The 55,705-nt window shown below is 70.4% G+C and carries 55 protein-coding genes and 6 tRNA genes (2 of these 61 cut by a window edge); 39 read left to right on the plus strand and 22 right to left on the minus strand.

Features of this window, described 5'->3' with window-relative positions:
• Positions 1–1,345, plus strand: partial view of an alpha-L-arabinofuranosidase family protein gene (locus tag OG746_RS33735; protein ID WP_266721620.1) — the 3' portion only. The gene continues 1,154 nt to the left of window position 1, outside the view; 1,345 of the gene's 2,499 nt are visible here — the last part of the coding sequence; the start codon falls outside the window, past its left edge; its stop codon occupies positions 1,343–1,345.
• A gap of 3 nt (positions 1,346–1,348) precedes the next feature.
• Here OG746_RS33735 and OG746_RS33740 read toward each other — a convergent pair whose 3' ends face one another.
• Complete coding sequence (locus OG746_RS33740) at positions 1,349–2,176, minus strand: ATP-binding protein (RefSeq protein WP_266721622.1); 828 nt, start codon at positions 2,174–2,176, stop codon at positions 1,349–1,351.
• 4 nt (positions 2,177–2,180) lie between these two features.
• Positions 2,181–3,173 (minus strand): aldo/keto reductase, encoded by a 993-nt coding sequence (locus tag OG746_RS33745; RefSeq protein ID WP_266721624.1) that lies wholly within the window; start codon positions 3,171–3,173, stop codon positions 2,181–2,183.
• A gap of 189 nt (positions 3,174–3,362) precedes the next feature.
• Here OG746_RS33745 and OG746_RS33750 point away from each other — a divergent pair, with 189 nt between their 5' ends.
• The 6 genes from OG746_RS33750 to OG746_RS33775 all read left to right on the plus strand — a co-directional run bounded on the left by OG746_RS33750 (position 3,363) and on the right by OG746_RS33775 (position 9,525).
• The gene (locus OG746_RS33750; protein ID WP_266721626.1) at positions 3,363–4,532 is read left to right on the plus strand and encodes a hypothetical protein; all 1,170 of its coding nucleotides are present in this window, start codon (positions 3,363–3,365) and stop codon (positions 4,530–4,532) included.
• A gap of 102 nt (positions 4,533–4,634) precedes the next feature.
• Complete coding sequence (gene argC, locus OG746_RS33755; protein WP_266721628.1) at positions 4,635–5,663, plus strand: N-acetyl-gamma-glutamyl-phosphate reductase; 1,029 nt, start codon at positions 4,635–4,637, stop codon at positions 5,661–5,663.
• The gene (gene argJ, locus OG746_RS33760; protein ID WP_266721630.1) at positions 5,660–6,811 is read left to right on the plus strand and encodes a bifunctional glutamate N-acetyltransferase/amino-acid acetyltransferase ArgJ; all 1,152 of its coding nucleotides are present in this window, start codon (positions 5,660–5,662) and stop codon (positions 6,809–6,811) included. Before argC ends, argJ begins: the two co-directional genes overlap by 4 nt.
• Positions 6,808–7,752, plus strand: a complete 945-nt coding sequence (gene argB, locus OG746_RS33765) for an acetylglutamate kinase (RefSeq protein WP_266721632.1) — start codon at positions 6,808–6,810, stop codon at positions 7,750–7,752. The genes argJ and argB overlap by 4 nt, the downstream gene beginning before the upstream one ends.
• A gap of 41 nt (positions 7,753–7,793) precedes the next feature.
• Positions 7,794–8,948 (plus strand): acetylornithine transaminase, encoded by a 1,155-nt coding sequence (locus tag OG746_RS33770; protein ID WP_266725599.1) that lies wholly within the window; start codon positions 7,794–7,796, stop codon positions 8,946–8,948.
• A 16-nt stretch (positions 8,949–8,964) separates the two neighbouring features.
• Positions 8,965–9,525, plus strand: coding sequence for an arginine repressor (locus tag OG746_RS33775; protein WP_266721634.1), 561 nt, complete (start codon positions 8,965–8,967; stop codon positions 9,523–9,525).
• 85 nt (positions 9,526–9,610) lie between these two features.
• Here OG746_RS33775 and OG746_RS33780 read toward each other — a convergent pair whose 3' ends face one another.
• From OG746_RS33780 to OG746_RS33810, 7 genes are all read right to left on the minus strand, one after another.
• Entirely contained in the window at positions 9,611–10,576 is a 966-nt protein-coding gene (locus tag OG746_RS33780) for a PfkB family carbohydrate kinase (RefSeq protein WP_266721636.1), read from the minus strand.
• The gene (locus OG746_RS33785) at positions 10,573–12,048 is read right to left on the minus strand and encodes a purine-cytosine permease family protein (RefSeq protein ID WP_266721638.1); all 1,476 of its coding nucleotides are present in this window, start codon (positions 12,046–12,048) and stop codon (positions 10,573–10,575) included. Before OG746_RS33785 ends, OG746_RS33780 begins: the two co-directional genes overlap by 4 nt.
• Positions 12,049–12,094: 46 nt before the next feature.
• Positions 12,095–13,117 carry an ADP-ribosylglycohydrolase family protein gene (locus OG746_RS33790; RefSeq protein ID WP_266721640.1) on the minus strand — a complete coding sequence of 341 codons (1,023 nt, stop codon included), beginning with the start codon at positions 13,115–13,117 and terminating at the stop codon, positions 12,095–12,097.
• On the minus strand, positions 13,114–13,833 hold the full coding sequence (locus tag OG746_RS33795) for a GntR family transcriptional regulator (protein ID WP_266721641.1): 720 nt from the start codon (positions 13,831–13,833) through the stop codon (positions 13,114–13,116). Before OG746_RS33795 ends, OG746_RS33790 begins: the two co-directional genes overlap by 4 nt.
• Before the next feature lie 115 nt (positions 13,834–13,948).
• Positions 13,949–14,986, minus strand: coding sequence for a bile acid:sodium symporter family protein (locus tag OG746_RS33800; RefSeq protein WP_524540510.1), 1,038 nt, complete (start codon positions 14,984–14,986; stop codon positions 13,949–13,951).
• 148 nt (positions 14,987–15,134) lie between these two features.
• The gene (locus OG746_RS33805) at positions 15,135–15,848 is read right to left on the minus strand and encodes a L,D-transpeptidase family protein (RefSeq protein ID WP_266721643.1); all 714 of its coding nucleotides are present in this window, start codon (positions 15,846–15,848) and stop codon (positions 15,135–15,137) included.
• A gap of 3 nt (positions 15,849–15,851) precedes the next feature.
• Complete coding sequence (locus OG746_RS33810; RefSeq protein ID WP_266721645.1) at positions 15,852–16,439, minus strand: pyridoxamine 5'-phosphate oxidase family protein; 588 nt, start codon at positions 16,437–16,439, stop codon at positions 15,852–15,854.
• Between the two features lie 176 nt (positions 16,440–16,615).
• Here OG746_RS33810 and argH point away from each other — a divergent pair, with 176 nt between their 5' ends.
• Positions 16,616–18,043, plus strand: a complete 1,428-nt coding sequence (argH, locus tag OG746_RS33815; RefSeq protein ID WP_266721647.1) for an argininosuccinate lyase — start codon at positions 16,616–16,618, stop codon at positions 18,041–18,043.
• 90 nt (positions 18,044–18,133) lie between these two features.
• Here the strand turns inward: argH and OG746_RS33820 are convergent, their stop codons facing one another.
• On the minus strand, positions 18,134–18,403 hold the full coding sequence (locus OG746_RS33820) for a hypothetical protein (protein WP_266721649.1): 270 nt from the start codon (positions 18,401–18,403) through the stop codon (positions 18,134–18,136).
• 155 nt (positions 18,404–18,558) lie between these two features.
• Here OG746_RS33820 and OG746_RS33825 point away from each other — a divergent pair, with 155 nt between their 5' ends.
• On the plus strand, positions 18,559–19,110 hold the full coding sequence (locus OG746_RS33825; protein ID WP_266721651.1) for a TetR/AcrR family transcriptional regulator: 552 nt from the start codon (positions 18,559–18,561) through the stop codon (positions 19,108–19,110).
• Complete coding sequence (locus OG746_RS33830) at positions 19,107–20,639, plus strand: MFS transporter (RefSeq protein WP_266721653.1); 1,533 nt, start codon at positions 19,107–19,109, stop codon at positions 20,637–20,639. The genes OG746_RS33825 and OG746_RS33830 overlap by 4 nt, the downstream gene beginning before the upstream one ends.
• 136 nt (positions 20,640–20,775) lie before the next feature.
• Here OG746_RS33830 and OG746_RS33835 read toward each other — a convergent pair whose 3' ends face one another.
• Complete coding sequence (locus OG746_RS33835) at positions 20,776–21,465, minus strand: lysophospholipid acyltransferase family protein (RefSeq protein ID WP_266721655.1); 690 nt, start codon at positions 21,463–21,465, stop codon at positions 20,776–20,778.
• 273 nt (positions 21,466–21,738) lie between these two features.
• Between OG746_RS33835 and OG746_RS33840 the strand changes: the two genes are divergently transcribed.
• The 3 genes from OG746_RS33840 (at position 21,739) to OG746_RS33850 (ending at position 24,123) form a co-directional block, all read left to right on the plus strand.
• Positions 21,739–22,950 (plus strand): glycerophosphodiester phosphodiesterase, encoded by a 1,212-nt coding sequence (locus OG746_RS33840; RefSeq protein ID WP_266721657.1) that lies wholly within the window; start codon positions 21,739–21,741, stop codon positions 22,948–22,950.
• Between the two features lie 95 nt (positions 22,951–23,045).
• Positions 23,046–23,564, plus strand: coding sequence for an RNA polymerase sigma factor (locus OG746_RS33845; RefSeq protein ID WP_266721659.1), 519 nt, complete (start codon positions 23,046–23,048; stop codon positions 23,562–23,564).
• 40 nt (positions 23,565–23,604) lie between these two features.
• On the plus strand, positions 23,605–24,123 hold the full coding sequence (locus OG746_RS33850; RefSeq protein WP_266721661.1) for a GNAT family N-acetyltransferase: 519 nt from the start codon (positions 23,605–23,607) through the stop codon (positions 24,121–24,123).
• 3 nt (positions 24,124–24,126) lie between these two features.
• On the opposite strand, the gene OG746_RS33855 is transcribed toward OG746_RS33850, so the two are convergent.
• Both OG746_RS33855 and OG746_RS33860 read right to left on the minus strand, forming a co-directional pair.
• Positions 24,127–24,588, minus strand: a complete 462-nt coding sequence (locus OG746_RS33855; protein WP_524540511.1) for a hypothetical protein — start codon at positions 24,586–24,588, stop codon at positions 24,127–24,129.
• Positions 24,569–24,928 carry a hypothetical protein gene (locus OG746_RS33860; protein ID WP_266721663.1) on the minus strand — a complete coding sequence of 120 codons (360 nt, stop codon included), beginning with the start codon at positions 24,926–24,928 and terminating at the stop codon, positions 24,569–24,571. The genes OG746_RS33855 and OG746_RS33860 overlap by 20 nt, the downstream gene beginning before the upstream one ends.
• Before the next feature lie 71 nt (positions 24,929–24,999).
• On the opposite strand from OG746_RS33860, the gene OG746_RS33865 reads away from it, so the two are divergent.
• From OG746_RS33865 to OG746_RS33910, 10 genes are all read left to right on the plus strand, one after another.
• Complete coding sequence (locus OG746_RS33865; protein ID WP_266721665.1) at positions 25,000–25,650, plus strand: HAD-IA family hydrolase; 651 nt, start codon at positions 25,000–25,002, stop codon at positions 25,648–25,650.
• A gap of 419 nt (positions 25,651–26,069) precedes the next feature.
• On the plus strand, positions 26,070–27,110 hold the full coding sequence (locus OG746_RS33870) for a methionine ABC transporter ATP-binding protein (RefSeq protein ID WP_266721667.1): 1,041 nt from the start codon (positions 26,070–26,072) through the stop codon (positions 27,108–27,110).
• Positions 27,107–27,850 carry a methionine ABC transporter permease gene (locus OG746_RS33875; RefSeq protein WP_266721669.1) on the plus strand — a complete coding sequence of 248 codons (744 nt, stop codon included), beginning with the start codon at positions 27,107–27,109 and terminating at the stop codon, positions 27,848–27,850. The genes OG746_RS33870 and OG746_RS33875 overlap by 4 nt, the downstream gene beginning before the upstream one ends.
• Before the next feature lie 77 nt (positions 27,851–27,927).
• Positions 27,928–28,764: a MetQ/NlpA family ABC transporter substrate-binding protein gene (locus tag OG746_RS33880; protein WP_266721671.1), complete on the plus strand. Its 837-nt coding sequence runs from the start codon at positions 27,928–27,930 to the stop codon at positions 28,762–28,764.
• Positions 28,764–29,573, plus strand: coding sequence for a MetQ/NlpA family ABC transporter substrate-binding protein (locus tag OG746_RS33885; protein ID WP_266721673.1), 810 nt, complete (start codon positions 28,764–28,766; stop codon positions 29,571–29,573). Before OG746_RS33880 ends, OG746_RS33885 begins: the two co-directional genes overlap by 1 nt.
• Positions 29,574–29,720: 147 nt before the next feature.
• Positions 29,721–30,359, plus strand: coding sequence for a GNAT family N-acetyltransferase (locus OG746_RS33890; RefSeq protein ID WP_266721675.1), 639 nt, complete (start codon positions 29,721–29,723; stop codon positions 30,357–30,359).
• Between the two features lie 121 nt (positions 30,360–30,480).
• A complete protein-coding gene (gene cbiE, locus OG746_RS33895; RefSeq protein ID WP_266721677.1) occupies positions 30,481–31,695 on the plus strand; it encodes a precorrin-6y C5,15-methyltransferase (decarboxylating) subunit CbiE in 1,215 nt (404 codons plus the stop codon).
• Positions 31,696–32,069: 374 nt separating this feature from the next.
• Positions 32,070–36,053, plus strand: coding sequence for a nicotinate-nucleotide--dimethylbenzimidazole phosphoribosyltransferase (gene cobT, locus OG746_RS33900; RefSeq protein WP_266721679.1), 3,984 nt, complete (start codon positions 32,070–32,072; stop codon positions 36,051–36,053).
• Positions 36,054–36,261: 208 nt separating this feature from the next.
• Positions 36,262–37,497 (plus strand): uroporphyrinogen-III C-methyltransferase, encoded by a 1,236-nt coding sequence (gene cobA, locus OG746_RS33905; protein ID WP_266721681.1) that lies wholly within the window; start codon positions 36,262–36,264, stop codon positions 37,495–37,497.
• A gap of 64 nt (positions 37,498–37,561) precedes the next feature.
• A complete protein-coding gene (locus OG746_RS33910) occupies positions 37,562–38,395 on the plus strand; it encodes a TrmH family RNA methyltransferase (RefSeq protein ID WP_266721683.1) in 834 nt (277 codons plus the stop codon).
• A gap of 3 nt (positions 38,396–38,398) precedes the next feature.
• On the opposite strand, the gene OG746_RS33915 is transcribed toward OG746_RS33910, so the two are convergent.
• Positions 38,399–39,697 (minus strand): serine/threonine-protein kinase, encoded by a 1,299-nt coding sequence (locus OG746_RS33915; protein WP_266725604.1) that lies wholly within the window; start codon positions 39,695–39,697, stop codon positions 38,399–38,401.
• 199 nt (positions 39,698–39,896) lie between these two features.
• Here OG746_RS33915 and OG746_RS33920 point away from each other — a divergent pair, with 199 nt between their 5' ends.
• The 4 genes from OG746_RS33920 (at position 39,897) to OG746_RS33935 (ending at position 42,128) form a co-directional block, all read left to right on the plus strand.
• Positions 39,897–40,172, plus strand: coding sequence for a DUF8836 family protein (locus OG746_RS33920; RefSeq protein ID WP_266721685.1), 276 nt, complete (start codon positions 39,897–39,899; stop codon positions 40,170–40,172).
• 258 nt (positions 40,173–40,430) lie between these two features.
• On the plus strand, positions 40,431–40,637 hold the full coding sequence (locus tag OG746_RS33925) for a hypothetical protein (RefSeq protein ID WP_266721687.1): 207 nt from the start codon (positions 40,431–40,433) through the stop codon (positions 40,635–40,637).
• A 156-nt stretch (positions 40,638–40,793) separates the two neighbouring features.
• On the plus strand, positions 40,794–41,762 hold the full coding sequence (locus OG746_RS33930) for an aminoglycoside phosphotransferase family protein (RefSeq protein WP_266721689.1): 969 nt from the start codon (positions 40,794–40,796) through the stop codon (positions 41,760–41,762).
• 69 nt (positions 41,763–41,831) lie between these two features.
• Complete coding sequence (locus OG746_RS33935; RefSeq protein WP_266721691.1) at positions 41,832–42,128, plus strand: TFIIB-type zinc ribbon-containing protein; 297 nt, start codon at positions 41,832–41,834, stop codon at positions 42,126–42,128.
• Positions 42,129–42,234: 106 nt separating this feature from the next.
• On the opposite strand, the gene OG746_RS33940 is transcribed toward OG746_RS33935, so the two are convergent.
• The 5 genes from OG746_RS33940 to OG746_RS33960 all read right to left on the minus strand — a co-directional run bounded on the left by OG746_RS33940 (position 42,235) and on the right by OG746_RS33960 (position 42,681).
• Positions 42,235–42,309 (minus strand) — tRNA-Val (locus OG746_RS33940).
• Positions 42,310–42,328: 19 nt separating this feature from the next.
• Positions 42,329–42,400: transfer RNA gene (locus tag OG746_RS33945), tRNA-Val, on the minus strand.
• A gap of 24 nt (positions 42,401–42,424) precedes the next feature.
• Positions 42,425–42,496, minus strand: a tRNA-Val gene (locus tag OG746_RS33950).
• Position 42,497: 1 nt separating this feature from the next.
• Positions 42,498–42,571: transfer RNA gene (locus OG746_RS33955), tRNA-Cys, on the minus strand.
• A gap of 37 nt (positions 42,572–42,608) precedes the next feature.
• Positions 42,609–42,681, minus strand: a tRNA-Gly gene (locus OG746_RS33960).
• Between the two features lie 155 nt (positions 42,682–42,836).
• Between OG746_RS33960 and OG746_RS33965 the strand changes: the two genes are divergently transcribed.
• Genes OG746_RS33965 through OG746_RS33975 form a run of 3 tightly spaced genes read left to right on the plus strand, consistent with a single transcriptional unit; the run spans position 42,837 to position 45,594 of the window.
• Entirely contained in the window at positions 42,837–43,871 is a 1,035-nt protein-coding gene (locus tag OG746_RS33965; protein ID WP_266721693.1) for a chorismate-binding protein, read from the plus strand.
• Positions 43,872–43,904: 33 nt separating this feature from the next.
• Positions 43,905–44,726 (plus strand): aminotransferase class IV, encoded by an 822-nt coding sequence (locus tag OG746_RS33970; protein WP_266721694.1) that lies wholly within the window; start codon positions 43,905–43,907, stop codon positions 44,724–44,726.
• Positions 44,727–44,769: 43 nt separating this feature from the next.
• A complete protein-coding gene (locus OG746_RS33975; RefSeq protein ID WP_266721695.1) occupies positions 44,770–45,594 on the plus strand; it encodes a GNAT family N-acetyltransferase in 825 nt (274 codons plus the stop codon).
• 15 nt (positions 45,595–45,609) lie between these two features.
• Here OG746_RS33975 and OG746_RS33980 read toward each other — a convergent pair whose 3' ends face one another.
• Entirely contained in the window at positions 45,610–46,113 is a 504-nt protein-coding gene (locus OG746_RS33980) for a DsbA family protein (RefSeq protein ID WP_266721697.1), read from the minus strand.
• A 180-nt stretch (positions 46,114–46,293) separates the two neighbouring features.
• On the opposite strand from OG746_RS33980, the gene OG746_RS33985 reads away from it, so the two are divergent.
• Positions 46,294–46,728, plus strand: a complete 435-nt coding sequence (locus OG746_RS33985; RefSeq protein WP_266721699.1) for a hypothetical protein — start codon at positions 46,294–46,296, stop codon at positions 46,726–46,728.
• Positions 46,729–46,871: 143 nt separating this feature from the next.
• On the plus strand, positions 46,872–47,102 hold the full coding sequence (locus tag OG746_RS33990; protein ID WP_266721701.1) for a hypothetical protein: 231 nt from the start codon (positions 46,872–46,874) through the stop codon (positions 47,100–47,102).
• Positions 47,103–47,108: 6 nt separating this feature from the next.
• Here OG746_RS33990 and OG746_RS33995 read toward each other — a convergent pair whose 3' ends face one another.
• Both OG746_RS33995 and OG746_RS34000 read right to left on the minus strand, forming a co-directional pair.
• Positions 47,109–47,669, minus strand: a complete 561-nt coding sequence (locus OG746_RS33995) for a CGNR zinc finger domain-containing protein (RefSeq protein ID WP_266721703.1) — start codon at positions 47,667–47,669, stop codon at positions 47,109–47,111.
• 244 nt (positions 47,670–47,913) lie between these two features.
• Positions 47,914–48,327 carry an SsgA family sporulation/cell division regulator gene (locus tag OG746_RS34000; protein ID WP_010351314.1) on the minus strand — a complete coding sequence of 138 codons (414 nt, stop codon included), beginning with the start codon at positions 48,325–48,327 and terminating at the stop codon, positions 47,914–47,916.
• A gap of 190 nt (positions 48,328–48,517) precedes the next feature.
• Here OG746_RS34000 and OG746_RS34005 point away from each other — a divergent pair, with 190 nt between their 5' ends.
• The 7 genes from OG746_RS34005 to OG746_RS34035 all read left to right on the plus strand — a co-directional run.
• Positions 48,518–48,988 carry a TIGR02611 family protein gene (locus OG746_RS34005; protein ID WP_266721709.1) on the plus strand — a complete coding sequence of 157 codons (471 nt, stop codon included), beginning with the start codon at positions 48,518–48,520 and terminating at the stop codon, positions 48,986–48,988.
• A gap of 63 nt (positions 48,989–49,051) precedes the next feature.
• Positions 49,052–49,123: transfer RNA gene (locus OG746_RS34010), tRNA-Val, on the plus strand.
• 221 nt (positions 49,124–49,344) lie between these two features.
• Positions 49,345–50,634, plus strand: a complete 1,290-nt coding sequence (locus OG746_RS34015; RefSeq protein ID WP_266721711.1) for an ABC transporter substrate-binding protein — start codon at positions 49,345–49,347, stop codon at positions 50,632–50,634.
• A 32-nt stretch (positions 50,635–50,666) separates the two neighbouring features.
• Complete coding sequence (locus OG746_RS34020; RefSeq protein ID WP_266721713.1) at positions 50,667–51,623, plus strand: carbohydrate ABC transporter permease; 957 nt, start codon at positions 50,667–50,669, stop codon at positions 51,621–51,623.
• Positions 51,620–52,492, plus strand: coding sequence for a carbohydrate ABC transporter permease (locus tag OG746_RS34025; RefSeq protein ID WP_266721715.1), 873 nt, complete (start codon positions 51,620–51,622; stop codon positions 52,490–52,492). Before OG746_RS34020 ends, OG746_RS34025 begins: the two co-directional genes overlap by 4 nt.
• On the plus strand, positions 52,489–53,094 hold the full coding sequence (locus tag OG746_RS34030) for a hypothetical protein (protein ID WP_266721717.1): 606 nt from the start codon (positions 52,489–52,491) through the stop codon (positions 53,092–53,094). The genes OG746_RS34025 and OG746_RS34030 overlap by 4 nt, the downstream gene beginning before the upstream one ends.
• Positions 53,095–53,212: 118 nt before the next feature.
• Positions 53,213–55,705, plus strand: the 5' portion of a protein-coding gene (locus OG746_RS34035; RefSeq protein ID WP_266721718.1) for an exo-rhamnogalacturonan lyase family protein. The gene runs 252 nt beyond the window's last position; 2,493 of the gene's 2,745 nt are visible here — the first part of the coding sequence; its start codon is at positions 53,213–53,215; its stop codon lies off the right edge, out of view.

Genomic DNA, 55,705 nt, shown 5'->3' on the forward strand with positions numbered 1-55,705 from the left:
CGAGGAGAACCTTCCCGAGGAGTTCTTCGCCCGCTTCAAACAGTTCCGCGCCGCCATCGAGGCCAAGTACCCGGACGTCACGGTCATCTCCAACTCCGGCCCCGACGACAGCGGTTCGACCTTCGACACGGCGTGGAAGCTCAACAAGGACGCCAAGGTCGACATGGTCGACGAGCACTACTACAACAGCCCGCAGTGGTTCCTCCAGAACAACGACCGCTACGACTCCTACGACCGGCAGGGCCCCAAGGTCTTCCTCGGTGAGTACGCCTCGCTCGGCAACCAGTGGTCCAACGCCATGTCCGAGGCCTCCTACATGACGGGCCTCGAACGCAACGCGGACGTGGTCAAACTGGCCTCGTACGCCCCGCTGTTCGCCCGCACGGACACCGTGCAGTGGAAGCCCGACATGATCTGGTTCGACGACCAGAAGTCATGGGGTTCGGCCGACTACGAGGTGCAGAAGCTCTTCATGCGCAACGTCGGCGACCGCGTCGTCCCCTCGAAGGCCACCGCCACCCCGTCGACCCTGGAGCCGATCACCGGCGCCGTGGGCCTCTCCACCTGGGCGACCAGCGCCGCGTACGACGACGTCAAGGTCACGGACGCCGACGGGAAGACGCTGCTGAGCGACGACTTCAGCGGTGACGCCGCCGGGTGGACCGGTACCGGCAGCGGGAGTTGGGGCGTCCAGGACGGGCAGTACGTGCAGTCCGACGAGGTCGCGGAGAACACCCTGGTCACGGCGGGCGACCCGAGCTGGCAGAACTACGACCTGCATGTGAAGGCCACCAAGAAGTCCGGCAAGGAGGGCTTCCTCGTCGCCTTCGGCGTCAAGGACACCGGGAACTACTACTGGTGGAACCTGGGCGGCTGGAACAACACCCAGTCGGCCGTCGAACAGGCCGTGAACGGCGGCAAGTCGACGCTCATGTCCAAGGCCGGATCGATCGAGACCGGCCGCGCCTACGACGTCGACATCAAGGTGCGCGGCCGCCAGGTGACGCTGTACCTCGACGGCCAGGAGTGGGGCTCCTTCAAGGACGACAAGCCGGCCGAGCCGTTCCGCCAGGTCGTGACCAAGGACAAGAAGACCGGCGACCTGATCGTCAAGGTCGTCAACGCGCAGGACTCCGCGGCCCGTACGAAGGTCGACCTCGGCGGCGCCGACGTCGCGGACTCGGCGGCGGTGACGACGCTGACCGCGGCGCCCGACGCCGAGAACACGGCGACCGACCGGCCCGTGAAGCCGGTGACGTCGACCTTCGACGGCGTCAGCGACAGGTTCACGTACACGTTTCCGGGGAACTCGGTGACGTTCCTGAGGATCAAGAAGGGCTCCTGAGGATCAAGAAGGGCTGAGCCCTCCCGATCCCGAGGTGAAGGGACGCGCGCGGTGCCCGGCGGCCAGGAGGGGAGCTGCCGGGAGCCCCGTCGCCGCGCGCGTCACCCTCGCCGTACAGGACGCGTCCCCGCACTCGCAGGAGAACGCGACCTCCCTGTCGCCGGGCTCCCCGTCCGCCCAGGGGCGGCCGAAGTACCCGGCGATCTGGGCGACCACGGCCTCGTTGGCCTCACGGAGCAGGGCGCGGCGCTCATCGGCCGCCCCCGCGTGCGGCCCCTCGGCGAGCGGGCCGGCCCAGAGCCGGGCGACCTCCTCCGTGGTGTCCGCGCTGCCGTCGACGCTCAGGAAGGGCGCGCCGGACTCCCGTACCTCTTCCGCGATCTCCTGGGCCAGGCGGCGGTACAGGGCCAGCGGGCCGGGCCCCAACTCCCGTTCCGCAAGCCGCTTTTCGAGCAGCTCGGGGGTCGGTAGCAGCCACAGTGCGGCCCGGCCGGGGAGGGCCCGGGCGACACCGGGCGTGATCGTCGTGCCCTCGGCCACCGTCAGTGGGGCCGGGGGCAGCGCCCGTACATCGTCGACGACCATCGGGCCGCGCTCGCGGTGCAGTGACATCGCGAGGAGCTCGCCCACGGGTCTCGCCCAGCGCTCGTCGGGCGGCAGCGTCTCGAAGCGGACGGCCGCCTCGTCGCGCGCCGCGAGCGCCCGGTCGCGGTGCGCCCACGTGCGCGTATCGGCGTGATATCTGCGCAGGCCGTGCCGCCGCGCGAGGCGCTCGGCGACCGTCGACTTGCCGGCGCCTGGCGCGCCGCCCAGCCACAGGACGTGCGTCACGCGCTCAGCCGTTCACGAACTTCATGCTGCCCGCGTCGTAGCGGTCACCGGCCACCTCGCCCGCCGGGGCCGCCGCGTCGATCGCGGCCAGCTCGTCCGCCGACAGCTCCAGTGTCGCCGCCGCCACGTTCTCCTCCAGGTACTTCTGGCGGCGCGTGCCGGGGATCGGCACCACGTCGTCGCCCTGGTGCTGCACCCAGGCGAGCGCCAACTGGCCCGCCGTGACGCCCTTCTGGGCCGCCAACTCCTCCAGGCGCGCGACGATCGCGAGATTGCGCTCCAGGTTCCCGTCCGTGAAGCGCGGCTGGGAGCGGCGCACATCGCCCTCCTTGAACTGCTCCGTCGACTTGTAGGCGCCGGTGAGGAAGCCGCGCCCCAGCGGCGAGAACGGCACGAGCCCGATGCCCAGCTCCCGGCACACCGGCAGGATCTCCGCCTCCAGGTCGCGCGTCCACAGCGAGAACTCGCTTTGCAGCGCCGCGATGGGATGCGTCGCGTACGCCTTGCGCAGCGTGTCCGCGCCCGCCTCCGAGAGGCCGAGGTGGCGCACCTTGCCCTCCTTCACCAGCTCCGCCATGGCGCCCACAGTCTCCTCGATGGGCACGTTTTGGTCGACGCGGTGCAGGTAGTACAGGTCGATGTGGTCGACGCCGAGCCGGCGCAACGAGGCCTCGCAGGCCTGGCGTACGTACGCGGCGTCGCCGCGGATCTCGACGGGCTCCCCGAGCTTGTTGGCGAAGCCGAACTTCGTGGCGAGGACGGCCTGTTCGCGGCGGCCCGGCGCGGCGAGGGCGCGGCCGATCAGCTCCTCGTTGTGCCCGGTTCCGTAGAAGTCCGAGGTGTCGAGCAGGGTGACACCGAGGTCGAGGGCGCGGTGGATCGTGCCGATCGACTGCTCGTCGTCGGACGGGCCGAAGCCGTGGCTCATGCCCATGCAGCCGAGGCCCTGCGCGGAGACGGTGAGCGCGCCCAGGCGGCGAGTGGGAAGGTTCGACATGGGGTGCTGCCTCCTGTGGTGGTGCCGGTGCCGGATGCGCTCGACGGTATGACCTGGAGCGCACTCCAGGGCAAGCGCTGCGCCTCCGGGTACGCTGCGCGCGCCGGGCACACCGGCGAGTGACTAGGGGGAGTGGTCGTGAGCGCAGCGCGGATCCGGTGCAGAGGGACGGCGGTGTGCGCCGCTTTCGTGGCCTCCTTGCTGGCCGTCGCGGGGTGCGGGACGCCCGGCGGGCAGGCGAAGGCGCCCTCCCCGTCGAAGACCCAAAAGGCGGAACTCTCCTGGAAGTTCGAGCACATCGCGGACTTCAACGGTGAGCTGACCGACGTCGCGGTCCTCGCCGAGGACGACATCTGGGCGACCGGTGCCGAGAACGACGGCAACTACGCGTCCCTGCTCCTGCACTACGACGGCGAGCGATGGAGCCGCGAGCCCCTGCCCGACGCGCTCGGCGACGGTGAGGGCTACCCGCCCATGCTCGAAGAGGTCGGCGACAAGGCCCTGTGGATGCGGTCGATGCCGCGCCAGGAAGGCGTTCCACAGGCGGACGCGGCGGCGGCCAAGTGGGCACAGTGGGACGGCACCCGCTGGTCCCCGGTGCCGAACCCGCCGCCCGGTGCGGCGGGAAACCTCCACGCCACGTCCCCCGACGACATCTGGACGCTCACCGGCGAGCAGACCGCCGCCCACTGGGACGGCACGCGCTGGACCACGACCCGGCTCCCGTACAAGGTGGGCGACCTGGCCGTCGCGGGCCCCGACGACGTCTGGGCGGTCGGCAGCCGCTCCACCGGACCCGGCACCGGGACCGTGCACGGCGAGCCGTACGACCAGCCCGCCTCCACGCACTGGGACGGCACGTCCTGGAAGCCGGTGGACACGCCCCGGGCCCGCTTCGAGGAGCCGATCCCGCCCGAACCCGTAGCGGGCCTGAACAAGGTCTTCGCACTCGAAGACGGGCAGGTGCGCGCGTACGGCACCAACTCCTTCAACCACGGCGAGGTCGAGCCCGAACCGGAGGACCAGTACATCCGGCTGCGCTGGGACGGCGCGAAGTGGGCCGACCAGGACCCGGCCCCCGGCCAGTGCGAGCTGCGGATCCCGGTCGGCCAGGAAAAGGGCGGCCTCTTCCTCGACGGCAACTGGTACCTGACCGACGACAACCGCTGCGTGAAGATCAAACGCGAGCGACTGCCCCTGTCGACCGGCGCCCGCAAGGCCTCGAACCAGATGCTGTGGCTGAAGGAGATCCACCGGATCCCGGGCACCGACGAATGGATCGGCGCCGGAAAGGTGGAGGTCATGCAGAGCGGCGACCCGTTCGGCGCGCCCGTCGTCGTACGCCTGGAGCGCGGCTGAGCCGCAGGCTTCGGCTCCCACGGCCGCCAGGGGGCGATCACACCACTCGTTGCATAAACGTGCACAGAGACGTATAGTCATGCCATCCAAGAGGAGGGTTCCATGGCGGTACGCGCAGCAGTGGCGGGAGCGAGTGGATATGCGGGCGGCGAAGTGCTGCGCCTGCTGCTCGCCCACCCGGAGGTGGAGATCGGCGCCCTGACGGGCAACTCGAACGCGGGGCAGCGCCTGGGCGCGCTCCAGCCCCACCTCTTCCCGCTCGCCGACCGAGTCCTCCAGGAGACCACGACGGAGGTGCTCGCGGGGCACGACGTCGTCTTCCTGGCGCTGCCGCACGGGCAGTCCGCCGCCGTCGCCGAGCAGCTCGGCCCGGACGTCCTCGTCGTCGACATGGGCGCCGACTTCCGGCTGAAGGACGCCGCCGACTGGGAGACGTTCTACGGCTCGCCGCACGCCGGCACGTGGCCGTACGGCCTTCCCGAACTGCCGGGTGGCCGCGCCGTGCTGGAGGGGTCCAAGCGCATCGCGGTGCCCGGTTGCTACCCGACGGCCGTCTCGCTCGCCCTCGTCCCCGCGTACGCGGCGGGGCTCGTGGAGAGCGAGGCCGTGATCGTCGCCTCGTCCGGCACCTCCGGCGCGGGCAAGGCGGCCAAGCCGCACCTGCTCGGCAGCGAGGTCATGGGGAACATGTCGCCGTACGGGGTGGGCGGCGGTCACCGGCACACCCCCGAGATGATCCAGAACTTCAGCGCCGCGGCGGGGGAGCGGGTCTCCGTCTCCTTCACGCCGACGCTCGCGCCGATGCCCCGCGGCATCCTCGCCACGTGCAGCGCCAAGGCGAAGCCCGGCGTCACCTCCGAGCAGGTGCGGGCCGCGTACGAGAAGGCGTACGGCGAGGAGCCGTTCGTCAATCTGCTGCCCGAGGGCCAGTGGCCGCAGACGGCCGCCGTGTACGGGTCGAACGCGGCGCAGATCCAGGTCGCGTACGACGAAGCCGCGGGCCGCGTCATCGTCATCAGCGCGATCGACAACCTGACCAAGGGCACCGCCGGCGGTGCCATCCAATCCATGAACATCGCCCTCGGTCTCGACGAGACCACCGGGCTCTCGACGATCGGAGTCGCGCCGTGAGTGTGACGGCAGCCAAGGGATTCCAGGCCGCGGGCATCGCCGCCGGAATCAAGAACAGCGGGAACCCGGACCTGGCCCTCGTGGTCAACCGCGGCCCCCGCCTGGCGGCCGCGGGCGTCTTCACCTCCAACCGCGTCAAGGCCGCCCCGGTCCTCTGGTCCGAGCAGGTCCTCAAGGGCGGCCTCGTCTCCGCCGTCGTCCTCAACTCCGGTGGCGCCAACGCCTGCACAGGCCCCAAGGGCTTCCAGGACACGCACGCGACGGCCGAGAAGGTCGCCGAGGTCCTCGAGGTGAACGCGGGAGAGGTCGCCGTCGCGTCGACGGGCCTCATCGGCGAGCTGCTGCCCATGGACAAGGTGCTGCCCGGCGTGGACAAGGCCGCGGCCCAGCTCTCCGAGCACGGCGGCGAGAAGGCCGCCATCGCCATCAAGACCACCGACAGCGTGCACAAGACGGCGGTGCACCAGGGCGAGGGCTGGACCGTCGGCGGCATGGCGAAGGGCGCCGGCATGCTGGCCCCCGGCCTCGCCACCATGCTGGTCGTCCTCACCACGGACGCCGCCCTCGACAGCGAGGTCCTGGACAAGGCGCTGCGCGACGCCACCCGCGTCACCTTCGACCGGGTCGACTCCGACGGCTGCATGTCGACGAACGACACGGTGCTGCTGCTCGCCTCCGGCGCCGCCGAAGTCACCCCGGAGTACGAGGAGTTCGCCCAGGCCGTCCGCCTCGTCTGCGACGACCTCGGCCGACAGCTCATCGGTGACGCCGAGGGTGCCAGCAAGGACATCAAGGTCGAGGTGATCAACGCCGCGAGCGAGGACGAGGCCGTCGAGGTGGGCCGCTCCATCGCCCGGAACAACCTCCTCAAGTGCGCCATCCACGGCGAGGACCCCAACTGGGGCCGGGTCCTTTCCGCGATCGGCACCACGAAGGCCACCTTCGAGCCGGACGAGCTGAACGTCGCGATCAACGGCGTGTGGGTCTGCAAGAACGGCGGCGTCGGCGAGGACCGCGACAAGGTCGACATGCGCTACCGGGAGGTCGTCGTCACCGCCGACCTCGCCGCGGGCACCGAGACCGCGACGATCTGGACCAACGACCTGACAGCCGACTACGTCCACGAGAACAGCGCGTACTCCTCATGAGCGAGACGAAAGAGACCAAGTCGACCGGAGCGCGGAAGCACACCGCGCTCCCCAAGGCCCAGACGCTCATCGAGGCGCTGCCCTGGCTGACCCGGCACCACGGCAAGACCGTCGTCATCAAGTTCGGCGGCAACGCCATGATCGACGAGGAGCTGAAGGCCGCGTTCGCGCAGGACGTCGTCTTCCTGCACCACGCGGGGCTCAAGCCCGTCGTGGTGCACGGCGGCGGCCCGCAGATCAGCAGGGCGCTGGACCGGCACGGCATCGTCAGCGAGTTCAAGGCGGGCCTCCGGGTCACCACCGAGGACGCCATGGACGTCGTACGGATGGTGCTCGCCGGGCAGGTGCAGCGCGAGCTGGTCGGCCTGCTCAACCAGCACGGACCGCTCGCCGTCGGCATCACCGGCGAGGACGCGCACACCATCACCGCCACCAAGCACCAGCCCCGCATCGAGGGCGAGCTGGTCGACATCGGCCGGGTCGGCGAGATCACCGAGATCGACACCGGCGCCATCGAGGCCCTGCTCGCCGACGGCCGGATCCCGGTCGTCTCCTCGATCGCCCGTTCCCAGGACGATTCGCATGTCTACAACGTCAATGCTGATACGGCGGCTGCGGCACTCGCTGCTGCGCTGGACGCCGAGACGCTGATGGTGCTGACCGACGTCGAGGGCCTCTACGAGGACTGGCCCCACTCCGACGAGGTCATCAGCCGGCTCACCGCCACCGAACTCGAGAAGCTGCTCCCGGAGCTGGCGAGCGGCATGGTCCCGAAGATGGAGGGCTGCCTGCACGCCGTGCGCAACGGCGTGCACACCGCCCGCGTCATCGACGGGCGGGTCCAGCACTCGATCCTGCTGGAGATCTTCACCGACGAAGGCATCGGCACGATGGTCATCGCCGACAAAGAGGGCGACAACAAGGGGGAGAGCAACTCGTGACTGATAACCAGGAGTTGACGGAGCGCTGGCAGGGCGCCCTGATGAACAACTACGGCACCCCGAGGCTGCCGCTGGTCAAGGGCGCGGGCGCCAAGCTGTGGGACGCCGACGGCAAGGAGTACCTGGACTTCGTCGGCGGCATCGCGGTCAACGCGCTCGGCCACGCCCACCCGGCGATCGTCGAAGCGGTCTCCACGCAGATCGCCTCCCTCGGCCACGTCTCGAACCTCTTCGTCGCCGAGCCGCCCGTCGCGCTCGCCGAGCGCCTCCTCCAGCTCTTCGGCCGGGACGGCGCGGTCTTCTTCTGCAACTCGGGCGCCGAGGCCAACGAGGGCGCGTTCAAGATCGGCCGACTCACGGGCCGGACGCACATGGTCGCCACGACCGGCGGCTTCCACGGCCGCACCATGGGCTCCCTCTCGCTGACCGGCCAGGCCGGCAAGCAGGACGGCTTCACCCCGCTCCCCGGCGACGTCACACACGTCCCGTACGGAGACGTGGAAGCGCTCAAGGCGGCCGTCACGGAGGACACAGCCTTCGTCATCATCGAACCGATCCAGGGGGAGAACGGCGTCGTGGTGCCGCCCGCCGGCTACCTCAAGGCGGCCCGCGAGATCACCCGGGCCACCGGCACCCTGCTCGTGCTCGACGAGGTGCAGACCGGCGTCGGCAGGACCGGGCACTGGTTCGCGTACCAGGCGGATGAGGGCATCGAGCCCGACGTCGTCACGCTCGCCAAGGGCCTCGGCGGCGGCCTTCCGCTCGGCGCGACGGTGGCCTTCGGCGAGACGGCGAAGCTCCTCAAGCCCGGCCAGCACGGCACGACGTTCGGCGGCAACCCCGTCGCCTGCGCGGCCGGCCTCGCGGTCCTCGACACCATCGCGGGCGAGGGCCTCCTGGAGAACACCAAGGCGGTCGGCGAGCGCATCAAGTCCGGCGTCGAGGCCCTCGGCCACCCGCTGGTCGGCCATGTCAGGGGCGAGGGCCTGCTGCTGGGTATCGTGCTCACCGGGCCGCGCGCACCGCAGGTGCAGCAGGCGGCCCAGGACGCGGGCTTCCTGGTGAACGCGCCCGCACCCGACGTCGTCCGGCTCATGCCGCCGCTGAACCTGAGCGACGCCGAGGCGGACGCGTTCCTCGCGGCGCTGCCCGCCGTACTGGACACGGCATCGGCCGACGCGGAAGGGCGATCCTGAGGAGAATGGGACGACGATGAGCAGCAAAGCGGAGAGAGACGTATCCGCGGCCACGAACCTGGCGCACGCGGCGTCGGCCGTACCGCAGACCCGCGCCGCGCGGCACCGCCGGATAGTGGACATCCTCAACCGCCAACCCGTGCGCTCCCAGAGCCAGTTGGCGAAGCTGCTGTCCGACGACGGGCTCACGGTCACACAGGCGACGCTCTCCCGCGACCTGGACGAGCTGGGCGCGGTCAAGATCCGGAACACCGGTGGTGAGCTGATCTACGCCGTGCCCAGCGAGGGCGGCTTCCGCACCCCGCAGGCCCCGCTCGGCGAATCGGCCAAGGAGGAGCGGATGCGCCGCCTGGCCGGCGAGCTGCTCATCTCGGCGGAGGCCTCGGCGAACCTGGTGGTGCTCCGCACCCCACCGGGCGCGGCCCAGTTCCTGGCCTCGGCCATCGACCAGGCCGAACTCCACGTCATCCTCGGCACGATCGCGGGCGACGACACGGTGATGCTGATCAGCCGCGACCCGGCAGGCGGCCAGTCCCTGGCAGACCACATGCTCCGCGTGGCCCAGAACGACCACTAATCCCAGCCCCGCCGGCGTTTGAGGCGCGGGGTCCGGGGCGGAGCCCCGGTCTTCGGGAAGGGGCGGGTTGGGGGAGAGTAAACCCTCAGCCCAGCCCCAACTCCCGCGCCGGGCCCTCCCCAAGAAACGCCACCAGCTCCTCCACGGTGGGCCCGGTGGCCGGCCCCCGCCGCGTCACCGCCAACGCCGCCGCCGCATTGGCCCCCCGCGCAGCATCCACCGCGTCGACGCCCCGCCCCAGCAACGCCAAGAACGCACCCACATGCGCATCCCCGGCCCCATTGCTGTCCACGGCATCAACGGGGAAACCAGGCACATGCACCACGTCCCCCGCCCCCGGCGAAGCCAACCAACACCCGTCCTTGTCGGCCCGCACCAACACCCCCGCCCCATCCCGCAACCGCCCCCGCAAGGCGGCCGCCGCCTCCCGCGGATCGGCACCCCCGGCCAGGATCCCGGCCTCGCGCGCATTGCAGCTCAGCCAGTCCGTACGGGCAAGAACCGGTTCGAGGACCTCGGCCGGAATGTCCGCCACCAGCGGCGCCGGATCGAAACAGACCCGTACGTCATCGGGGAGACCCGCCACCATCTGCGCGAGCAACGGCCCGTTGACCTCCATGACAAGCCCGTACCCGGACACCTGCACCAGGTCACCGCCGCGCACGGCTCCGCCGATCGCCGCCGCCTCGCCCGGCGTCATCCGCGCGTCGACGCCGAAACTGGTCACGAACGTCCGCTCACCGCCCCCGTCGACGAGCGCGACACAGAACCCGGTGTCGCCGTCCGTCCGCACCGGAAGTACCGTCCCGATACCCTCCGCGGCGAGCGCGGAGCGCACCAACTCCCCATAGGGACCGGTGCCATGAAGCCCCGCGTACACCGCTTCGGCGCCCAGCCGCCGCGCCGCCGTGAGCGTATTGAAGCCGCCGCCCGCGTACAGCTCCGTACGCGTACCGATGACATCGCCACCCCGCTCCGGGAGGGCGGGTACGTCGATGACGAGATCGGCGATGACGTTCCCGGCGAGAACGACACGGGAGTCGGCGGTCATCGTGTGGCCTCCTTGAAAGCGGCGGAATCGGTGTCGGCGGAGTCGAGGGTCACCTTCGTGCGGCGCCCGAGCAGCGCGTACAGCACACCGCCCACGACGATCGCGACGAGCCAGCCGAGCCCGTTGGTGCCGAGCCAGGACCCGGCCAGCGGGCCCTTGAACCACACGTCGTCCGCGCTGGTCGAGGCCGTGGTGAACAGCAGCCCGGCCACGATCGCCACCACCCACGCGACGACGGCGGGCAGATGGAAACCGCCGGTGTACCAGTAGCGGCTGGTGCGGCCGGTGTTCATCACGGCCTCGGTGTCGTAACTCCGGCCCCGGGCCATGTCGACGACGATGACCCCGATCCATGCCGAGATCGGCACGGCGAGCAGCGTAAGGAACGTACTGAACGGGCCGTAGAAGTCGCCCGCGATCAGCATGAAGTAGACGCCGCCGAGGAACATCAGGGCGACATCCACGCAGACCGCCCAGGCCCGCGGCACCCGCAGACCGAGCGTGATCATCGTCAACCCGGCCGAGTACGTGGACAGGTGATTGGACATCAGCAGCCCGCCGAACGCCGCGATCAGATACGGCACGGCCATCCACGACGGCAGCATCGCGTTGATCGCCGCGACCGGATCGGACGACGTCGCGAGCGTCGGATCGCCCGCCGTGAGCAGCGAGCCCAGCGAGATCAGCAGCACCAGCGGGATGCCCGCGCCGAACGCGGAGGCCTGCACGAGCCGCCCGCCCGGGATGGACCGCGGCAGGTAACGGGCGTAGTCCGCACCGGCGTTGGCCCAGCCGATGCCGGTGCCCGCGGCGATGAAGCCGATGCCCCCGATGACACCGCTGAGCGGTCCGGCCGGGGCGTCGAGGACCTTCGACCAGTCGACGGTCGCGACGAGGAAGCCCATCACGACCAGGTTCAGGATCCCGAAGGCCACCGTCGCCCACTTGTTGATCCACATGATCGTGGCGTGCCCGAGCCCACTGATCAGCAGCGTGCAGGCGATGAAGACCAGCAGACAGATCAGGGTGAGGACGGTGCCCTGGCCGAACCCGAAGAGCGTGTTGAGCAGAGCGAGCAGCGCGTACGCCGCCGTGGTCGTGGTGATCGTCTCCCAGCCGACCCGGCTGAGCCAGCTGATCAGCGTGGGCCCGTGGTTGCCGCGCTGGCCGAACACCGCGCGCGACAGGGTCAGGGCGGGCGCGCCGCCCTTCTTGCCGGCCAGGCTGAGAGCGCCGACCAGCGCGAAGGAGCCCACCGAGCCGACGACCGCGACGATCACGGCCTGCCAGATGTTCAGGCCGCGGAAGGCGACGAGCGTCGCGCCGAGCGGCAGCCCGAGGATCGAGATGTTGGCGGCGAACCACGTCCAGAACATCTGGCTCGCGTGGCCGTGCCGCTCGCTGTCGGGGACCGGTTCGATCCCCCGGGTCTCCACGGTGCCGACGCGGTCGTTCTTCGTTGAATCGGCCATGGCGGAACCTCCTTGCTCTTGCTCGGTGCGGACGGGGTGAGGTCCGTCAGCGGTTGGTCCGGTAGGTGAGCAGCTGCCTCGTCAGCGGCTCCAGGTCGAGCCCGTTGACCTCGCGCAGGGTGCGTACGGCGTCGGCGGGCAGGGCGGTGAGGCCGTGCAGGGAACCGGCGATCGCGCCGGCGATCGCGGCGATCGTGTCGCTGTCGCCGCCGAGGTTCGCCGCGAGGAGCGTGGACCGCCACGGGTCGCCGCCGGTCAGCGCGAGCACCGCGAACGCCGCGGGGACCGACTCCTGGCTGGCGACGCTGGTGCCGATGAGCGCGACGACACGGTCGAGCGCGGCGGTCTCGTCGAGGCCCGCGACCAGCTCGCGCACCGAGGCGATCCGCGCCGAGATGCTGGCGCCCGCGACCCAGTGACCGCGCCGGGCACCGGCCTCGGAGGCGGCGATCGCGGCGTCGAAGACGTCATCGAGGGTGCCGCCCGCGACACCGGTGGAGACGGCCGCGGCGACGGCCGCCGCGCCCGCGATACCGATGTTCGTGTCGTGCGTGACCTGGCAGGACTCGACGACCCGGTCCAGGAAGGGCTCGGTGTCGTCGGGGCCGTAGGAGTAGGCGATGCCGACTGGCGCGACGCGCATGGCGGAGCCGTTCGTCGTGCCGTACTTTCCGGCCTCCTTGGGGTCGGCGCCCCGGTCCACGGCGTCGAGCGCCGCCTTGGTCGAGGGGCCCAGCAGGTCGAACGACCCCTTGGCCTTCATCTCCCGCTCCCAGGACAGGAGTTCCTCGGCGAACCGCAGCGGGTCGACGTGCCCGCCGCCCTCCACGATCAGCCGCGCCACGATGACGGCCTGGTCGGTGTCGTCCGTGACGGACCCGGCAGGCATCCCGGCACTGACCGGGTTGTCGGGCTGGGCGGGCTCGAAGCCGCTCAGCGTGCCGTAGACGCGGACGACGTCCTCACGGGACATGACCTGGGTCGGCATGCCGAGCGCGTCGCCGAGCGCGAGCCCGTAGAAGGCACCGGCGGCGCGGTCGAAGAGGGCGGGATCGGGGGTGGTACTCACGGTTGGCCTCCTCGGCCGGTACGTACGTGCAGTTGGAACCGGGACGGGTCGAGCAGGCTCGTGACCTGCTCGACCACGCCCCCGTCCGCGTCGCGGAACACCTGGGCGACGCGGAGGAAGGAATCACCGGGGGAGCGGCGCAGGGCCGCGGCGTCGGCGTCGTCGAGTCCGGCGACGGCGATGTGCGCGTCACTGGAGTCGCGGACCCGGCCCGCCGCGGCGAGCGTCTGGTCCAGGGAGCCGCCGTCGAGCCCGCGCTCGACCAGATCGGCCAGCGGCCCGACGGCGGGCACCCGGCTGAACTCCAGCGAGACACCGTGCCCGTCGGACAGCCGGCGTACGCGGTCGAGGGCGATGAACTCCGGGCTCTCCAGGCCGAGTTCGGCGGCGAGCGCCACATCCTGTATCCGCTCGAAGCGCAGGGTCTGCGTCGTCAGCTCGGTGCCCTGGGCGGCCAGCGCCCTGGTCCAGCCGAGATGCTGGTCGAGCGGGGCGCCGTCGAACGTGACGATCGACCCGATGCCGGCGTGCGTCTCGATGAGTCCCTGTTCGCCAAGGACGCCGAGAGCCTGCCGCACGGTCGTCCGGCTGACCCCGAAGCGCTCCCGCAGCGCGTGCTCACCGGGCAGCTTGCTGCCGTCGGCGTGGACGCCCGTACGGATCTCCTCGGCGAGGACGTGGGCGACGCGGTGATGCTTGTGAACCTGTCCAGGCATGTCTAGAAGGTAGACACGAAGAAGCCGACCTGTCTACACCTGTCCAGTCATCTTTTCGGATACCTGGCCGGTGTCGACTTGGTCGGCTTCTTCGATGCGCTCCGGTGCCGGGGGCCTACTTCTTCTCGGCGGCCCTCGCCCGGTACGACATCCACGCCGCGACCAGCGCGCCCGACACGTTGTGCCAGACCGAGAACACGGCGGCGGGCAGCGCGGCCAGGGGGCTGAAGTGGGCCGTGGCGAGGGAGGCCGCGAGGCCCGAGTTCTGCATGCCGACCTCGAAGGCCATGGCGCGCGACGCGGGCTTGCCGAGCCGGCCGAGCTTTCCGGCGCCGTAGCCGAGCGCGAGGCCGAGGCCGTTGTGCAGCACCACCGCGACCATGACGAGGGCGGCGGCCGACTTGATGGCGTCGGCGCTTCCCGCCACCACCACGGCCACGATCACGGCGATGGTCAGCGCGGACAGCCACGGCAGCACCTTGAGCAGCCGGTCGACGTACCGGCCGAGCACGAGCCGCACGACCAGGCCCGCGATCACCGGGAGCAGCACGGTCTTCAGGATGTCCGTCATCATCGAGCCGGCGTCCACCGGCAGGTACGCCCCCGCGAGCAGCAGCGTCAGCGGCGGCGTGATCAGCGGCGCGAGCACGGTGGAGACGGTCGCCACGGACACCGAAAGGGCGACGTCGCCGCGCGCCAGATACGTCACGACGTTGGACGCGGTGCCGCTGGGCGCGCAGCCGACGAGGATGACACCGGCCGCCAACTGCGGGGACAGGCCGAGCGCGTGGGCGATCGCCCAGCCGAGCCCCGGCATGATCACGTAGTGCGCGACGAGCCCGAGCCCTACGGCCCACGGCCGCTGCGCGACGCCCTTGAAGTCCGTGAGGGTCATGGTGAGGCCCATGCAGAACATCACGACGCCCAGCAGGTAGGGCACGTTGGTGCCCCAGCCGGCGAACGTGCCGGGGGAGGCGAGCCCCCAGGCGCCCGCGACGAGGACGAGCACGGGGAAGACGGTGACCGCGAGCCGGGCGGCGCGGTCGGTGGCCCCGCTCTCCACGGCCGTCCCGGCTGCGGGCCCGGCCTCGGCCTCGTCGGCGGTCTCCGCTGCGGGGGAGTCGGGGGACGTCTGTTCGGATTCGCTTCGCACCGGGCGATGCAACGCCTCGGCGGCGAATCCGCGCAACCCCGTCTCGTTATGTGGTCCCTACACGAGAGCCGGTACCGGCATGGGTGCCCATGTCCGTATACGTATCAGTACCGGATGATTGAGGTCTCAGTACCGGGGGATTGCCGTCTCAGTACCGGGTGATGGCCGTCGCCCCGCCCGCCGTCCCGATCGCGATGTGCGGGGACCGCTCGGGGTGCGCCCAGGTCAGGATCCGGCGCATGGCGTCCTTTGGTACGGACACGCAACCGGCCGTGGCCCCGCGCCCGTTGACGTGCAGGAAGATTCCGGCTCCGCGGCCGTGCACGGGACGGTAGTAGTTGAAGCCGACCACGAGCGCGTGCGCGTACTGCGTCGCGTAGTCGGCGAGGCGCTCGGACTCGGCGGCGCGGCAGTCGCGGGGGCGCGGCTCGGTCCAGCGGTTGTACGAGCGGGAGGCGTTGTCCTGGCACCACCAGGAGTCGCGGTGCACGCGCCGGTACGTCGTCCGGGTCCCCTCGGGTGCCGCCTTGACGCCGAACGCGAAGGGCAGGTCGTAGAGGCCGGTCGGCGTCGTGTTGGTGCCCTGCTTGCGCTTGCTCCCCGCCACGAGCCCCTTCGCCCCGAAGCGCGCGGGCGCCGAACCGGCCTTCACCCAGCGGCCGTTCGCGCCCCGGTCCCACCAGGTGACGGTGCCGGTGGTCGAGGACGTGCGGGGCGCCTGCGCGGTGATCAGCTGGCGACCGCCGCCCGTGTCCGCCATGCGGGCGGGCAGCGGGTCGGCGGCGGCGGAGGTGGAGGGGGCCGCACCGAGGGCGGCGCAGGCGGCGACGGCGGTGGCGATACCTGCTCGAATAGGGCGCATGGGTCAGAACGTAGCGGGCGGCAGCGGCAACGGCAGCCCGGGCAGTCCGTCCAGGCTCTTCGCGATGTACTCCTTCTTCTGGAAGTACGCGTCGAGCCCCGCGTCGTCCTCGCGCTCGAAGCGCCTGCCGTGCAGGTCGCGGTCCTCGTCGTACGTCATGAAGGGCACGGCGTAGCCGCAGGTGTCGCGGATGTGTTCGGCGTGCACGACGATGATCGCGCGCAGCCCGTTGCGGGTCGGGTCGATGTCGGGGAAGTGGCCGAGCAGCTCGGCGAAGCGGGGGTCGTCGCGGAACACGGGCTCGCCGCGGCCGTGCACCCGGACGATGTTGGGCGGTCCCTGGAACGCGCACCACATCAGCGTGATCCGGCCGTTCTCGCGCAGGTGGGCGATGGTCTCCGCGTTGGAACCGGCGAAGTCCAGGTAGCCGACGGTCCGTTCGTCGAGCACGGCGAACGAGCCCTTGAGGCCCTTGGGGGAGAGGTTGACCGTACCGTCGTCGGAGAGCGGGGCGGTCGCGGTGAAGAAGACCGGCTGGTCCTCGATGAACGTGCGCAGCCGGCCGTCTATGCGCTCATGACTTTTTCCCATACCGGGATGATGCCCGGTGCACGCTTCCTTCGTAGAAGGTTCCGTACGGCGAGATGTCCGCCGGCTCCGCACCGGCAGTCCGGGGCACGATTGACGAATCATGCAGGACCCTGCATAATCATGCACAACGACAAACGCACCGGCATTCAGATCCACCGGCCCGAGGAGCAGAGCACGTGAGCAGCAACACCGGCGATGTCCGCCTCTGGGGCGGCCGGTTCGCCGACGGCCCGGCCGAGGCCCTGGCGAAACTCTCCGCCTCCGTCCACTTCGACTGGCGCCTCGCCCCGTACGACATCGCGGGCTCCCGTGCCCACGCGCGCGTGCTCAACAAGGCGGGACTGCTCACCGAGGACGAGCTGACCCGCATGATCGCCGGCCTCGACGAGCTGGAGACGGACGTCGCGGACGGCTCCTTCGTCGGCACGATCGCCGACGAGGACGTGCACACCGCCCTCGAGCGCGGCCTCCTCGAGCGCCTCGGCCCGGACCTCGGCGGCAAGCTGCGCGCGGGCCGCTCGCGCAACGACCAGGTGGCGACGCTCTTCCGGATGTACCTGCGCGACGAGGCCCGCGCCATCGGTGGCCTGATCGCCGACCTCCAGGAGGCCCTCGTCGGGCTCGCGGAGGCGCACTCCGACGTCGCGATGCCGGGTCGTACGCACCTCCAGCACGCCCAGCCGGTGCTCTTCGCCCACCACGTCCTGGCGCACGTCCAGTCCCTGTCCCGGGACGCGGAGCGGCTGCGCCAGTGGGACGAGCGGACGGCCGTCTCGCCGTACGGCTCCGGAGCCCTGGCGGGCAGCAGCCTCGGCCTCGACCCGGAGGCGGTGGCGCGGGACCTCGGTTTCGAGCACGGCAGCTCCGCCAACTCCATCGACGGCACGGCCTCTCGTGACTTCGTCGCCGAGTTCACCTTCATCACCGCGATGATCGGCGTGAACCTCTCGCGGATCGCCGAGGAGATCATCCTGTGGAACACGAAGGAGTTCTCCTTCGTCACGCTCCACGACGCCTTCTCCACCGGCTCGTCGATCATGCCGCAGAAGAAGAACCCGGACATCGCGGAGCTGGCGCGCGGCAAGTCGGGCCGCCTCATCGGCAACCTCACGGGCCTGATGGCGACGCTCAAGGCGCTCCCGCTCGCGTACAACCGTGACCTCCAGGAGGACAAGGAGCCGGTCTTCGACTCCTGCGACCAGTTGGCTCTGCTGCTCCCGGCGTTCACCGGCATGCTGGCCACGCTCACGGTCAACCGGGAGCGCATGGAGGAGCTGGCCCCGGCCGGCTTCTCGCTCGCCACGGACATCGCCGAGTGGCTCGTGAAGCAGGGCGTGCCGTTCCGTGTCGCGCACGATGTCGCGGGCGAGTGCGTCAAGGTCGCCGAGTCGGAGGGCAAGGAGCTCGACGGCCTCACCGACGAGCAGTTCGCCAAGATCTCCGAGCACCTCAAGCCCGAGGTCCGCTCGGTGCTCAACGTTCCGGGCGCCCTGGCCTCCCGCTCGGGCCGCGGTGGCACGGCGCCGAGCGCGGTCGCCGTCCAGCTCGCCGAGGTCAAGCAGGACCTGACGGTGCAGCGCACCTGGGCCGACGCCAAGAAGTAGGCCCTCGCGGGTACCGAGAAGGGCCCGGTTCGTCCATCCGTGGACGAACCGGGCCCTTCGGCGTGTACGCGTATGTGTACGGGCGGGGCGTCAGCGGCGCGCCCGCGCCCCGCCTCCGTAGCTCGACAGGTCGAGCAGCAGACCGAAGACGATGACCACCCAGCCGATCCCGCCGACACCGACCACGGGGGCGTACGCGAGGACGTACCCCAAGGTCGTCCACGGCAGCAGGACCAGGCCGATGAGCGGCAGCAGAACGCCAGTGAAGGCGCGGTCCACGAGGTTGGTGAACAGCCACGTGATGACCAGGGCCACCCGTGGCCCGATGGCGGCCATCGCCGCGAAGATGCAGCACCCCATGCCGGTACCTCCAGAGAGTCGGACGTCCCGACAGTCGTAACACTGCGTCAGGGCACCGGCTACTGGAGTACCGGCCAGGCGTGACGGCCTCCCCTCGCATGGCCGCCTCTCGAATCGATGAGACATTCATGTCTCATGTGACGTACTCTTGTCTCATGACAGTCGATCGCGCTCAGGTACTGCACAGCGCTGCCGCCCTGCTGACCCGCAGGTCCACGGCCACCATGGACGAGGTGGCGCGGGCCGCCGGCATCAGCCGCGCGACGCTGCACCGCCAGTTCGCGGGCCGGGACGCGCTGGTCCGCGCGCTGGAGGCGCTCGGCATCGCCGAGTGCGAGTCGGCGCTCGACCGTGCCCGGCTCGACGAGGGGCCGGCCGCGGACGCGCTGCGGCGCCTCATCCGCGAGGTCGAGCCGTCGGCGCCGCTCCTCGCCTTCCTCGTCACGGAGAACCAGCTCTTCGAGGGGGAGCAGCAGCACGAGGGCTGGGCCCACCTGGACTCCCGCATAGAGGCACTGTTCCGGCGCGGACAGGAGACGGGCGAGTTCCGGATCGATCTGACACCCGCCTGGCTGACCGAGGCGCTCTACGGCCTCATCGGCAGCGGTGCCTGGGCCGTACAGGACGGCCGCGTCGCGGCGAAGGACTTCCAATTCATGATCGTCGAGCTGCTGCTCGGCGGCGCACTTCGGAGAGTGGAACCATGACCAGCACACCACAGCGCACCCCTGCGGCGGAGGTGGTGGAGTCCCGTCCCGCGCGGTGGCTCGCCCTCTCCGTCCTCGTGCTGGCCGTGCTGCTCGTCGCCGTGGACGCGACCGTCCTCGGCCTCGCGACCCCGTACATCAGCGAGGACCTGAAGCCCTCCGGCACGCAGCTGCTCTGGATCGGTGACGTCTACTCGTTCGTCATCGCCGGCCTGCTGGTGTCGATGGGCAGCCTCGGCGACCGCATCGGCCGCAAGAAGCTGCTCCTTGTGGGAGCGGTCGCCTTCGGCGCGGTCTCGGTGCTCAACGCGTACGCGACGACGCCCGAGATGATGATCCTGGCGCGCGCCCTGCTGGGTGTCGCGGGCGCGACCCTGATGCCGTCCACGCTGGCGCTGATCCGCAACATCTTCCACGACCCGCGCGAGCGTTCGCTGGCCATCGGCATCTGGGGTGCCATGGCCTCGGCGGGCGCGGCGGTCGGTCCTGTCGTCGGCGGGTTCCTGCTCGAGCACTTCTGGTGGGGCTCGGTCTTCCTGATCAACCTGCCGGTGATGGCGATTCTGGTGATCGTCGGCGCGAAGCTCATTCCCGAGTCGAAGAACCCGGTGCCGGGTCCGTGGGACCTGCTGAGCGTGGTGCTGTCCCTCGTCGGCATGATCGGCGTCGTCTACGCGGTGAAGGAGGCGGCCGCGCACGGCTTCGGCCTCGGTGTGGGCGCGTCGGCGGTGGTCGGCGTGGCGGCGCTCGTGTGGTTCGTACGCCGCCAACTCACGCTCCAGGCGCCGCTGTTGAACATGCACCTGTTCCGCAACCGCGGCTTCTCGGGCGCGGTCCTGGCCGACCTGCTGACGATCCTCGGGCTCGCGGGCCTGGTCTTCTTCCTCTCCCAGTTCCTGCAACTGGTGCAGGGGCGTGCGCCGTTCGAGGCGGGGCTCGCCGAACTCCCCGCCGCGGTGGGAGCGGTGGCGGCCGGTCTGGTCGCCGGTACGGTGGCGAGGCGCTTCTCCGTACGTTCCGTGGTCGCGGGCGGGCTCGCGGCGGTGGGCCTGGCCCTCGCCGCGCTCACCACGCTGAGCCAGTCGACCGGGTATCCGCTGCTGGGCGTGGTGCTGCTCGTCGTCGGTGTCGGCGCGGGCTTCTCGTTCACGGTGACGGCCGACGTGATCCTCTCCAGCGTGCCCAAGGAGCAGGCGGGTGCGGCGTCGGCGGTGTCCGAGACGGCGTACGAACTCGGTACGGCGCTCGGTATCGCGCTGCTCGGCTCGATCGTGACCGGCGTCTACTCGGGGTTCACGGTTCCGGCGGGTACGCCGGAGGACGTCGCGGTGGCGGCGCACGACTCGCTCGGCGGGGCGGTCGAGGCGTCGGCCGGCCTCCCGGCGGCCCAGGGCGAGGCCCTCCTCAACGGCGCACAGTCCGCCTTCGTGGACGGCCTCCAGGTAGCGGCGGGCATCGGCGCGGCGGTCCTGCTGGCGACGTCGGTGGCGGCATGGTTCCTCCTCCGCGGCCAACGCCTGGAACAGTAACCGGATTTCAAGCCCCTGCGGCGATTGAGCAGCGGGGTCCGGGGCGGAGCCCCGCGAGCGGAGGCCGGTGCCGCAGCAAAAGACCCGGTCGACCGGAAAGCTCCGGTCGACCGGGTCCACACACCCGTAAAAAGGACTACGCCGCCTTGGCCTTCGAGGCGTACATGTCTACGTACTCCTGGCCGGACAGCCGCATCACCTCGGTCATGACCGAGTCCGTCACGGCCCGCAGGACGTACCGGTCACGCCCCATCCCGTCGTAGCGGGAGAACTCCATCGGCTCGCCGAACCGCACGGTCACCTTCCCCGGCCGCGGAATCCCCGCACCCCCGGGCTGCAACTTGTCCGTGCCGATCATGGCAAAGGGGACGACGGGCGCACCCGTCATCAACGTCAGCCGGGCGATACCGGTCCGGCCGCGGTACAGGCGGCCGTCGGGGGAGCGCGTGCCCTCGGGGTAGATCCCGAAGATGTTGCCCTCCTCCAGGATCCGGCGGCCGGTCATCAGCGCGGCCACACCGCCGTTCGCCCCGTCGCGGTCGACCGGGATCATGCCGACCCCGGTGAAGAACCACGCCATGAGGCGGCCCTTGAGGGACTTGCCGGTGACGTACTCGTCCTTGCCGATGAAGAAGACCTGCCGGTCACAGACGAGCGGCAGCAGCATCGAGTCGATGAACGTCAGGTGGTTGCCCGCCAGAATGACGGGACCGCTCCCCGGGATCTTCTCTGCGCCTTCCACACGCAGGCGGAACATCAGGCGCATGATCGGACCGAGCACTGCCTTGATGAGCGCGAAGCGGGACAACGAGCCCTCCGATGTCAAGGAATGAGCAGGGATGGGTACCTGGTTTGGACTGAGGAGTCTGTGCAGGTGAGGACGATACTCGCGGACGAGTACCCGTTGCACATCGGGTTCACCGACTGGATACGTGGAGTTGACCGAAGTTTGCGCCCCGTTGATGCCCCGGTAACGCCCGGACGCCATGCCGCATCACCCTGACGTTCCGTCCAGGGTCTCCCACTCGTCACTTCCCCACGCCTACGATCGGTCTCGCTTTGACAGGTGCAAGGCAGTACTTGGTGGGAGGAGTTCTTCATGGGGAACAAGGGGAACGAGAAGTCACAGGCCGCACAGGGGGAGCAGCAGCCGCGCGGCATCGCGGCGCTCGGCCGGCGCTCGTTGCTCGGCGCCGCGGTCCTCGGCGCGGGAGTCACGGCACTCGGAGCGTCCGGAACGGCGAGAGCCGCCGACAGAGAAAGTGGCGCGAATAACATGAACAAGGGTCTCGCGGGCCTCCCCGTGCCCACGGTCATCGCGCACCGCGGCACCAGTGGCTACCGGCCGGAGCACACCCTCGGCTCGTACCAGCTGGCGCTCGACATGGGCGCGCACATCATCGAGGCCGGCGACCTCTGCCCGACCAAGGACGGGCATCTCGTATGCCGTCACGAACCGGAAATCGGGGGCACGACCAATGTGTCGGCCCACCCCGAGTTCGCCGACCGCAAGACGACGAAGAGCCTCGACGGGGTGGCCACCACCGGCTGGTTCACCGAGGACTTCACGCTCGCCGAACTGAAGACGCTGCGGGCCAAGGAGCGCATCCCGGGCACCCGCCAGCACAACACGCTCTACGACGGCCGCTGGGAGATCCCCACCTTCGAGGAGGTCCTGCGCTGGCGCGCCGAGCAGAGCAAGAAGCTCGGCCGCGAGGTGTGGATCTACCCGGAGCTCAAGCACCCCACCTACTTCCGCAAGCAGAACCTCGCCCTGGAGGAGCGCGTCGCCAAGGTGCTGCGGGCGCACAAGCTGAACAGGCGCAACTCGCCCGTCATCATCCAGTCGTTCGAGCCGACGAGCATCCAGCGCATGAACAAGCTGGTCGACAACCCGCTGGCCGTCCTCCTGTCCACGGCGAACTCGCGCCCGTACGACTTCGTGGACACCGGCGACCCGCGCACCGTCGCCGACCTGATCACGCCCAAGGGGCTCGCGGAGATCGCGAAGTACGCGAACGGCATCGGCCCGACGCTCGACCTGATCATCCCGAAGGACTCGTCGGGCAAGCTGACCCAGCCCACGACCCTGGTCAGGGACGCGCACAAGGCGGGCCTCGTCCTGCACCCGTACACGATGCGCAACGAGAACACCTTCCTGCCGGCCGACTTCAAGAAGGGCACCGACCCGAACGCGTACGGCGACGCGTTCGGCGCCTTCAAGGCGTACTACGAGACCGGTATCGACGGCGTCTTCTCGGACAACTGCGACACGGCGCTCCTCGCCCGCGAGGACTTCGTCAACGGGTGACCCCCCGGCGTCAACGGGTGGCCCCCGGGCGCCGGTTGGAGTGAGACCCGGCCGCCCCGGCAACCGGCCGCCGGGGCGGCCCCGTCCCGCCGTACATGACGTACGACACCGTGATCGAGCCTCTGCGCCCCCTCCTCGCGGCCGAGGTCCGTGCCGAACTCCCGGGCGCGGCCGGCGACCCGGGCGACCTCGAACAGGCCGTCTGGGTCCGCCTCCTGGAACACCTCGGCACCCAGGGCGCACCGGCCGACCCCGCCGCCTGGCTCCGCGAGGCGGTCCGCGCCGAGGCCCGCCTCCAACGGAGTACGGAACTGCGCGAACTTCCGTACGGCCTGCGGCCCGCCGCCGATCCGGCCGCCGTCGACCCCGAATGCCGCGCGCTCGCCCGCGAACGCGACCGGGCGCTGCGCAGTGCGGTGCGCCGGCTGCCCGGCCGCTGTCGGCGCCTCATCGATGCGCTGCTGTCCCCGCAAGACCTCACTTACCGTGAGATCGCGGGCGAGTTGGGTATCTCACAGGGCAGCCTTGGGCCGGAACGTTCCAGATGTCTGGGATGCCTGCGCAGAATCCTGCCCACCGAGGTTGCGCTCACGGCTCGCCGGGGAAAAGGGTGAAGGACAACCGGCGGAACAGGTGAGCGGGAGGCATGCACACATGGGCATGAGCGTGACCATCTCTGCGGCGACCGAAACGGATGCCGAACAGATCCTCAAGCTGCAGTACCTCTGCTACCAGAGCGAGGCACAGCTCTACGGGGACTACTCGATCGAGCCGCTCACACAGTCCCTGACCTCGATCAGGGCCGAACTCGGCAGCGGCACCGTGCTCGTGGCGCGCCTCGGCGACGAGGTGGTGGCGTCCGTGCGCGGCACGGTCGACGCCGACGGCACGGCGCACATCAACAAGCTGATCGTCCACCCGCGCATGCAGCGGCACGGCCTGGGCGGCCGGCTGCTCGCCTCCGTGGAGGCGAAGTTGGGGGCGACGGGCACGGCCAAGCGCTTCCAGCTGTTCACCGGCCACCGCAGCGACCACAACCTGCGCCTGTACCGCCAGCACGGCTACGCGGCCGTGTCCACGCAGCGGGTCGACGACCGCCTCACCGTGGTCACGCTGGCCAAGGACACCGAGACCGCGGGCGCCGCGGCGAACGCGTTCGTGGCGAGCGCCTGAGGGTCAGCCCTCCGGCTGCTGCCGCTGCAGCACACCCTTGCGCAGCCAGTACATCGCGCTCAGCGGCAGCAGCACCGGGATGAACAGATAGCCCATCCCGAAGTCCGACCACACGGTCGCGTCCGGGAACGCGGACGGCTCCACCAGCGTCCACGTACCGACGATCAGCACGCCCGCCAACTCCAGGGCGCAGCACACGAATGCGGCCCGCCGAGCCTTGTCCCCGCCACGCACCAGCGAGTACGTGATGAAGGCGTACACGAGCCCCGCCACCGCCGACAGCGAGTACGCCAGCGGCGCCTTGTCGAACTCGGTGGAGATCTGCACCGCCGAGCGCGACACGGCCCCGACGACCATCACGCCGTACAGCCACACGAGCAGCATGCCGGGTCCGCTGATGAGGCGGCTCCGCTTGTTGTCCTTCTCTTCAGCGGTCACAGCCACCTCAGCCTCCCCAGATGTCAAAGAGCCGCACCTCGAGGACGGCGAGCACCACGCCGCCCGCGGCGACCGTCACCGAACCCCAGCGGGTCCGCTCGGCGAGCGACATGAAGCCCGCGGCCGGAACGCAGGCGAATGCCCCGATGAGATACGCGACGAAGATCGTCGTGCCCTGGTCCGGCTTCTCGCCACGCGCGAGCTGCACGATCCCGACCACCAGCTGCACCAGCGCGAGCACCGACACCACGGCCATGCCGATGAAGTGCCAGTCCTTGGTCGGCTGGTCGCGATACGCGGCGAAACCGCACCAGGCCGCGAGCGCCAGCGCGGCGAGACCCGTCACCAGGGTCAGGACATCAAGCATGGCCGTGAGCCTATTACGGGCCAAAAGACCCGATGCGCTCGACCCCGGGGTGACCCGTACCCTCGGGACATATGAAGATCACCGCTGACGCCCTGCTGTTCGACAACGACGGAACCCTGCTCTCGTCGATGGAGTCGGTGTACCGCTGCTGGACCCGCTGGGCCGAGGAGTACGGGATCACCGCCGAGGCCTTCGCCGCCGTCGAGCTGCACGGCCGCCCCGCCGCCGAGATCGCGGCCGACCTGCTGCCCGCCGAGAAGGTCCCGGGCGCCGTCGCCCGCATCGAGGAGCTCGAGGTCGAGGACGTGCCCAACGGCGGCACCCACGTCCTGCCCGGCACGCTCGACCTGCTCACCTCGCTCCCCGACGAGCGCTGGGCCGTCGTCACCTCCGCCACCCGCCGCCTCGCCGAGGCCCGCCTCGCGGCCGTCGGGATCAGGACGCCGCTGCTGATCGCCGCGGACGACATCACGCACGGCAAGCCCAACCCCGAGCCGTTCCTGCTCGCCGCAGGAAAGCTGGGTGTGGACCCGGAGCGCTGCGTCGTCTTCGAGGACGCCCCGGCCGGTCTCACCGCCGGCCGCGTCGGCGGCATGAAGACCGTGGCGTTGACCACAACGCACGAGGCGGACGAGCTCTCCGCCGACGTCGTGGTGAAGGACCTCTCCGCGGTGTCCGCGCAGGTCACGGACGCGGGCGTGGAGATCTCCGCCGAGCTCTGACCCCACCTGGAACACCGGCCCCTGCTGTCCGCATAGCGGACGGCAGGGGTCTCTCGCGTCCTCACGTCTGCTTTACTTGCCGACATGACCACGACGAGCAGCCGCACCCTTGCGACCGAGGCGACCATGACGCCCGGTGCTGCTTGTATGTGTCGAATGTGCGCCTTCTGAGGGCCCCCATCACGCCTGTTCTCGCGCCCCGAAGCGAGACCCGCGCGCCCCTTTCCGTAGGGAGTGACTCCGCAGGGAGAAACCGTCCCCCTACGTGACCGGGTCCGCCCCGCGCACAGCTTCTCCGCACCGGTTCAGCCGCCTCTGTGAGACCTGTCGCGCGCCCGGAAACTCAAGCCAAGTTCCCGAACGAATGCCCCGTGCCCGGCGCCACCCGTGCCGCGCACTCGACAGCTACGGAAACCCACGTGATCACCACCAAGGGCCTCACCAAGGTCTACCGCTCGCGCGGCCGAGAGGTCACCGCCCTCGACGGCGTCGATCTGCACGTGCGCGAAGGCGAGGTGTACGGCGTCATCGGACAGTCCGGCGCCGGCAAGTCCTCGCTGATCCGCTGCGTGAACCTGCTGGAGCGTCCGACCTCCGGCACCGTGACCGTCGCAGGACAGGACCTCACCGCCCTCGTCGGCCGCGGCTCGCGCGCAGGCAAGGAACTGCGCGAGGCGCGCAGCCGTATCGGCATGGTCTTCCAGCACTTCAACCTGCTGTCCTCGCGCACCGTGCAGGACAACATCGAGCTGCCGCTGGAGATCCTCGGCAAGTCGGGCAAGGAACGCTCCACCAAGGCGCTGGAACTGCTCGACCTGGTCGGCCTCGCCGACAAGGCCAAGTCCTACCCGGCCCAGCTCTCCGGCGGCCAGAAGCAGCGCGTCGGCATCGCCCGCGCGCTCGCCGGCGACCCGAAGGTGCTGCTCTCCGACGAGGCGACCAGCGCCCTCGACCCGGAGACCACCCGCTCGATCCTCCAGCTCCTGCGCGACCTCAACCGGCAGCTCGGCCTGACCGTGCTGCTCATCACGCACGAGATGGACGTCGTCAAGACCGTCTGCGACTCCGCCGCCCTCATGGAGCGCGGGCAGATCGTCGAGTCCGGCACCGTCAGCGAGCTCCTCGCGACGCCCGGCTCCGAACTCGCCTCCGCGCTCTTCCCGGTCAGCGGCGAGGCCTCCGGCGACGACCGCACCGTCATCGACGTCACCTTCCACGGCGAGTCGACGACCCAGCCGGTCATCTCGCAGCTCTCCCGCACCTACAACGTCGACATCTCGATCCTCGGCGCCGCGATGGACACCGTCGCGGGCAAGCAGGTCGGCCGCATGCGCATCGAACTGCCCGGCCGCTACGACGACAACGTCGTGCCGATCGGCTTCCTGCGCGAACAGGGCCTCCAGGTCGACGTCCAGGGCACCGCGCCCGCCGCTCTGCTGAAGGAAGGTGTCACCAAGTGACCTGGTCGGAGATGCAGCCGCTGCTGTCCCAGGCGTGTTGGGACACCTTCTACATGGTCGGCTGGTCCACGCTGATCGCGATCATCGTCGGCCTGCCGCTCGGTGTGCTCCTCGTCCTCACGGACCGCGGCGGACTGCTGCAGAACGCGTTGGTGAACAAGGTCATCGGGCAGGTCGTGAACATCGTCCGCTCGATGCCCTTCATCATCCTGATGGTCGCCCTGATGGGCTTCACGCGCGCGGTCGTCGGCACCACCATCGGCCGCGAGGCCGCCATCGTGCCGCTGGCCATCGGCGCCATCCCGTTCTTCGCGCGGCTCGTCGAGACGTCCGTGCGCGAGGTCGACGGTGGCCTGATCGAGGCCGTGCAGTCGATGGGCGGCAACACCTGGACCGTCGTACGCAAGGTCCTCGTGCCCGAGTCGCTGCCCTCGCTGATCTCGGCGACCACCACGACGATCGTCGCGCTCATCGGCTACTCGGCCATGGCCGGCACGGTCGGCGCGGGCGGCCTCGGCGACATCGCGATCCGCTACGGCTACCAGCGCTTCGAGGCCAACCTGATGTGGATCACGGTGGCGATCCTCGCCGTCGTCATCTCGCTCATCCAGTTCGCGGGCGACAGCGGCGCCCGGGTCCTGCACCGCCGCGCGGGCAAGGGCGGCGACCCGGTCCGCTTCCGCGCGCTCCTCGGCTTCCTGCCCGGCGGCCCGGCCGCCGCGGACGCCGAGACCCGCTGAACCCGAGCTTCTTTACGACAGAGCTGACTCCCGCCTCACCCGGCGGGGTGCACCACCCATGGAGAAAGGCACTTTTCGTGCGTAACACCACCAAGATCACCGCAGCTGTCCTCGCCACCGGCGCCCTCACCCTGGGTCTGACGGCCTGTGGATCCGGCAACGACGATGCAGGCTCCAAGGCCAAGGCCTCCGACCCGCTGGTCGTCGCCGCGACTCCCGTCCCGCACGCCGAGATTCTGAACTACATCAAGAAGAACCTGGCGAAGAAGGCAGGCCTCAAGCTCGAGGTCAAGGAGTTCACCGACTACGTCACGCCGAACAACGCCACCGAGGACGGTTCGGTCGACGCCAACTACTTCCAGACCACGCCCTACCTGGAAGACTTCAACAAGAAGAACGGCACGCACCTCAAGTCGGTCGCCACCGTTCACCTGGAGCCGCTCGGCCTCTACTCCCAGAAGGCCAAGAAGATCGACGGCATCAAGAAGGGCGGCACCGTCGCCCTCCCGAACGACGCCGACAACGAGAGCCGCGCCCTGCGCTTCCTCGCCGCCAATGACCTGATCACCCTCAAGAAGGGCTCGGAGTCCACCGCGACCCCGCAGGACATCGCGAAGAACCCGAAGGACCTCCAGTTCAAGGAGGTCGAGGCGGCGCAGACCCCGCGCTCCCTCAAGGACGTCGACGCCGCGGTGATCAACGGCAATTACGCCATCGGTGCCGACCTCAACCCGGGCAAGGACGCCCTCGCCCTGGAGTCCACGAAGAACAACGAGTACAACAACGTGCTCGCCATCAAGGACGGCAACCAGGACGACCCGCGCGTCAAGAAGCTCGCGAAGCTCCTGACGTCGCCCGAGGTGAAGAAGTTCATCGAGACCAAGTACAAGGGCTCGGTGCTCCCCTCCTTCTGATGCGTACGTATACGATTCCCGCCGCCGTGATCGCCGGGGCACTCGTCCTCGGCCTCACGGCCTGCGGCAGCGACAAGGCGGACGCGAGCGAGAAGCTGGTCGTCGGGGCCACCCCGACCCCGGCCGGTGAAGTCCTCACGTACGTACAGAAGAAGCTGGCCAAGAAGGCCGGACTCGACCTGGAGATCAAGGAGTTCACGGACTACGTCCTGCCGAACACCGCGCTCCAGCAGGGCGAGCTCGACGCCAACCTGTTCCAGCACACGCCGTACTTGAAGGACTTCAACAAGTCCAAGGGCACGACGCTCACGCCGGTCACCCAGGTCTATCTGCCGCCGCTCGGCTTCTTCTCCAAGAAGACGAAGGACGTCACGAAGCTGCGCGACGGGGCGACCGTCGCGCTGCCGAACGACATCACCAATGAAGGCAGGGCGCTCGAACTCCTCGCCTCCCAGGGCGTGATCGGGCTCAAGAAGGGCGCCGGCCTGAACGCGACGCCCAAGGATGTCGCGAAGAACCCCAAGGGCCTGAAGTTCAAGGAGCTCGAAGCGGCCCAGCTGCCCCGCTCGTTGGACGACGTCGACGTGGCCGCGGTCAACAACAACTTCGCGATGGACGCGGGACTGAACCTCAAGAAGGACGCCATCCTTCTGGAGTCGGTCCAGGACAACCCGTACAACAACATTCTCGCCGTCAAGAAGGGCGACGAGGACGACCCGCGGGTCAAGAAGCTGGCGAAGCTGCTGACTTCACCCGAGGTCAAGAAGTTCATCGAGACCAAGTACAAGGGTTCGGTGCTCCCCGTCTGAGGGACCCGATCGACGCCCTTCCATGGGGGCCGCTCCTGGCAACAGGGGCGGCCCCCATGTGCAGTTACGTGCCTTCATGCTGCATGCTGGGCAGTTCACGAGGCCCGACGCGAAGGTAGAAGGCCAACGAAGGTTACGGAGCGGCGCATGACGAACACCTTCCCCGAGATCTCCATCAGCACGGAGCGCTTGGTGCTGCGTCCGCTCGACGAGGACGACGTACCCGCGCTCACGGAGATGATGAACGACGAGCTGGTCACCGCCTGGACCTCGGTGCCGCAGCCGTTCACGGAGGAGGGTGCCCGCCGCTGGATCGCCGAGGGCGTGCCGAGGCGGCGGGCGCGCGGCGCCGGACTCGACCTCGCCGTCACCGAGTTCCTCACCCAGCGGCTCGTCGGCACCATCCGGCTCACCCACACCAACTGGCACGTGCGGTCCACCGAGCTCTCGTACATCGTCGCCCCCTGGGCGCGCGGCGAGGGCTACGCGTCCGAGGCCGCGCTCGCCACGGCCCAGTGGCTCTTCCGCAACCAGCACCTGGAGCGCATCGAACTGCGCACCGCCGCCGACAACACCGCGGCCCAGCAGGTCGCCCAGAAGATCGGCTGCATCAGCGAGGGCGTACTGCGCAACGCGTGCATAGCGCGTACGCGCACCGAGGACGGCGGCCTGGCCGAGGCCCGTACGGACTTCATCGTGTGGAGCCTGCTGCCCGAGGACCTCGAGGGCGTCACCGAGCAACTGGCGGAGGCCGGGGGTTTCACCGCCTTCTCGGACTGGAACTGACCTCACGGGCGATGGACAGTCCGGGCAGGTACGCTCACGGTGCCCCGATCCCGGCGGCACCCCCGACCTCCGTGCCGCATGGGCACGTACGTACCCGAGCACACCCAGGAGACTGACGACGATGGCCGACCGGGTCACGGTGATCGGCTGGGACGGTTCGCCGCTGACGGACGCGGCCCGCTCAGCACTCGGCGCGGCCACGCTCGTGGCGGGCGCCGCGCACCACCTGGCGCTGCCCGAGGTGCCCGAGCGCGCCGAGCGCGTCCGGCTCGGCAGCGTGGCCCTCGCCGCCCGCCGCATCGCGGGCCACCGCGGCACGGCCGTCGTGCTCGCGGACGGCGACCCCGGCTTCTTCGGCGTCGTACGCACCCTGCGCGCGCCCCAGTACGGCCTCGAGGTCGAGGTCGTGCCCGCCGTGTCCTCGGTCGCCCAGGCGTTCGCCCGCGCGGGCATGCCATGGGACGACGCACAGGTGGTCGTCGCACACCGCCGCACCCTGCGACGCGCGGTGAATGTGTGCCGCGCCCACACGAAGGTCGCCGTCCTCACCTCACCGGGCGCCGGCCCCGCCGAACTGGGCCTGCTCCTTGAGGGCGTCCATCGCACCTTCGTCATCTGCGAGGAACTCGGCACCGACCGCGAACAGGTCACCGTCGTCACCTCCGACAAGGCCGCCGACCACGCGTGGCGCGACCCCAATGTCGTCATCGTCATCGGGGGACCGGTCACCGGCGCCCCCACGAGCGGCAACTGGCTGGCAGGCGGCGACCCCGACGCGGGACCGCGCGGCTGGGCGCTGCCCGCCGAGGAGTACGCGGGACCGTTCGGCGAGGGCGAGACCGAACAGCTGCGCGCCGCCCAACTCGCCCGCCTGGGCCCGCGCGCGGGCGACCTCGTGTGGGACATCGGCTGCGGCAGCGGGGCGTTCACGACGGAGGCCGGGCGGTTCGGCGCCGCCGTCATCGCCGTCGACCGGGACGCCGACGCCTGCGCCCGCACCCTCGCCGTCGCCCGCCGCTTCGGCATCCAGGTCCAGATCGTCCACGGCACCGCACCGCACGTCCTCGAAGACCTCCCGGAGCCCGACGTCGTCCGCGTCGGCGGCGGGGGAGCGGCCGTCGTCTCGGCCGTCGCGGACCGGCGCCCCGCCCGCATCGTCACGCACGCCGCGACACGCGATGCCGCCGAACTCATCGGCAGGGACCTGACGGAGCACGGATACGACGTCGAGTGCGCCCTCCTGCAATCCGTCGAACTGGACACTCGCGCCTGGACGGAGAAGGAGCGGACCGTGGGGTTCCTCCTCTCGGGGCGGCTTCCCGTCCGCCACCCGTGACCCGGGCGCCGCGCCGCGCGCGGTAGGCTGGCCGATCGTTGTACCGCACCGGGACGTTCGGCTCTTCGTACGCCAATGTCCCGAAAACGCACCACTTTTGAGGTGCGTGTGGTACGGCAGCGACCGGAGGACGCGCAACGTGGCGCAGTCCACAGAAGGCCATGGTCGAACTACGTTCCGTGGCCGCGGTCCGACCGGGACAATGCCTGTTGTCCGGAGCGGTTCGTGCCGCGCGGCGCGTGCGCTCGTTCTTGTTGACGGGCGGTCGAAGCGTCGCCCCGGACAGCGAAACAGTGATGCATGAAGGTGCTCGCAGTTCCGGCGGACGGCCGGGGGCGGCCAGGAAGTTCTCATTCGATGGGCGAGGGGTAGGCATGACCGACACCGGTCAAGTTCCGGGCGAAGGGCTGCCGGAGGACGCAGGTACGGCGGAGCCGCCGGGCGTTCCCGCACCCGGCGCGTACACCTACCTCGATCCCGCAGACGCCACGGCCGAGGACGACGAGATCCTCCTGATGCCCGGTTCGCAGGGCGCCTGGGGACAGCAGGCCACGGACCACAGCCAGGGACAGGGCCAGCAGTACGCCCAGCCCCAGGCCCAGTCCCAGCCCCGTCGTCCGCTGCACATGGGACCGGCCGTCCCGGACACCAACGGCAGCCCCGTCCGCTCGCTCGCCGACCGCGGCCCCGCCCAGCAGAACCCGATGCCGACCCGCCAGTCGGGCCCGCCCACCACCGGCCCGGAGTACCTGGACATCCCGCCGCAGGGCGCGGCCCCGTGGCAGCCGGCCCAGTCGCAGCAACAGGCAACCCCCGCAGAAACGGTCGCTCCGCAGTACGCGCAGCCCGAAACGCCCGCGCACGCCCAGGAGTTCGCCCAGGTCGGCGCCGAGTCGATGCCGGTCGGCGCGTATGCGGGCCAGGCCCCGTACGCCGCGCACGAGCAGGGCCAGGGCGGCTACGACTACCCGCAGCAGCAGGACTACGCCCCGCACGGGTACGCCCAGCAGCCCGCCGCGGACCAGACGCTCGGCCAGTTCGTCCCGGTGGACGGCATCGTCCCCACGACCCCGCACCTGGCCCCCACCCCGCCGCAGGCGATGGTGGTCCCGCCGCTCCCGGAGGAGCAGGAGGGCGTCGCCGCCGAGCAGGGTGTGGCGGAGCAGTACGCCGGCGTCGGTGAGCAGGTCGTCGCTCAGCAGCAGGCCGATGTGGACGAGCAGTACGCCGCGTACGCCGCGTCCGGCCAACAGGGCATCGCCGACCAGCAGGCCGCTGCCGCGCATGAGGTCGGGGCCGATCAGCAGGGCGCCGGCGCGCAGGCGGTGGCAGCCGGTCAGCAGGACGCGACCGGCCGCCAGGCAGCAGCCGGTCAGCAGGGTGCCGTGGGGCCGCAGGACGCCGCCGGGCAGCAGCCGGGCGAACCCGGCCCGCAGGCTGGTGCCGAGCACGAGGCCATGGCCGATCAGCAGGGCACCGGCGCGCAGGAGACCGGCACCGGTCAGCAGAGCGCTGCCGCGCAGCATGCTGCTGAGCAGGGTGCCGCGGAACCGCACGCCGCTGCCGAGCACGCGGGCGGGGCCGCCCAGCAGGACGTTGCCGCCCAGTACGCCGCTGCCGAACAGGGCGCCGTCGGCCAGCAGGCTGTCGTGGGCCGGCAGGCGGGCACCGGTCCGGAAGGCGTGGCCGGCTCGCAGGGCACGGCCGAGCAGCAGCCGGGCGTCGGTGAGCAGGGCGACGCCGGTCAGCAGGATGCGATCGGTCAGCACGGCGTCACCGGCGAGCAGCCTGCTCCCGGTACGCCGGGCGCGGTCGACCAACAGGACGCTGCGGGCCAGTGGGACGTGGTCGACCACCAGACCGCCACTGGGCAGCATGCCGTCGGAGACCCGCAGGGTGCGGCGGACCAACAGGCCCCTGCCGACCAGGAATCCCTGGCCGAGGAAGCCCCGGGCGCCCACGATGTCGTGACCGACTCGCAGGACCTGCACGGCCAGGCTGAATCGCAGCCCGCCGAGCCGGCCACTGCCGGACAGCAGGCCGTCGGCGACCAGTCGGCGGTGGGCGACGAGCAGGTCTCCGCCGCCCAGCAAGCCGTGGGCGGCCACGCAGTCGTGATCGACCCGCAGGCCGCCGCCGATCAGGCTGCCGCTGGTCGGGCCGCCGGTGACCAGTCGGCGATTGCCGACCAGCAGGTCTCCGCCGACCACCACGCTGTGGCCGACCACCACGCTGTGGCCGACCAGCAGGCCGTCCCCGGCCAGCAGAGCATTGCCCAGCCGCAGGCCACAGCCACCCCCCAGGCCGTTATCGATCCGCAGGACCCGCACGCCATGGCCAATCAGCAGTCCGCCGAACAGGCACCCACGGGCGACGAGGCGGCCGCCCCCGCGCTCATCGCGGAGCCCGTCGTCGCACACCCCGGCACGGCGCAGGGCCCCGAGTCCGCCGAGATCCCCCCGGAGGGGGCCGCGAGCGTTCCCGCTCCGCGCGAAGGCGACTCCGGCGCGATCCCGCTGCCCGAGTCCGCCCACCCCGAGGACCCCGCGGAGCAGACCGTCGCGCCCGCCGAGCTGACGGGCGAGCCCGAACACCTGGCGCCGGAGCCCGAGGCCGCCGAGCCGCACCCCGCCGCTCCCGCCTACGACGACGCCGAGCGCGAAGCCGTCCTGCGCGTCATGCGCGAACGCCGCGACATCCGCAACGGCTTCCGCAGCGACCCGATCCCGCACGAGGTGCTGCTGCGCGTCCTGGAGGCGGCCCACACGGCGCCGTCCGTGGGCCACTCGCAGCCCTGGGACTTCGTGGTCATCCGCTCGGCGGACACCCGCCGCGCGATGCACGAACTGGCGATGCGCCAGAAGGACGCGTACGCCAAGTCCCTGCCCAAGGGCCGCGCGAAGCAGTTCAAGGAACTGAAGATCGAGGCCATCCTCGACACCCCGGTGAACATCGTCGTCACCGCCGACCCGACCCGCGGCGGCCGCCACACGCTGGGCCGTCACACGCAGCCGCAGATGGCCCCGTACTCCTCCGCGCTCGCGGTCGAGAACCTGTGGCTCGCGGCCCGCGCCGAGGGCCTCGGCGTCGGCTGGGTCAGCTTCTTCGACGAGCGCGAGATGGTCCGCTCCCTCGGCCTGCCGGAGCACCTGGAGGTCGTGGCCTACCTCTGCGTCGGCTACGTCGACGAGTTCCCGGAGGAGCCGGAGCTGATGCAGGCCGGCTGGTCCAAGCGCCGCCCGCTGTCGTGGGTCGTGCACGAGGAGACGTACGGCCGCCGCGCCCTGCCCGGCGAGGACCCGCACGACCTGCTCGCGGAGACCGTCTCCAACATCCGCCCGCTGGACGCCAAGGCGCTCGGCGAGGCGTGGGAGCGGCAGAAGCGGATGACGAAGCCGCCGGGCGCACTCGGCATGCTGGAGATCATCTCCGCCCAGCTGTCCGGCCTGTCCCGCGTGTGCCCGCCGCCGATCCCGGAGCCCGCGGCCGTCGCGATCTTCGCGGGCGACCACGGTGTGCACGCCCAGGGCGTCACCCCGTGGCCGCAGGAGGTCACCGGCCAGATGGTCGCCAACTTCCTGGGCGGCGGCGCGGTCTGCAACGCGTTCGCGAGCCAGGTCGGCGCCGAGGTCTGCGTGATCGACGTCGGCGTGGCCGGTGAACTCCCGGCCACACCGGGCCTGTTGCCCCGCAAGGTGCGTGCCGGCACCGCCGACATGACGACCGGTCCCGCCCTGACCCGCGAAGAGGTCAAGGAGGCCATCGAGGTCGGCATCGAGACGGCCCGCGACCTCGTGGCCGCCGGCAACAAGGCGCTGCTCACCGGCGAGATGGGCATCGCGAACACGACGGCGTCCGCGGCCCTCATCTCGGTCTACACCGAGGTCGACCCCTCCGAGGTCACCGGCCGCGGAACCGGTATCAACGACGAGACGCACGCCCGCAAGGTCGAGGTCGTGCGCCGCGCGCTGGACCTGCACAAGCCCGACCCGGCCGACCCGCTCGGTGTCCTCGCGGCGGTCGGCGGCCTGGAGCACGCGGCCATGGTCGGCCTCCTCCTCGGCGGCGCGTCCCTGCGCACCCCGGTCATCCTCGACGGTGTCAGCGCCGGCGCGGCCGCCCTGGTCGCCCGCGCCATCGCCCCCGAGGTGCTCGCCGCGTGCATCGCGGGCCACCGCAGCGCCGAGCCCGGCCACGTAGCGGCCCTGAACAAGCTGGGCCTGCGCCCCCTGGTCGACCTCGACCTCCGCCTCGGCGAGGGCACGGGCGCCCTCCTGGCCCTCCCGATCGTCCAGAGCGCGGCCCGCGCCATGCACGAGGTCGCCACGTTCGACTCGGCCGGGGTCACAGAGAAGTAGCCCCCACCCCGCCCCTTCCCGAAACCGGGGGCTACGCCCCCGGACCCCCTCGCCTCAATCGCCGGCGGGGCTTGATCATCAAGCCCCGCCGGCGATTGAGGCGGCCTGTCCGGCAGGACTTTCGGGAAGGGGCGGGGTGGGGGAAACCTCCCCGTCACGCCCACGACGTACGCTCACACCAAACCCGCCGCACGCCAGAGGACACCGCATGCCCGCCGCCGACCACCCCGCCTACCCCGTAGGCCTCCGCCTCACCGGCCGCCGAGTCGTCGTCCTGGGCGGCGGCCAGGTGGCCCAGCGCAGGCTCCCCGCCCTGATCGCCGCGGGCGCGCACATCACCCTGATCTCCCCCTCCGCGACCCCTTCGGTCGAGGCGATGGCGGACGCCGGTGAGATCACCTGGACCCGGCGCCGCTACGAGCGGGGCGACCTCGCCGACACCTGGTACGCCCTGGTCGCCACCAGCGACCGCCCGACGAACGACGCGGCCTCGCAGGAGGCGGAGGAGACCCGCACCTGGTGCGTCCGCTCCGACGACGCCGACGAGGCGACCGCCTGGACCCCGGCGACGGGCCGCGCGGACGGCGTGACCGTCGCCGTCCTGACGACCTCGGCCGCGGACCGCGACCCCCGCCGCACCGCCGCGGTCCGCGACGCGATCGTCGAGGCCCTGCACGACGGCACCGTCGCCGTGCAGCGCGACCACAAGCCGGGCGTGGCCCTGGTCGGCGGTGGCCCCGGCGACCCGGACCTGATCACGGTGCGCGGCCGCCGCCTCCTCGCCGAGGCCGACGTCGTGATCGCCGACCGCCTCGGCCCGCGCGACCTCCTCGACGAACTCCCGCCGCACGTCGAGGTGATCGACGCCGCGAAGATCCCGTACGGCCGCCAGATGGTCCAGGAGGCCATCAACCAGGCCCTGATCGACCACGCCAAGCAGGGCAAGGCCGTGGTCCGCCTCAAGGGCGGCGACCCGTTCGTCTTCGGCCGCGGCATGGAGGAGGCCCAGGCGCTGGCCGCCGAGGGCATCCCGGTCACGGTCGTCCCCGGCATCTCCAGCTCGATCTCGGTCCCCGGCGCCGTCGGCATCCCGGTCACCCACCGCGGCGTCGCCCACGAGTTCACCGTCGTCAGCGGCCACGTGGCGCCGGACGACGAGCGTTCCCTGGTCGACTGGGCGGCGATGGCGAAGCTGACCGGCACGCTCGTGATCCTCATGGGAGTCGACAAGATCGCAAAGATCGCCGAGGCCCTCGTCTCGTACGGCAAGGCCCCGGAGACCCCCGTCGCCCTCGTGCAGGAAGGCACGACGGCGGCCCAGCGCCGCGTCGACGCCACCCTCGCGACGGTCGGCGAAAAGGTCGTCTCCGAAGGGGTCAGGCCCCCGGCCGTCATCGTGATCGGCGACGTGGTGAACGAGAACCCGCACAAGCAACAGAAGTAACCAGCGGTAACACAACTCGTTCCGAGCCGTTGGCACCACACCCAGAACAAGGCAGTATCGACCCGTGGCTGAAGCTGAATCCCGAGGGCTCATCACCATCGATGACCCCGACGACCCGCGCCTGTCCGACTACACGGGCCTGACCGACGTAGAACTGCGTCGCAAACGCGAACCGGCCGAGGGCCTGTTCATCGCCGAGGGCGAGAAGGTCATCCGGCGCGCCAAGCTCGCCGGGTACGAGATGCGCTCGATGCTGCTGTCCGCGAAGTGGGTCGACGTCATGCGCGACGTCATCGACGAGGTCCCGGCCCCGGTCTACGCGGTCGCGCCGGACCTCGCCGAGCAGGTCACCGGCTACCACGTGCACCGCGGCGCCCTCGCGTCCATGCAGCGCAAGCCGCTCCCCACAGCGGATGAACTGCTCACCACCGCTCGCCGCGTGGTCGTCATGGAGTCGGTCAACGACCACACCAACATCGGCGCGATCTTCCGCAGCGCCGCCGCGCTCGGCATGGACGCGGTCCTGCTCTCCCCGGACTGCGCCGACCCGCTCTACCGCCGCTCCGTGAAGGTCTCCATGGGCGCCGTCTTCTCGGTGCCGTACGCGCGTCTGGACGCCTGGCCGAAGTCCCTGGAGACGGTCCGCGACGCCGGCTTCGAACTCCTCGCGCTGACCCCGGCCGAGCAGGCCAAGTCCCTTGACGAGGTGGCGCCGCACCGCATGGACCGCGTCGCGCTGATGCTCGGCGCGGAGGGCGACGGCCTGTCGACCAAGGCCCTGATGGCGGCGGACGAATGGGTCCGCATCCCGATGGCCCACGGAGTCGACTCGCTCAACGTGGGCGCGGCGGCCGCCGTCGCGTTCTACGCAGTGGCGACGGGCCGCCCCGAACTCTGACGGTCAGCCTTCGGAAGGGCTCTGCGCGCTTTCCGGAAGCGGCAGCGCCCGCGCGGACGTCGTCTTCTGTACGCCGCTGTCACCGAGGCCGCGCGTCGGCCCCTGGCAGCCCTGCGCCGCCGCGATCGCCAGCGCCACGAGCAGCGTCACGACGACGAACACGAAGAGCCGCTGCCGCAGCAGCCGCGGATTCGCGGGCCGCAGCTTCTTGCCGCTGCCCGTGCCGTTCGTCCGCGGAGCCGGGCGCCCCGCACCACTGCGCGGCCCCGACCTGCTGTTGCCAGAACGGCTGTTCGTGTTCCGGCCGGGCGCCGACCCGTGGTTGCTCCTGCCGTTGCTGGGCCGCGACGTCGGAGTCCCCGGCTGCGTACGCCGCTGGGTGCGCTGCCCCTCGTGGGTGTCGGAGAGCCGTCCGGTCGGACGGTCCTGCTCGGCGGTGCGCGGCGCGGGCGGGCGCGGCTCCGCGACGATGCCCTGCGCCTCACGGGCCGCGATCTCCTTGAGCCGCAGCGACAGTTGCAGCGTGCTGGGCCGCTCCTCCGGGTCCTTCGCGAGGCACGCGCGCAGCAGCGGCGCGAGCGCGTCCGGCACCCCGGCCAGCTGCGCCTCCTCGTGCACCACCCGGTAGAGCATGACCTCGGAACTGCCGTGCCCGAAGGGCGAGTCGCCCATGGCCGTGTACGCGAGCGTGGCCCCCAGGGCGAACACATCGGTCGCGGGGGTCACGGTGGCGCCCCGCACCTGCTCGGGCGCGAGGAAGCCGGGGGAGCCGACGGCGGTGCCCACGTGCGTCAGCGTCGAGGCGCCGGTCGCCCACGCGATACCGAAGTCGATGATCCGCGGCCCCTTCGGGGACAGCAGGATGTTCGACGGCTTGAGATCCCGGTGGACCACGCCCGCCTCATGAACGGCGACGAGCCCCTCCGACAGCGCGGCGCCCACGGCGGCCACGTCCGATGCGGCCAGCGGGCCCTCCTCGGCGACCTTGTCGTGCAGCGAGGGACCCGGCACGTACTGCGTCGCGAACCACGGCCGCTCCGCCTCCAGATCGGCGGCGACGAGCCGGGCCGTGCAGCCGCCGCGGATCCGCCGAGCGGCGGACACCTCGCGCGCGAACCGCGACCTGAACTCCTGGTCCTCCGCAAGATCCGGCCTGATCACCTTGAGCGCGACCCGCTGGCCACGCCGGTCGGACCCGAGATAGACCACGCCCATCCCGCCGGCCCCGAGGCGTCTGTGAAGCCTGAACGAGCCGACGACGCGCGGGTCCTCGCGCCTGAGGCGCATCATCGCCATGTTCATCCCCGCTGCTGCCCGGTCCGTCTGACGAGCCACAGCTTACGTTTTCGCGCACGGCGGCGCGCAAAGGCCGCGCCCTCGCGGCCGATTCGATTGTCAGTGCCCGGTGGGAAACTTGAAGGGTGGTCAGGGCGCGCGGGAGCGGGGCGGCTTGCCGCGGGCCCGCGGGCCAACAGGGCGGCGTTAAAGGGGGATTGGACCCATGAAGGGTGACCGGGTCGAGATAGTCGTGGATGCCGGGGACACGACGCGTACGTACGAGGTGACGGCCGGCCGGGCGGGCCGCAGGGTGGAGACGGCGGTGCGCAGAGGGGTGGTGGAAGTGAGCGAAGTCACCCGATCCGGATCCGTGGTGCGCACCGCGCGCTTCATGGCCACCAGGGTGCTCGCCCTGGTAGAACACCCGGTCCCGCGCGAGGAGCCCGCCGAGCGTGAGGCCCGCATCGGCCGCCCCCTGGGGGATGACCCCGAGGCCTAGGTCCTCGTCTCCACCCAGGGGAGTACGCCGACCGGAGGTGGTCATCCTCGGGGAGGCCCGGCAATCGGTACGAGGGCATGACGTCCCGGGCGCCCGCCACTCATAGATTTGAGGTCAAGCGGCGGGTGCAGCACTCGTCCCCCGAGGTCAGGCACTCGCCGCTTGCCAAAGATTCAAGAACTCATGAGGCGAAGAAACTCGTGAGACGCAAGAACTCAAGAGACGCAAGAACTCAAGATTTCGACCGGGGAGAGGACCATGGCGGACACAGCACCGCGGACGACAGCGTTCCGCACAGCGGCCCGCAGGGCGGGTCTTTTCGGTGGCCCCGCGACCGAGCGCCGGCATCCGCTGGTGGCCGCGGCCATGGTTCTCCCTCTAGCGGCCCTTCTCGTCGTCGTATTCGGCGGCTGGGACGCGATGGTCACACAGGCGTCGTCCGTGGGCGTGATGCTGGGGCGCTGAGCGGCGCTCCCAGGCCCGGATGAGCGGTCCGGGCGGGGACATCCGGCCATGAAACCCCGTGGGGACGGGGGTGCGGCGGACGGCACAAATGCTGCGCGCAGCTGGGGAGCTGCGCGCAGCATTATTTTGTGCCCGCCGCACCCGTAGGCTGCGGCCGTGACCACGCTCATCGTTCCCGCGCTGAGGGCCGAGGCCCGGGGTGCGGCCCATCCGTCGGGGATCGCCTGCGTCTGCGGCGCCACGACCCTCGCCGACCGCCCCGACGCCACGGTGGTCCGGCACGGCGACACCGTCGCCAAGGCGCACGCCCCCGACACCGACCCGGCCGAGCTGGACCTGCGCCTGGCCGTGGCCGACCACCCGGCCCTGTCCGGCGTGCTGCTGCGCCCGCTGCGCCCGGCGGCGACCGCCCTGGACGACCGGCTCGTCACGTTCTGGCCGCACGGCACCCCCGTGGACCCGGATCACCCGGAAGACGCCCCCTGGGAGGCCGTGGGCGCCCTTCTCGCCCGCCTGCACTGCACGCCGGCGCACGAACTCCCGCCCGCGCTGCCGCCCATGCGTGGCCCGCTCAAGGCGGCCAGTGCCGTGGCCCGCCTCCGGGCCTCGGCCCCCGACCACCGGGCCGCACGGCCGATTCTCGACGCCTGGCGCACCCTGCCGCCCTGGGCCCGCGCCGAAGCCCCGTACGCGCACGCGAGCACCCTGTGCCACGGTGATCTGCACCTCGGCCAGCTGGTCCGCCACCCCGCCGACTCGGACGACTCCGCCGACAGCGACGCATGGACGCTGATCGACGTCGACGACCTCGGAATCGGCGACCCCGCCTGGGACTTGGCCCGCCCCGCCGCCTGGTTCGCCTGCGGTCTGCTCTCCGCCGAGGACTGGACCCGCTTCCTCGGCGCGTACCAACGCACAGGCGGCGCAAAGGAACTGGGCGTCCCCGACCCCTGGCCCGCCCTGGACGTACCGGCCCGCGCCCTCACCGTGCAGACCGCCGCGCTCGCCGTCGCGAAGGCCACGGACGCGGGCCGCGCGCTCGACGAGGTGGAGGAATCCGTCATCGACGCGTGCGCCCGAATGGCGTCGGTGCCGCCGCAGTTCGAGGACGAACCGGCCAAGTAGGGTGCGGGGGACGGAAGCCGGGAAGCGTTCCGGCGAAGCAGCACCGAACGGCGAGGAGTTGAGCCGAGCATGCAGTGTCCGAAGTGTCACGCACCGATGCACACGTACAACCGCAATGGCGTCCAGATCGAGCAGTGCAGCGGGTGCCGCGGGATATTCCTGGACTACGGCGAGCTGGAGTCGCTGACCCGCATGGAGTCGCAGTGGCAGCAGCAGGCCCCGCCGCCCCCGCCCGCCCCGCAGGGCTACCCGGCCCCGGCGGCCCCGGCGTGGGGAGCTCCGCAGCACGGCGGTCACCACGGTGGGCACCACGGCCATCACGGTCACCACAACCGTGGCTTCGGCCGGATGCTGTTCTCCTCCTGAGGCGCTGAGCGGCTCTTCGCGAGAAGAGCCGCCCCACTCGCCCCAGAGCTGTTCGAGCCGTTCGACACGAAGAAGCCCCCGGCCACGAGGACCGGGGGCTTCTTGCTGGTGCGCGATACTGGGATTGAACCAGTGACCTCTTCCGTGTCAGGGAAGCGCTCTCCCGCTGAGCTAATCGCGCGGGAACCCACAGGGGGCAGTGGACGATACTGGGATTGAACCAGTGACCTCTTCCGTGTCAGGGAAGCGCTCTCCCGCTGAGCTAATCGTCCGGGATGGAAGCCTTGCGGCCTCAGTGCGCGATACTGGGATTGAACCAGTGACCTCTTCCGTGTCAGGGAAGCGCTCTCCCGCTGAGCTAATCGCGCTTGGAGGTGGAGACGGGATTTGAACCCGTGTAGACGGCTTTGCAGGCCGTTGCCTCGCCTCTCGGCCACTCCACCAGGAGCGTAGGGGTTCGGGAAGATCCCCCACATCCTGAGCGAACGACCGGGTTCGAACCGGCGACCTCAACCTTGGCAAGGTTGCGCTCTACCAACTGAGCTACGTTCGCGTGTCTTTCCGGTCCGCTTGCGCGTCCCGGCGACGTGTTGAACTCTAGCGGATTCCTGGGGGAGGTCCAAAACGCGTTTGCGCAGCGTGCTGCGGTGCGACCGACGAAGGTCCTGCTCAGGTGGGCCCGTCGTCATCAGCCATAGACTCGAAGGTGTGCACGACCTCCCTGCTCTGGCCCGCTTCGGCGGGCTCGTCGCGACCGATCTGCGCGACGTCACCAGCGATCCCGCGGCCCTCGACTCCACCGGGTTCTGGGCCGTCTGTGCCGATTTCGAGGGCCGCCTCGTCTGCGCCCGCTTCGGACACGTGCGCGAGGAAGTGGTGCCCGCGCCGCGGCCCGGCTCCTGGCCCGGACCTGCGCCTATGGACTGGACGTCGTCGCTCGACCACGCCGCGTACACGGACGGTGTGCGGCGCATCCGCGCGCACATCGAGACCGGTGAGGTCTACCAGGCCAACCTCTGCCGCGTGCTGTCCGCGCCGATATCCCCGGGCGCCGATGTGGACGCCCTCACCGCCCTCCTCGCGCGCGGGAACCCGGCGCCGTACGCGGGCACCATCCGGCTTCCGGACCACGGCGTGGAGGTCGCGACGGCCTCGCCCGAGCTGTTCCTGCGCAGGGACGGCCGGTTGGTCGAGTCCGGGCCGATCAAGGGGACCGGGCGCACCGAGGCGGACCTCCTCGACAAGGACCACGCCGAGAACGTGATGATCGTCGACCTGGTCCGCAACGACCTGGGGGTCGTCTGCGCCACCGGAAGCGTGACCGTGCCCGAACTGTGTGTGGTCGAGAAGCACCCGGGCCTCGTCCACCTCGTCTCCACCGTGCGCGGCGAGCTGCCCGAGGCGGCCGGCTGGCCGGAACTGCTCGACGCCGCGTTCCCGCCCGGCTCCGTCACCGGCGCCCCGAAGTCCAGCGCCCTGCGGATCATCGACGAGCTGGAGACGGCGCCGCGCGGCCCCTATTGCGGGGGCATCGGCTGGGTGGACGCGGACCGGGGGAGTGGGGAACTGGCCGTCGGGATCCGTACGTTCTGGATCGACCGCGGCCCGGACGGCGACTTCCTGCGCTTCGGTACCGGGGCCGGGATCACCTGGGGCTCGGACCCGGAGCGCGAGTGGCGGGAGACCGAGCTGAAGGCGGCGCGGCTGCTGGAGGTAGCGTCGGGAAGGTACACGGACGCCTAGCCAACGGGGTCCGGGCAAGCTGGAGGGAACGTAGTGAAGATCTGGCTCGACGGTCGGCTGCAGGACACCGAGGAGGCGCGCGTCTCCGTCTTCGATCACGGGCTCACCGTGGGCGACGGCATCTTCGAGACGGTGAAGGCTGCCGAAGGCAAGCCGTTCGCCCTCACCCGCCACCTCGACCGGCTCGCCCGCTCGGCCCGCGGGCTCGGCCTGCCCGAGCCCGACCTCGACGAGGTGCGCCGCGCCTGCGCCGCCGTCCTCGAGGCCAACCCGATGGCCCTCGGCCGGCTGCGCATCACCCACACCGGCGGCCTCTCGCCGCTCGGCTCCGACCGCGGCGACCATGGCGCCACGCTCGTCGTCGCCCTCGGCGAGGTCAAGCGGCGCCCCGACACCACCTCCGTGATCACCGTCCCCTGGACCCGCAACGAGCGCGGCGCCCTCGCGGGCCTGAAGACCACCTCGTACGCGGAGAACGTCGTCGCCCTGGCCCGCGCACACGAACACGGCGCGTCCGAGGCCCTGTTCGCGAACACGGTGGGGCAGCTGTGCGAGGGCACGGGCTCCAACGTCTTCGTCGTCCTGGACGGCGAGATCCACACGCCGCCGCTCGCCGCGGGCCCGCTGGCCGGCATCACGCGCGCCCTCGCCGTCGAATGGACCGGCGCCAAGGAGACGGACCTGCCGCTGTCCGTGCTCTCGGAGGCCGACGAAGTGTTCCTGACGTCGACGCTGCGCGACATCCAGGCCGTGCACCGCGTCGACGACCGGAACCTGTCCGACGCACCTGGCCCCGTCACGGCCAAGGCGATGCGCGTGTGGGAAGAGCGGGCAGCAGAGCGCCTGGACCCGTAAAGCCCTTGCCGCTTCGGGGGTGCGGATGGGTACAACACCCGTGATGACCACGACCCTGCGGCCGACCGAGCCGCTCCAGCGAACCCCCGACGGCTCGCGCTCCCGCCACTACGCGGTATGCGTGAACAGCCGCCCCGTCGGCACCCTGCACCTCGCCACGCACCCGGTCTTCGGCCCGTCCGTCGCCCAGGTCCTGGACCTGCGGATCGACGAGAAGGACCGGGGGCGCGGGCGTGCCACCGTCGCCGCGCTCGCCGCCGAGGAGGTCGCCCGCTCCTGGAACTGCCGCCGCGTCGAGGTGGCCGTCCCCGCCGACGCGCAGGGCATGCTCCGCCTCGCGGGCGCCCTCGGCTACGTGGAGCGCAACCGCAACATGACGAAGGCCCTGCCCGAACAGCCGCCCGCCCTGCCCGGAGGCAGCGTGGGCCGGCGCATGACGGAGGCCGAGTACGGGCCGTGGCTCGCGCACACCAAGACGGGGTACGCGCGCACCTGGGTCGAGCGCGGCGCCACCGAGGAAGAGGCGCGTCAGAAGGCGGAGCGCGATCACGCCGCGCTGCTCCCGGAGGGCGTCGCCACCCCGGACGTCCTGCTCAGCGTGCTGGAGCACGACTCCGAGCGGGTCGGAACGCTGTGGGTGGCGCAGCGCCCCGACGGGGCGTTCGTCTTCGACGTCGAGGTGTCGGCCGAGCACCGGGGGCGTGGCCACGGGCGCTCGCTGATGCTGCTCGCCGAGGCGGACTCGATCGCCGCGGGCGCCACCCGGATCGGCCTCAACGTCTTCGCACGCAACGCGACCGCGCAGTGCCTGTACGACTCGCTCGGCTACGAGCCGACCGGTCACTACCTCTACAAGCAGCTGCTGTGACAGCCGCTGTGAGGGTCAGGCCTGCTCGGCGAGCAGCCGGTCCGCGATCGCCTCGATCCGCTCGCGCAGCCCCTCCTGGCTCTTGCCGCCGTGCAGCAGCTCCCCGCCGATCTCGTACGTGGGCGTGCCGGTCACGCCGATGACCTTGCCCTCGGCCTGGTCGGCGTCGACGATCAGGATGTGCCGGCCGTCGACGAGCGCGGTGTCGAACTCCTCGGCGTCCAGGCCGAGTTCGCCCGCCACCGCGACGAGGAACGCCTCGCCCTTGCGGTCGAACTCCTCGACCCGCCCGAGTACGGCCTCCACGTACGGCCACCCCTTGCCCTGCGCGAACGCCTCCTCGGCGGCCTGCGCACCGGCGAAGGAGTGCTTGTGCTTCTCGAGCGGGAAGTGCCGCAGGCGCAGCTCGACGCGGTCGCCGTAGCGCTCGCGCAGCGCGCGGAGGTCGTCCAGGGCCGAGCGGCAGTCGGGGCACTGCAGCTCGCACCACATGTCAAGGATGGGGTTCGGGGCGTTCATGGGTGCCAGTCTTCCAGGACCGTCCGCCGGGCCCAACCTGGACCTGCGGAGGAGCCCCGACCCCGAGATGTCCCCCAGATGTGGCCGAGGTGGGCCCCGGGCGTGGCCCGCGGACCCCAAGGCGGTGCAGGATGGGAGGAGGGGGAAGCGCCCCACGATGTCCGAACTCGGGAGGACCGGATGATTGCCGAGACCGTGTGTTCCGCCGTTGCCGTGGCGGGCCTGGGCATCGCCGGGGTTCTCGCCTTCCGAAAGCGGTTCCTCAAAGCCGCTCGTGCCGTCGCCTACGCCCTCGTACCGCTGGGCCTGGTGATGACGGGCGCGGTGGAGTGGGCTGTGGACACGGCGTTCAGCCCGACCGCCTGGGCCGGCTTCGGTGTGCTCGGCGCCGCCTGGCTGATGTTCATGGGGACGCGGGCCGTCGAGCGGCGCCGCTCCGGCCGCCCCGCCAAGGAGCGCGAGGCCGCCATCGCTCCCGCGGCGTCCGCGCCCTCGCTCGGCGAGAGCCGGCGCCCCACGCCCGCGGCGCAGCCGAAGCAGGCGAAGCCGACGAAGGCCGAGCCCTCGGAGGACTTCAGCGACATCGAGGCGATCCTCAAGAAGCACGGCATCTGACAGCAGCACGGCATCCGACCGAAGCACGGCATCTGACGCCAACCGGCGCCCGCGGCCCGCTGTCACGGGTTCCCGCCAACTACCCCTCGAAAGTGGTCGGTTGAGTGCCCGCCACCCGATAAGTGCGCCATCATCACGACGAGATGCTGGACACACCGCAGCTGCCCGACCAGCTGGACGCCGACCAGGGGCAGGCGCCCCACAGCGAGCCCGCGCCGCCCGTGCCCGTACGAACCGAGAAGCGGACAGAGAAGCGGACCGAGAGCCCGCGAGGCTGCCTCTTCGCGCTCTCCCAACCCCCGCTGATGATCTTCCTGGGGGTGATCGGCAGCCTGCTCCTGATGGCCGCGCTGCACGACCTGCTCCTGCTGTGAACGGATTCAGCCCGTGGCTTCCTTGCGGCGCGCCCGGTACGCCGCGACATGCAGCCGGTTCCCGCACGTACGGCTGTCGCAGTAGCGGCGCGAACGGTTGCGGGACAGGTCGACGAACGCGAACCGGCAGTCGGGCGCCTCGCAGCGCCGCAGCCGCTCCTGCTCCCCGGCGACCACGAAGAACGCCAGGGCCATCCCGCAGTCGGCCGCCAGGTGGTCGGCGACGGAGGCGCCGGGCGCGAAGTAGTGCATGTGCCAGTCGTAGCCGTCGTGGTCCGTCAGGCGGGGAGTGGTGCCCGCCTCCGCGACCAGCTCGTTGATCACTGCCGCCGCCGCCCGCTGGTCACTCGCCGCGAACACGGCCGAGAAGCGGTCACGCACCGCACGCACCGAGTGGAGATCATTTTCGGCGATCACGCCGACATCGCTGACATCGTTCCTTCGTACGAAATCCGTCAGCGCGGCCAGACTCTCGAGCCCGTCCGCCTTCGCCTCGCCGTCCGGTGTCGTGTTCACCAGATCGACCACGGTGTCGAGCGCGCACCGGGTGTCGTGGGTGATCAGCACGATTCGCTCCATGGCCTGGGGTAGGGCTCCCGCCCGCCGATGCCGCACGAGCCTAGTACCTGCGGGCCACCAGGAACGCACCTGCGCCGCCACCGTGGAAACTCCCACGGCGACGGCGCAGCTGTATGCCGTATGCGGTTGTCCCGACCGTGATGCCGTGCCGTTCCCCGAGTGGACGGCACGGCATGCTCTCGCGCTGCTCACGCCGACCGGGTGCCGGCGCGGGCCTCCTCGTTCCGCGGCGCTAGTTTTCCGCGAGGATGTGCGACAGCTCCTGGTCGAGGTCGAAATGGCGGTGTTCCGTGCCGGGTGGCACGGCGGCGTCCGTTCGCTTGAGGAACGACTCCAGGGCCCGCGCCGGGGCCTCGAGCAGAGCCTCGCCCTCGGGAGAGCTCAGGGCGATGCAGACAACGCCCTGACCGTGGCTACGGGACGGCCAGACTCGGACGTCTCCGGTGCCGGTAGGCCGATGAAGGCCTTCGGCGAGGAGGTCGCGGGCAAACACCCATTCGACTGTCTCCTCGGCTCCGGTGTGGAAGGTGGCGTGCACGGCATAGGGATCGGCCGTGTCATACCGCAGACCTGCGGGAACGGGCAGTGAGGACTCGCTCGACACAACGAGGCGCAGGTGCAGCTCGCAGCTGACCGTGGTGTTCATAAGCGCCAGGGCCTTTCGCTCAGTGTGCGCTCGGGGATTCGCACGTCGGCGAAATCGACATGCCACCTACGGTGCCGTTGTAAACCCCTCTGAGTGTTTTGAGTGTCTTTAGGTAGCTCGTACGGCCGAGTCTTATCTGCGGGAGAACGCCCATTCCGGTGACGCGAAAGAGTCGGGTAGGTTTGAGCGTATGAATACGGGGAGTGACAAGGGGGCCAAGGAGCCCGAGGCGCCCGAGACGGCCGATGCGGCCTCCGGGGCCGGTGCCGACGGTGCGGCTTCCGAGGAGAAGCCGCTCGGGTCGCGGGCGCCGGGGTTCATCCAGGCCAGGCGGACGCTGCATCTGAGCTGGCAGGTCGGCGTCTTCATCGTGGGGCTCGCGGTCGTCGTGGGCGGCGTGATCATGCTGCCGCTGCCGGGGCCCGGCTGGCTGGTGATCTTCGGCGGCATGGCGATCTGGGCGACCGAGTTCGTCTGGGCGCAGCTGGTCCTGCGCTGGACGAAGCGGAAGGTCACGGAGGCGACGCAGCGCGCGCTCGACCCGAGGGTGCGGCGGCGGAACATCATCCTGACCACGATCGGCGTCGTGATCATCGCCGTGCTCGGCGGGGTCTACGTATGGAAGTTCGGGCTCGAGATGCCGTGGAACATCAAGCAGTGACCGCAGGCGGCGCAGAGTGGTCCCAGGCACCCGCTGACATGGGGTAATGTTCTTCCTGCGCCCGGGCGATTAGCTCAGTGGGAGAGCGCTTCGTTCACACCGAAGAGGTCACTGGTTCGAACCCAGTATCGCCCACCCGGACCGACGGCCCCGGAGACATCGAGTCTCCGGGGCCGTCGGCGTTTTTCGTGGCCGACCTGGGCGTTCGAAGCGCTTCCGCTCAAATCTTTGTCCGAACTGTTGACGCACCCCCCACCCGTCTCTACTTTTGCTCGGCAAGCGCTTACCTAAAACGATTCAATGCACGGGTGGAGGGGCTAACTGTGCCTATGAACAGGGATCTTGGTCGAAGAGGCGTGCTGAAGGTGGCCGGGGCTTCGGTCGCGGCGCTCGGGCTGACCGCGGCCGGGTGCGGTGGTGACGGTGGGTCAGGAGATGCGGGGAACGCGGACGGTCCGGCGACCCTGCGGTTCGCCTGGTGGGGCGGCGAACCGCGCGCCGTGAAAATCAAGAAGGCGATCGCGCTCTTCGAGAAGAAGAACCCGAAGATCAAAATCAAGCCGGAATTCACCGATTACCAAGCATTCTGGGAGAAGTTCCAGACGCAGGCCTCGGGCGGAAATCCTCCGGATGTATTCCTCAACTCCGTTGCCTTCCTTGCGAAGTACGACAAGCGCGGAGTTCTGCTCGACCTCAAGTCCCAGGTGGACGCCGGGAATCTGAGCCTGAAGAACTTCCGCGGCGGCGTCGAGACGGCCGGCCAGGTATCCGGAGGCAAGCAGGTCGCGGTTCCGGTAGGCGCCAACACCATGTCGCTCGTCATCGACAAGAAGGCCTGGGACAAGGCGGGCGTGGAACCGAAGTTCGGCTGGACCTGGGACGAGTACTTCACGTCGCTCCAGACCATCCAGGACAAGCTGAAGATCGCGGGCGACACGGGCTACGCGGGGGTCATGTACCTCTACGACCTGTATCTCCGTCAGAACGGCAAGGCGTTCTTCAAGGACGGCAAACTCGGCTTCGCCCAGGACGATCTGACGCAGTGGTGGTCGGACTACTACAAGCGCGTGAAGTCCGGGATCGTCGCAGACCCCAAGAAGATCGAGCAGGTCAAGCCGAAGTCCGGGCTCTCGGCCGGGCTCGCGGGCGCCGAGTTCACCTGGGACAACTTCTCGGTGCGCTACGAGGGCGAGGGCGACTCCGACTACGCGCTCGCGCCGATCCCGACGACCGACGGCAAGGACACCGGCCAGTACCTCGGCTCGCTGATGCTGTCGATCTCCACCAAGTGCGAGGCCCAGGCGCAGGCCGCCAAGTTCATCGACTTCATGGTCCACGACCCCGAGGTCGGCAAGGTCATGGGCTACGACATGGGTGTGCTCGCCACCGACGATCAGTTCGAGGCGTACAAGCCGGGCGCGGAGACCGACAAGGCGGTCGCCGAGGCCAACAAGGGCATCGCCGCGTACGAGAGCGATGTCGAGAAGGCCGGCGTGCTCGGCAAGATCACGCCGCACCCGTCGGGCGCGGATGTCGTCGAGGCCGCGTTCCTGCGCATCGCCGGTGACGTCGCCAACGCCAAGCAGAAGGTCCCGGCAGCGGTGAAGCAGTTCTTCAGCGAGGCCGAGGCAGCCTTCCAGGCCTGACAGCCCCTACGTTTCCGAGGGGAAACAGCACCATGTCGCTCGTCAAGGACGCCACAGTCCTGGCCGAAGAGGTGAACGTTGTCCGACCCGTCGCACAAAAGCGGCGGGGACGGCGCGACAACCTCGCCGGCTATCTGTTCATGTCGCCGTGGCTCGCGGGGTTCCTGCTGCTCACGGCGGGGCCGATGATCGCCTCGCTCTACTACGCGTTCACGGACTACAACCTGTTCGCGGCGCCGAAGTGGATCGGGTTCGACAACTTCACGGCCATGTTCGACGACCCGCGCTGGCAGAAGTCCGTGCAGGTCACGCTCAAGTACGTGGTCATCGGCACCCCGTTGAAGCTGCTGCTCGCGCTCGGCGTCGCGCTGCTGCTCAACCAGAGCCGCCGCGGCCAGGGGCTGTACCGGGCCGCGTTCTACGCGCCGTCGCTGATCGGCGCCAGCGTCTCGGTCGGCTTCGTCTGGCGGGCGCTGTTCTCCGACAACGCCGTCGTCGACAAGGGTCTTGGCTCCCTAGGCCTGAACCTCGGTGGCTGGATCGGCGACCCGGACATGATCCTCTACTCGCTGGTGGCGCTCACCGTCTGGCAGTTCGGCGCGCCCATGGTCATCTTCCTGGCCGGCCTCAAACAGGTGCCGCGCGAGCTGTACGAGGCCGCCGCCGTCGACGGGGCGGGACCGCTGCGCCGGTTCTGGAACATCACCCTGCCGATGATCTCTCCGGTGCTCTTCTTCAACGTCCTGCTGGAGTCGATCCACTCGTTCCAGATCTTCGGCTCCGCGTACGTCGTCTCCAACACGTTCTGCGGACCGGCCGACGCCACCCTCGTCTACACCTGCTACCTGTACCAAAAGGGCTTCCAGCAGTCCCAGATGGGCTTCGCATCCGCCATGGCCTGGATGCTGCTGCTGGCGGTCGCGCTCGTCACCGTCGTCCTGTTCTGGTCCCAGAAGAAGTGGGTGCACTACGAGGAGGACGTCAAGTGACCACGCTGACACCCGAGTTGAAGAGTGGCGCCAACCCGCGCAAGCGCACAGGATCCCTCGTCTGGCACGTCTTCGCGATCACCGTGCTCTGCGTCGTCCTCTATCCGGTCGTCTGGGTGATCGGCGCCGCCTTCAAGCCCGGCAAGAAGATCGTCGGCTCGCTCGACCTCTTCCCCGCCGACCCGATCCTCGACAACGTCAAGGGCCTCGCCGACGGCATCGCGGGCATCTCCATCAGCACGTTCTTCACCAACTCGCTGTTCTACGCGGGCATGGCCGTCGTCGGCGTCGTCATCTCCAGCTCGCTCACCGCGTACGCCTTCGCGAAGATCCCCTTCCGCGGGCGGAAGCTGCTCTTCGCGTTGATGATCGGCACACTGCTGCTGCCGTACCACGTGCTGCTCATCCCGCAGTACGTGATGTTCCAGAAGCTGGAGCTCATCAACACGTACGTGCCGCTCCTCGCGGGGAAGTTCCTGGCGACGGAGGCGTTCTTCGTCTTCCTCATGGTGCAGTTCATGCGCGGGCTTCCACGGGAACTGGACGAGGCGGCGCGGCTCGACGGCTGCGGCCATCTGCGGATCTACTGGTCGATCGTGCTGCCGCTGTGCCGGCCCGCCCTGATCACCAGCGCGATCTTCACGTTCATCAACGCCTGGAACGACTTCATGGGCCCGCTGATCTACCTCAACGAGCCCTCCAAATACACCGTCTCGCTCGGCCTGATGATGTTCCGCGACCAGCAGGGCATCTCCGACTACGGCGGTCAGATCGCCATGGCGATGATGGCGCTCATCCCGGTCATCGCCTTCTTCATGGCCTTCCAGCGGTATCTGATCGACGGCATGGCCACGTCGGGGCTCAAGTGAGGGCCGCGGCCCGGAGCGCCGCACGTAGCGGCGCGCGCGTCGAGTCGCGGCGGCGCGTCGGGTTCTCCGTCTTCGCCGAGTGTCTGCTCACCGGGGTGTGGATCGCGCTCGCGTCCGTACCGGTCGTCACCGCCCCGGCCGCCTTCGCCGCGGGGGCCCGGCATCTGCGCCGCCGGATCGGTGAACAGAGCGGCGGATGGCGGGAGTTCGCGGCCGACGTCCGTGTCGCGGCGCGCCGCGGCTGGCTCGTCGGACTCGCCGGGGTGGTCGCCTGGCTCGCCGTCTGGATCGACCTGCGGGTGGCTCGGGCCGGGCTCCCGGGTGGTCAACTCGCCGCGGCCGTCGGCATCTTCGCGCTCATCGCGGGTGCCGTGACCGTGCTGCGGGCCGCCGCCGTCTGGGAGCCGGGCCGGTCCTGGCGGTCGCTGCTCGGCGACGCCGTCCGGCGCACCGTAGGGGCACCCGGCGGGTCCCTGCTCCTGGTGTGCGGGATCGCGCTCGTGATCCTCAGCGCGGAGTTCCTCGCGCCGCTCGCGGTCCCGGTGCTCGGCATCCTCGCCGCGGCGGCGGTCGCGGTGGAGGAACGCGGCCGCGCCCGCTGAACCGGCGTTATACGTAGAACGCATTCCCGTCATACGTATAACGCGAATCCGTCATACGTAACACCCCCTCAACCCCCTTCTCGTACAGCACGTTTGGCATGCACGGAAAGGAACGACGATGTCCCCCATTCCCCGCAGGTCCCTCCTCAAGGCCGCCGCGGTCGCCGGCGCCGCCGCGCAGTTCAGCTGGGCGCTCGGCGGCAAGGAGGCGAAGGCCGCGCCGGCCGCCGCACCCGCAGAGGCCGACCCGGTCACGCTCGGCTGGCTGGAGGACGGCGGGCTCGGCGCGGCCCCCGGCTCCACCGTCGGCGTGCCCTGGCCCAAGGGCGCGTACGAGAAGGGGCAGGAGTTCGCCCTCACCACCGAGGACGGCAAGCAGGTCCCCGTCCAGACCTGGCCGCTCGCCCAGTGGCCCGACGGCTCGCTGAAGTGGACCGCGCACGCCGTGGGCCCCGGCGCCGGAAACGGGAAGCTCTCGCTGAAGGCGGGGAGCGCCGCGGCGCCCGACAAGAAGGTGAGCGTCTCGACGAGCGGCGGAGTCGTCACCGTCGACACCGGCGTCGTCGTCGCGAAGCTCGGCAAGAGCGGATCGAGCCTGGTCAAGTCCGTCACCCGCGGCTCCACCGAGATCGCCAAGGACGGCCGGCTCGTCCTCCTGCGCCAGGGCGAGATCGAGGACGGCGACCAGGGCACGCAGAAGTACGAGCGGTTCGAGTCCGTCATCGAGGAGACGAAGGTCGAGCAGGAGGGTCCGGTCCGCGCCGTCGTCCGCATCGACGGCAAGCACCGCAAGGGCAGCCGGAGTTGGCTCCCGTTCTCCATCCGGTTCTACTTCTACGCGGGCGCCGAATCGTTCCGCATGGTGCACACCATCACGTACGACGGCACCCAGGAGCCCGGCAAGGCCTCCGGGGACTTCATCCGCGGGCTCGGCGTCCGGTTCACCGTGCCGATGCGCGACAAGGCGTACGACCGGCACATCCGGATCGGCGGCGAGGGCACCGGCATGCTGCGGGAGGCGGTCCAGGGCATCACGGGACTGCGCCGTGACCCGGGAGCTGCCGTGCAGGCGGCGCAGTTCGCCGGCGAGAAGCTGCCCGACCCCTCGACCTGGGACCAGCGGGTCACGACCCGCCTCCAGTACATCCCCGAGTGGGGCGACTACTCCCTCTCCCAGCTGTCCGCGGACGGCTTCACCCTCAAGAAGCGCACGAAGAAGGGGCACGGCTGGATCGGCGCCGGCGGTGGCCGCCGGGCCAGCGGATTCGGCTACGTCGGCGGTGCGAGCGGCGGACTCTCCTTCGGGCTCCGCGACTTCTGGGAGAAGCACCCGGCCGGCCTCGACATCCGAGGCGCGCAGACCGACGAGGCCGAGGTCACCCTCTGGCTCTGGTCGCCCGAGGCGCAGCCCATGGACCTGCGCTTCTACCACGACGGCATGGGCCAGGACACGTACGCGGAGCAGCTCGAAGGCCTCAACATCACGTACGAGGACTACGAACCCGAGTTCGGCACCCCCTACGGCATCGCCCGCACCAGCGAGCTGATGTTCTGGGCGAACGACGCGACACCGAAGCCCGAGGCGTTCGCCCAGCAGGTAGAGGCCGTGCGCGTGCTGCCGCAGCTGGCCGCCCCGCCCAAGCAGCTGATCAAGTCGAAGGTCCTCGGACCCGGCCTCTACTCCGAGCCCGACCGCTCCACCCCCGCCAAGGCCAAGATCGAGGACCACCTCGACTTCCTCTTCACCTACTACAAGGACCAGGTGGAGATGCGCCGTTGGTACGGCTTCTGGGACTACGGCGATGTGATGCACTCCTACGACCCGGCGCGCCACCAGTGGCGCTACGACGTCGGCGGCTACGCGTGGGACAACTCCGAGCTGTCGCCGGACATCTGGCTCTGGTTCGCGTATCTGCGCTCGGGCCGCGCCGACATCTTCCGCTTCGCCGAGGCCATGACCCGGCACACCGGCGAGGTCGACGTCTACCACCTCGGCAAGTGGGCAGGCCTCGGCACCCGGCACGGCGTCCAGCACTACGCCGACTCCGCGAAGCAGCAGCGCATCGCCAACACCACGTACCGCCGCTACTACTACTTCCTCACCGGCGACGAGCGCGTCGGCGACCTCATGCACGCCAACGTCGACTCCGACGAGACGTTCCTCGTGCTCGACCCGCAGCGCAAGGTCCGCCCCGACCCGGACTACAAGCCCGACCCGCACGCCCTGTCCATCGGCTTCGGCACCGACTGGAGCGGGCTCGTCTCCGCCTGGCTCACCGAGTGGGAGCGGCGCGGGCCCAAGTGGGAGAAGGCCAAGGCGAGAGTCCTGTCGACGATGGAGACGATCGCCGCGCAGCCGAACGGATTCGTGCAGGGCAGCGGGCTCTACGACCTCGACACCGGCAAGTTCGCGATCGCCGACAAGGCCGTCGTCGGCGTCTCCCACCTGTCGGCGGTCTTCGGCCTCAACGAGCTGTGCGCGGAGCTGATCGACCAGGTCGACATGCCGAAGTTCGAAGAGGCGTACTACGACTACTGCCGCTACTTCAACGCCACGAAGGCGGAACAGAAGGCGCGGTACGGCTCGGACTTCGGCTCGCTCATCCTCTTC

The sequence above is a fragment of the Streptomyces sp. NBC_01016 genome, assembly GCF_026341035.1.
Taxonomy (GTDB): Bacteria; Actinomycetota; Actinomycetes; order Streptomycetales; family Streptomycetaceae; genus Streptomyces.

Excerpts from the sequence above, each read along its gene's own strand:
- cobA (WP_266721681.1), top strand. The coding sequence starts at position 36,262 with ATGCCCGCCGCCGACCACCCCGCCTACCCCGTAGGCCTCCGCCTCACC.
- OG746_RS33920 (WP_266721685.1), top strand. The coding sequence starts at position 39,897 with ATGAAGGGTGACCGGGTCGAGATAGTCGTGGATGCCGGGGACACGACG.
- OG746_RS33785 (WP_266721638.1), bottom strand. The coding sequence starts at position 12,048 with ATGGCCGATTCAACGAAGAACGACCGCGTCGGCACCGTGGAGACCCGG.
- OG746_RS33825 (WP_266721651.1), top strand. The coding sequence starts at position 18,559 with ATGACAGTCGATCGCGCTCAGGTACTGCACAGCGCTGCCGCCCTGCTG.
- OG746_RS34005 (WP_266721709.1), top strand. The coding sequence starts at position 48,518 with ATGAATACGGGGAGTGACAAGGGGGCCAAGGAGCCCGAGGCGCCCGAG.
- OG746_RS33935 (WP_266721691.1), top strand. The coding sequence starts at position 41,832 with ATGCAGTGTCCGAAGTGTCACGCACCGATGCACACGTACAACCGCAAT.
- OG746_RS33990 (WP_266721701.1), top strand. The coding sequence starts at position 46,872 with ATGCTGGACACACCGCAGCTGCCCGACCAGCTGGACGCCGACCAGGGG.
- argC (WP_266721628.1), top strand. The coding sequence starts at position 4,635 with ATGGCGGTACGCGCAGCAGTGGCGGGAGCGAGTGGATATGCGGGCGGC.
- OG746_RS33925 (WP_266721687.1), top strand. The coding sequence starts at position 40,431 with ATGGCGGACACAGCACCGCGGACGACAGCGTTCCGCACAGCGGCCCGC.
- OG746_RS33805 (WP_266721643.1), bottom strand. The coding sequence starts at position 15,848 with ATGCGCCCTATTCGAGCAGGTATCGCCACCGCCGTCGCCGCCTGCGCC.
- argB (WP_266721632.1), top strand. The coding sequence starts at position 6,808 with ATGAGCGAGACGAAAGAGACCAAGTCGACCGGAGCGCGGAAGCACACC.
- OG746_RS33975 (WP_266721695.1), top strand. The coding sequence starts at position 44,770 with ATGACCACGACCCTGCGGCCGACCGAGCCGCTCCAGCGAACCCCCGAC.
- cbiE (WP_266721677.1), top strand. The coding sequence starts at position 30,481 with ATGGCCGACCGGGTCACGGTGATCGGCTGGGACGGTTCGCCGCTGACG.
- OG746_RS33745 (WP_266721624.1), bottom strand. The coding sequence starts at position 3,173 with ATGTCGAACCTTCCCACTCGCCGCCTGGGCGCGCTCACCGTCTCCGCG.
- OG746_RS33860 (WP_266721663.1), bottom strand. The coding sequence starts at position 24,928 with ATGCTTGATGTCCTGACCCTGGTGACGGGTCTCGCCGCGCTGGCGCTC.
- OG746_RS33850 (WP_266721661.1), top strand. The coding sequence starts at position 23,605 with ATGGGCATGAGCGTGACCATCTCTGCGGCGACCGAAACGGATGCCGAA.
- OG746_RS33885 (WP_266721673.1), top strand. The coding sequence starts at position 28,764 with ATGCGTACGTATACGATTCCCGCCGCCGTGATCGCCGGGGCACTCGTC.
- OG746_RS33830 (WP_266721653.1), top strand. The coding sequence starts at position 19,107 with ATGACCAGCACACCACAGCGCACCCCTGCGGCGGAGGTGGTGGAGTCC.
- OG746_RS33810 (WP_266721645.1), bottom strand. The coding sequence starts at position 16,439 with ATGGGAAAAAGTCATGAGCGCATAGACGGCCGGCTGCGCACGTTCATC.
- OG746_RS33985 (WP_266721699.1), top strand. The coding sequence starts at position 46,294 with ATGATTGCCGAGACCGTGTGTTCCGCCGTTGCCGTGGCGGGCCTGGGC.
- OG746_RS33780 (WP_266721636.1), bottom strand. The coding sequence starts at position 10,576 with ATGACCGCCGACTCCCGTGTCGTTCTCGCCGGGAACGTCATCGCCGAT.
- OG746_RS33795 (WP_266721641.1), bottom strand. The coding sequence starts at position 13,833 with ATGCCTGGACAGGTTCACAAGCATCACCGCGTCGCCCACGTCCTCGCC.
- OG746_RS33840 (WP_266721657.1), top strand. The coding sequence starts at position 21,739 with ATGGGGAACAAGGGGAACGAGAAGTCACAGGCCGCACAGGGGGAGCAG.
- OG746_RS34020 (WP_266721713.1), top strand. The coding sequence starts at position 50,667 with ATGTCGCTCGTCAAGGACGCCACAGTCCTGGCCGAAGAGGTGAACGTT.
- cobT (WP_266721679.1), top strand. The coding sequence starts at position 32,070 with ATGACCGACACCGGTCAAGTTCCGGGCGAAGGGCTGCCGGAGGACGCA.
- OG746_RS33980 (WP_266721697.1), bottom strand. The coding sequence starts at position 46,113 with ATGAACGCCCCGAACCCCATCCTTGACATGTGGTGCGAGCTGCAGTGC.
- OG746_RS34000 (WP_010351314.1), bottom strand. The coding sequence starts at position 48,327 with ATGAACACCACGGTCAGCTGCGAGCTGCACCTGCGCCTCGTTGTGTCG.
- OG746_RS33820 (WP_266721649.1), bottom strand. The coding sequence starts at position 18,403 with ATGGGGTGCTGCATCTTCGCGGCGATGGCCGCCATCGGGCCACGGGTG.
- OG746_RS33915 (WP_266725604.1), bottom strand. The coding sequence starts at position 39,697 with ATGAACATGGCGATGATGCGCCTCAGGCGCGAGGACCCGCGCGTCGTC.
- OG746_RS33770 (WP_266725599.1), top strand. The coding sequence starts at position 7,794 with ATGAACAACTACGGCACCCCGAGGCTGCCGCTGGTCAAGGGCGCGGGC.
- OG746_RS33775 (WP_266721634.1), top strand. The coding sequence starts at position 8,965 with ATGAGCAGCAAAGCGGAGAGAGACGTATCCGCGGCCACGAACCTGGCG.
- OG746_RS33890 (WP_266721675.1), top strand. The coding sequence starts at position 29,721 with ATGACGAACACCTTCCCCGAGATCTCCATCAGCACGGAGCGCTTGGTG.
- OG746_RS33845 (WP_266721659.1), top strand. The coding sequence starts at position 23,046 with ATGACGTACGACACCGTGATCGAGCCTCTGCGCCCCCTCCTCGCGGCC.
- OG746_RS33865 (WP_266721665.1), top strand. The coding sequence starts at position 25,000 with ATGAAGATCACCGCTGACGCCCTGCTGTTCGACAACGACGGAACCCTG.